The organism is Pseudomonas sp. YH-1, assembly GCF_051990045.1.
Lineage (GTDB): Bacteria > Pseudomonadota > Gammaproteobacteria > Pseudomonadales > Pseudomonadaceae > Pseudomonas > Pseudomonas nicosulfuronedens.
Window position 1 is genome coordinate 1368140 of record NZ_CP178184.1, and the last position, 55662, is coordinate 1423801.

The following is a 55662-nucleotide window of genomic DNA, read 5'->3' on the forward strand; positions in this document are numbered from 1 at the left end:
ATCACAAGGCCGCGCGCATGCTGCAACTGACGCCAGCGCAGCTGGGCTACCTGGGTCGGACCTGAGCGTTCAGGACGTGTAGTAGTACTTCTTCGCCCACGCGTAGGGTCGCTGCCGCTCGATACACCAGTCGACGAAGGAGCCTTCGGGTGCCGCTGAGTAGGCTAGCCAGTCGTTCAGCATGGCGGCGAGTTGCACCGCTTCCTCGGTGTGGCGAACGTAGGGGCGGGCATCCGGTGCTTCCTCGACCAGCTGGGTCACCGTTTCAAGTGCTGCACGCGCCTCGGCCGGTTCGCCGATGAAGAATCCTTCATCGAGATGATGCATGGCGTAGTCCGCCGCGCCCAGGGCGAAATCGATCAGTCGGTAGCGAACTGCGACATCGTCCGAGGCGGCCGCCAGCGCCCGGCGCAGGAGATCGCCATCATTCTGCAGCAGCCCCAGCCAGCGTAGCGGCGCGTGCGCCGTCGGTTCGCCGTCGATCCAGGTTTGTAGCGTCGGGAGCAGGAAGCGCGCGAGCAGCGGCTGGGCGAGGAACTGGTGGGCTTCGCGGGTCTGGCTGTGCAGCGTGAGTATCTGCAGGCTCAGCTCGCGGGCTGGCAGGGAATCGGGGGCAGGGGCATTGCGCAGGAACCCTTCGAGGGCGGCAAACGCCTCTCGACGCAGGCCTCGACTGCGGGCGCGGGCGTAATCCGCCAGCGCCTGCAGGCCGGGCAGGCTCGCCAGTTCATCGGCGAGCCGTTCCAGTCCTTCGAAGTTGTCCTGGTTCCAGTAGTACATGCGGCGACGCGCTTAGCGCGCGGCCAGCAGTTCCTTGCCACGAACCACGGCGGCGCGGACCTGGTTCGGTGCAGTGCCGCCGATGTGGTCGCGGGCGTTCACCGAGCCTTCCAGGGTCAGCACGGCGAACACGTCGTCGTCGATCTGGTCGCTGAACTGGCGCAGCTCGTCCAGGCTCATCTCGGCCAGGTCCTTGCCGCTGTCCACGCCGTACTTCACCGCGTGGCCGACGATCTCGTGGCAATCACGGAACGGCAGGCCGCGGCGCACCAGGTAATCGGCCAGGTCGGTGGCGGTGGAGAAGCCACGGCGGGCCGCTTCGCGCATGATCTCGCGCTTGGGCTTGATCGCCGGCACCATGTCGGCGAAGGCGCGCAGGCTGTCGCGCAGCGTGTCGGCAGCGTCGAACAGCGGCTCCTTGTCTTCCTGGTTGTCCTTGTTGTACGCCAGCGGCTGGCCCTTCATCAGGGTCAGCAGGCCGGCGAGGTGGCCGAACACGCGGCCGGACTTGCCACGCACCAGCTCCGGTACGTCCGGGTTCTTCTTCTGCGGCATGATCGAGGAGCCGGTGCAGAAGCGGTCGGGCAGGTCGATGAACTGGAACTGGGCGCTGGTCCAGAGCACCAGTTCTTCGGAGAAGCGCGACAGGTGCATCATCGCCACGGCGGCCGCGGCGCAGAACTCGATGGCGAAGTCACGGTCGGACACGCCGTCCAGCGAGTTGCCGGAGATCGCTTCGAATCCCAGCAGTTCGCAGGTGATGGTCCGGTCGATCGGGTAGGTGGTGCCCGCCAGCGCTGCGCTGCCCAGGGGCATGCGGTTGGCGCGCTTGCGGCAATCCACCAGGCGCTCGTAGTCGCGGCTGAGCATTTCGAACCAGGCCAGCAGGTGGTGGCCGAAGGTCACTGGCTGCGCAGTCTGCAGGTGGGTGAAGCCGGGCATGATGGTGTCGGCTTCGGCTTCCGCCAGGCCCAGCAGGCCCTGCTGCAGGCGCGTGATCTCGGCGAGGATCAGGTCGATCTCGTCGCGCAGCCACAGGCGGATGTCGGTGGCTACCTGGTCGTTGCGCGAACGGCCGGTGTGCAGTTTCTTGCCGGTGACACCGATGCGGTCGGTCAGACGCGCCTCGATGTTCATGTGCACGTCTTCCAGGTCGACGCGCCAGTCGAAGGTGCCGGCCTCGATCTCGTTCTGGATCTGCTTGAGGCCGTCGATGATGGTGTCGCGCTCGGCGTCGCTCAGCACGCCAACCTTGGCCAGCATGGTCGCGTGGGCCATGGAGCCCATGATGTCGTGGCGGTAGAGGCGCTTATCGAAGTCGACGGAAGCGGTGAAGCGGGCGACAAAGGCATCGACGGGCTCGCTGAAGCGGCCGCCCCAGGACTGGTTGGTCTTCTCTACGCTCATGGATCTCTCTCGCTGAAACGGGCAGGCGCGGCGCGCGGCCTGCATGAAGGGCAAAGTGCAACGATAATAGCAGGCTGAAGGACAAAACCGGCGGCGCTTTGGCGGGTTGCGGCAGGGCAGTGGCGGTGAATCGTCGCAGGGCCCGTGGCCGATCTTTGCGCTGCCCGACAATTCCTGGCTTTTGGTCGCACGCGGCGCTTGCCGCCGTGCAGGCGCTTACGGAAACTGCGTCGATGCCCAGACTGACGAAGACCGGCGACAAGCCGGCGCCCAACGAAGACTTCTTCATCCCCGAACTCTGCCAGCCCGAAGCGCTGTTCAGCCTGGTGCTGCTCGCCGAGTTGCTGGTGCTCGTGCTGGTGCTTGCCGAGCCGATGACGCCCAGCTTCAACTGGGTGCGCCTGGCGCTGTCCTCGTTGTTCGTGCAATGGATCGTGCTGCTCTCGGCCGGCCTGTTGTGCCAGTTGCGGCCGTTCATGGCGCGCTGGCCTGCGTGGTTCTCCGGTCTGCTCAGCTGCGCGCTGGTAGTCCTGCTGACGCTGGGTTGCACCTGGGTGGCCGATTATTTCTCCCTCGGCGGCCCCATGAACCGCACTGGTGAGGTCAACCTCTACCTGCGACATGCGTTGATTGCGCTCATCATGTCCACGCTGTTGCTACGCTACTTTTATCTCCAGAGCCAATGGCGACGGCAGGAACAGGCGGAGCTGCGGGCGCGGATCGAATCGCTGCAGGCGCGTATCCGTCCGCATTTCCTGTTCAACAGCCTCAACAGCATCGCCAGCCTGATCGAGATCGATCCGGGCAAGGCCGAGCTGGCGGTGCTGAATCTTTCGGACCTTTTTCGTGCCAGCCTGGCCAAACCTGGAACATTAATTTCCTGGGGAGAGGAACTTGAGCTGGCCAGACGCTATCTTTCCATTGAGCAGTTCCGTCTTGGCGACCGGTTGCAGATGGATTGGCAGGTGAGCGGTGTGCCCGATGGCGTGCCGATTCCCCAGCTGACGCTGCAGCCATTGCTCGAGAACTCATTGATTTATGGCATCCAGCCGCGCATCGAAGGCGGGCTGGTGAAAGTTGAGGCGGACTACCGTGACGGTGTGTTCCAGCTCTGTGTGAGCAACCCGTACGACGAATCGACCGAGACCCTGCCCACAAAGGGGACCAAGCAGGCCCTGCAGAATATTGCAGCGCGACTTGCGGCACTTTTCGGGCCAAAAGCTAGTCTCAGCGTCGAGCGCCGTGACGGACGGCACTTCACCTGTCTACGCTATCCATGTGCGCGTCTCATGCAGGAAGCCTGAGCTTATGAATGTCCTGATCGTCGATGACGAACCCCTGGCGCGAGAGCGCCTGGCCCGGCTGGTGGGGCAACTGGACGGCTATCGCGTCCTCGAGCCATCCGCCAGCAACGGCGAAGAAGCGCTGACGCTGATCGACAGCCTGAAGCCGGATATCGTCCTGCTGGATATCCGCATGCCCGGCCTGGACGGGCTTCAGGTGGCGGCCAAGCTGTGCGAGCGCGAAGCCCCGCCGGCGGTGATTTTCTGTACCGCCCATGATGAATTCGCCCTGGAGGCGTTCCAGGTCAGTGCGGTCGGCTATCTGGTCAAACCGGTCCGCAGCGAGGACCTGGCCGACGCCTTGAAGAAAGCCTCGCGGCCCAACCGCGTGCAACTGGCGGCGTTGACCAAGCCCCCGGCGGCTGGCGGCCCCGGCCCGCGCAGCCACATCAGCGCGCGGACCCGCAAGGGGATCGAGCTGATTCCGCTGGAAGACGTGATCTTCTTCATCGCCGACCACAAGTACGTGACCCTGCGCCACGCTGGCGGCGAAGTGCTGCTCGACGAGCCGCTGAAGGCGCTGGAAGACGAGTTCGGTGACCGTTTCGTGCGTATCCACCGCAACGCGCTGGTCTCCCGCGAGCGTATCGAGCGCCTGCAGCGCACTCCGCTGGGGCACTTCCAGCTGTACCTGAAAGGACTCAATGGCGACGCGCTGACCGTCAGCCGCCGCCATGTCGCCGGGGTCCGGCGACTGATGCACAACCTGTAGCGACACAGTGCCGCAGCGCTTGAAGCCCGGGGGGCGGCCCCCGGGCTTTTCGTTTGCGTGAGCTGTTATCATGCGGGCACTTTCTTGCACGCTTCCTTTGCCTGGAAATGCCCATGTCTCGCGAAATCCGTATCGCCACGCGCCAGAGCGCCCTGGCACTCTGGCAGGCCGAATACGTCAAGGCCCGCCTGGAACAGGCCCATTCCGGCCTGACCGTGACCCTCCTGCCGATGACCAGCCGCGGCGACAAGCTGCTGGACGCGCCGCTGGCGAAAATCGGTGGCAAGGGCCTGTTCGTCAAGGAGCTGGAAACCGCCCTGCTGGAGAACGAAGCGGACATCGCCGTGCACTCCATGAAGGACGTGCCGATGGACTTCCCCGAAGGCCTGGGCCTGTACTGCATCTGCGAACGTGAAGACCCGCGTGACGCCTTCGTCTCGAACACCTTTGCGAGCCTGGATGACCTGCCCGCGGGCAGCGTGGTCGGCACCTCCAGCCTGCGCCGCCAGGCCCAGCTGCTGGCCAGTCGTCCCGACCTGCAGATCCGCTTCCTGCGCGGTAACGTCAACACCCGCCTGGCCAAGCTCGACGCCGGCGAGTACGACGCCATCATCCTCGCCGCCGCCGGCCTGATCCGCCTCGGCTTCGAAGACCGCATCCGCTCCTCCATCAGCGTCGAAGCCAGCCTGCCGGCCGGTGGACAGGGCGCGGTGGGCATCGAGTGCCGCACTGCCGACGCGGAAATACACGCCCTGCTGCAGCCGCTGCACCACCGCGAGACCGCCCTGCGGGTCACCGCCGAGCGCGCGCTGAACAAGCGCCTCAATGGCGGCTGCCAGGTGCCCATCGCCTGCTATGCCATCCTTGAAGGCGACCAACTGTGGCTGCGCGGCCTGGTTGGCCAGCCCGACGGCACCGAACTGCTGCGCGCCGAAGCCCGCTCTCCCTTCGCCGAAGCCGAGGCCCTCGGCGTGAAGGTCGCGGAAGACCTGCTGGGCCAGGGTGCCCAGGAAATTCTCAACGCGGTCTACGGCGAGGCCGGTCACCCGTGAGCCGTTGGCGGCTGCTGCTGACCCGTCCCGAAGAGGATTGCGCGGCGCTCGCCGCCACCCTCGCCGAGCATGGCATCCACGGCGACTGCCTGCCCTTGCTGGCGATCACGCCGCGCGAAGAGACACCCGTCGAGCGCAGCCTGATCCTTGACCTGGACCGCTACTGCGCGGTTATCGTGGTCAGCAAGCCGGCGGCGCGCCTGGGCCTGGAGCGGCTCGACCGCTACTGGCCGCAACCGCCGCTGACCCAGCGATGGTTCACTGTCGGCGCCGCCACGGCGGCTATCCTCGAAGACTACGGTCTGGATGTGGTCTGCCCGCAGGATGGCGACGACAGCGAAGCCTTGCTGGCCCTGCCGGCGTTCGAGCAGGTCCTGCAGGTGCATGATCCGAAGGTGCTGATCATGCGCGGCGAGAGTGGCCGAGAATTTCTTGCTGAGCGCCTGCGCGGCCAAGGCGTGGCGGTCGACTATCTGGAACTCTACCGGCGCGAAATGCCGGCCTACGCTGAGGGCGAGTTGCTGCGGCGAATTCAGTCGGAGCGTTTGAACGCCATTGCGGTCAGTAGTGGGCAGGGGCTGGAGCACCTGCAACAGCTTGCGGCGGAGGATTGGCCGCAGGTGAGTGCGATGCCGCTGTTCGTGCCCAGCCCGCGTGTGGCTGAGCAGGCGCGGGAGATGGGTGCGCAGCGGGTGATCGATTGTCGGGGCGCCAGCGCTGTGGCACTGATGGAGGCGCTGAGAAGCGCCGAATAGAACAATTTCTGAGCGAAGGATGGATCTGTGAGCGAAGCCGTCACTCCCCAAGAGACTTCACCAACATCGTCCAGCCCGGCCGCCGCGCCGGCCCCGCGCAAGGGCGGTACGGGCATCGCGCTGCTGGCCTTGCTGGTCGGCGCCGCCGGCCTCGCCGCCGGTGGCTGGGGCGTCTGGCAGGTCCAGCAGCTCAAGGGCGCCGAGCAGCAGCGCGCCGCGCAACTGGAAGATGCCCGCGCCCAGGCGCAGGGCGTGCAGAATGCCAACGCCGACTTGAACAAGCGCCTGGACACCCTGCCCAACGCCGATGAACTTGAAGCCCGCCGCCGTCTGGTGGTGGAGCTGCAGGGCGACCAGCAGCAGCTGGCCAAGCAGGTCAAGCAGGTGCTGGGGCAGAGTCGTCAGCAATGGCGTCTGGCCGAATCCGAACATCTGCTGCGCCTGGCCGCGTTGCGTCTCTCCGCGCTGCAGGACGTCGACAGCGCTACCGAACTGGTCCAGGGCGCGGACGATATCCTTCGTGTGAACAATGATCCGGGCGCCTTCGCCGCGCGTGCGCAGCTGGCCAAGAGCCTCGAGGCGCTGCGCGCGCTGCCCCGTCCTGACCGTACCGGGTTGTTCCTGCAACTGGGCGCCTTGCGCGACCAGGCTGCGCAGCTGCAACCGCTGAACCCGGCGTTCAAACCCTCCGAGGGCGGCACTGGGCCGAGCACCGCCTGGGGCGACGGCAGCAGCACCTGGGACCAGTGGTGGGAACGCATCTCGCGCTATGTACGCATCGATTTCAATGCTGGGCAGGACATCCGTCCGCTGCTCTCCGGCCAGCAACTGGACCGTGTCCGCCTGGCCCTGAGCCTCGCCCTGGAGCAGGCCCAGTGGGCTGCGCTGAACGGCAAGCAGGACGTCTACGAACAGGCGCTGAAGCAGGCCAGGCAGATCGTCGCTGACTTCTTCAACGCCGACCTGGCTGACAGCCGTGCGCTGGTCGCGCGCCTGGATGAGCTGGGTGGCCAGGCTGTCACCGTGCAGACGCCGGACCTCGGCCCGGCCCTGAGTTCGCTGCAGGCTTACCTGTCGCGCCGCGAAAGCGCGGTGCAGCAGCAGGAGGCGGTGGCGCCCGACGCGGGGACCCAGCCATGAGTCGCCTCTACGTCCTGATCCTTGCCGTGGTCCTGGCGGCCACCCTGGTCGGGCTGGCCGTCGCCGAGCAGTCCGGCTATGTCCTGATCGCCTACAAGAGCTTCCGCTACGAATCCAGCCTGTGGACCTTCCTTGCCCTGCTGGTGGTGCTCTGGGTGGTCTACCTCGCCGTGCGTCTGGTGCTGCGCCTGCTCGGCGTCTCCGGCCGCGTGGTGAATCCCTGGTCGCGCTTCAACCGTCGCCGCCGCTCGCAACTGGCCGAGGAACACGGCCAGCGCGATCTCGCCGAAGGACACTGGGCGCAGGCGCTGCGTCATCTGCGACGTGCCGCCGAGCTGAGCGACCGCCCGCTGCCGCACTACCTGGGCGCTGCCCGCGCGGCCAACGAGCTGGGCAAGACCGAGGAATGCGACGAACTGCTGGACCGCGCCCAGGAGCGCGAGCCCGGTTCCGAACTGGCGGTGGGCCTGACCCGTGCGCAATTGCTGATCAACCGTGGTGACTTCACCCGTGCCCGCGTGGTGCTGGACAAGCTGCACCAGGATCACCCACGTCATCCAACTGTGTTGCGGCTGCTCCAGCAACTCTACGTCAGCCTTCACGAATGGCAGGCACTGTGCGTGCTGCTGCCTGAGCTGCGCAAGGAGCGCGTGCTGCAGAACGCCGAGCTGGCGGATCTGGAGCGGCGCACCTGGATGGCCGCATTGGGGGAGGCCGGCGAGCAAGGCATCGGCCAGGGCGAAAGCAGCCTGCAGCCGTTGACCCAGCGCTGGCAGAACGTGCCCTCCAACCTTCGCGCGCAGCCGCCGCTGGTGGTTGCCTACGCCGAGCAGTTGCTGCGCCTGGGCGCGCCGGAAGAGGCTGAGGAAGTGCTGCGCAAGGCGCTCAAGGAAGGCTACGACAGCCGTCTGGTGCACCTCTATGGCCGCGCCCGTGGCCGCGATGGCGCGCACCAGCTCAAGACCGCCGAAGGTTGGCTGAAGCAGCATGGCGACGATCCTGAACTGTTGCTGACCCTCGGCCGCCTGAGCCTGCAGAACAAGTTGTGGGGCAAGGCGCGCGAGTATCTGGAGGCCAGTCTGGCCCGCCAACGCAATGCGGAAACCTGCGCCGAACTGGCGCGCCTGCTGGCGCAGCTGGGTGAAGTCGAGCGCAGCAACCAGCTGTTCCAGGAAGGCCTTGGCCTGCTGGCTCCGCCGGTTGCGCTGCCGGTTGCGACGCGCGCCTGATCCTGTCGATGCAAGTGAACACGGCGCCCTTGGGCGCCGTGTTCGTTTTCAGGGTTTACCGTAGCGGATGCGGTAGATCGCGCCGTTCTGGTCGTCACTGACCAGCAGCGAGCCGTCCGGGGCCACCAGCACGTCTGCCGGCCTTCCGTTGACCCCGCCATCCTTGTCGAGCCAGCCTTCGGCGAACACACTCTGGCGCTTCAGCGAGCCGTCCTCGTTGAGCTCGATGCGCGCCACGCGGTAGCCGATCTTCTGCGTACGGTTCCACGAGCCGTGCTCGGCGATGAACAGGTTGTTGCGGTACTCGGCAGGGAACTGCTCACCGGTGTAGAAGCGCAGTCCCAGCGCGGCGACGTGCGGGCCCAGCTTGGCGACGGGCGCGGTGAATGCGGAGCAGGGTTTCCTGCCTTCCTCGGGATCGGCGATGTCGCCCTGGTGGCAGTCGGGATAGCCGAAGTCCTCGCCCACCGTGCTGACCTTGTTCAGTTCATCGTCGGGCTTGTCGTCGCCGAGCATGTCGCGCCCGTTGTCGGTGAACCACAGTTGCTTCGTCTGCGGATGCCAGGTGAAGCCGACGGTGTTGCGGATGCCGTAGGCGACCACCTCCCGCGCGCTGCCGTCGGCGTTCATGCGCTGCAGGTTGGCGTATTGCTCACGGTCCGGGCGGCAGATGTTGCACGGTGCGCCGACCGGTACATAGAGCTTGTCGTCCGGGCCGAAGGCGATGAATTTCCAGCCATGTGCGGTCTCCTTCGGAAACTGCGCCGGCAGTTCCTCGGCCTTGGGAGGTGCGTCAAGGTGCGCCTCGATGTCGCGCAGCACGACGATACGGTTGATCGACGACACGTACAGGTCGCCCTTGTGAAAGGTCACGCCAACGGGCATCTGCAGGCCATCGGCGAGCGCCTTTACCTGGCCATCCGGCTTCACCGCGTAGACCTTGTCGGAGGAGCGACTGCCGACGAAAAGCGTGCCGTTTTCGCCCCAGGCCATGGCGCGCGCGCCCGGCACCTGGTCGGTGAGCAGGCTGATATGGAAGCCCTCAGGGAGTCGGATCTGGCTGAGGTCGGTGGCGGCAATGGCCGGCGCTGCTGTCAGGGAAAGCAGCGAGCAAAGCAGGAAATGACGACGCATGGCATGGATTCCCGGATGAGTGCCACGGCCAGTCTAGACACTCGCCTTGAACTGATCGCCGTGTTTCCACTACCGTAGCGGCCTTTCCTGCAACAGCGCTTTTCAGCGGAGCCGCCATGAACCTGGCCAGCCCTCGGTCCCTGTTCTTCCTCGCCTTCCTCGCCTGTGTCGCCATGCTTGGCACCGGCTTCTACCTGCAGTACATGGTCGGGCTGGAGCCCTGCCCGCTGTGCATCCTGCAGCGCATCTTCTTCGCGGGCTGCGGGCTGTTCTCGCTGATCGCCGCGCTGCACGGCCGCGCGCCGCGCGTGTATTCGCTGCTGATTCTGCTCTGTGCCCTGGGCGGTGCCGGCACTGCGGGCCGCCAGGTATGGCTGCAGACGTTGCCGCCGGACCAGCTGCCGTCCTGTTTGCCGCCGCTGGAATACATGATGGAAAGCATGCCCTATGCCGACATCATCTGGACCATGTTCCACGGCTCGGCCGATTGCGCCGAAGTGTCCTGGACCCTGCTTGGCCTGAGCATTCCGGAGTGGAGTCTGCTGGCCTTCATCGGCTTCGCCCTGTTCGCCATCGTGCAATTCTTCCGCCGCCGCGGCTGAGCGTCGCATCTCAATTCGCCATGGCCTGTGCCTCATCGGTGCAGGCCAGAGGCATCGCGGTCTGTCGATTAAACGCTCGTATGAATTTTCCCGTTGCCGGTGTCTTGAAGGCGATAACGGGCGGGCATACTCTGGTTTTCCACTCCGTCGGAAAGCCGCCGCCGAACAAGCTTCACACATCGCGGACGTCGAGGTTCGACAGAATATTGTCCCGGGGCGGACTTTGCCGGGACGGCGAAAAGGGAAGTGAGGACAACATGCTCGAGAGCTGCCGTAATGCCCAGGAACGTTGGGGAGGCGTACACCAGCTGATCGACCGCTGGTTGCGGGATCGACATGAATTGGTCCGGGCATTCGATTCCCTGGACGGTGTCCAGGCGCCGAAGACCAATGCCGAGAATCTGCAGAGCTTCTGCCAGCTACTGCTCGACTACGTGTCGGCAGGCCACTTCGAAGTCTACGAACAGCTGATGAACGAGGCACAGGCCTTCGGTGATACGCGAGGCCTGGAACTGGCCAAGCAGATCTACCCCCGCCTCGAAACCATCACCGCCAATGCGCTGAACTTCAACGACCGCTGCGACAACGGTGATTGCCGCGAAGGCACCTGCCTGACGAGCGAACTGAAAAGCCTGCGCCAGCAGCTGCACGAACGCTTCGAACTGGAAGACTGCCTGATCGAAGTCCTGCACAACGCCCACGAGCAGAAAGCCGTTACGGCCTGAGCGAAGGGGTGTCCGAAAACGGCGCGAGCGCTTGAAGCACTCGCGCCGTTTTCGTTTGCGTCGGGTTCGTGCGATTCATGCCAATTGCAGACGCTGCTAGCGATGTTTCGAGCCTCGCACTTTGCGCACACCACGCTGAAAAACTCGCGCCGTTCGGCAGCTCCCTCCTGTGTTTTCGCAGTCTTTTTCGGGGGATGAATCACGGCTGAAAATTGGCTGCAACGGCGACTGCGAGCACCTGTTCGCGAGTGCATTTCCACTGTGTCGTGATCGCAATTTTCGCGACGTGTTGGCGTGCCGCGAAAGCCTGCCAGTCCATCTTCGTCGGGACTGCTGCGCGTTACGCGGAAGGCTCTGCGACGGGCATCTTCGACCTGTCCTGAAAATTTATTTTTCATCGTCAAACGCACGCGCCACGGGCGTTTGCGCGGCCAGGCCGATGGCGACAACGGAACCAAGTGCGTGAGGCAGCGTCATTGAGTGAGAGAAAAAACGCGCCTTCGCGCACTGCTGGAAACCTCTGAAGCCAATGCCTGCTGCGGCCTGCAGCACAATAGGGACATTGGCGAGAGGCCATCAGCGGGGCTAGTATGGGCGCAACCACGTCCGCCAGGAGGCACGTCATGTCGGCCAACAAGAAACCCGTCACTACCCCTCTGCACCTGCTGCACCAGTTGTCCAACAGTCTGATCGAACACCTCGAAGGTGCCTGCAAGCAGGCGCTCGTCGATTCCGAAAAGCTGCTCGCCAAGCTCGAGAAACAACGCGGCAAGGCTCAGGAGAAGCTGCACAACGCACGCACAAAGCTGCAGGACGCGACCAAGGCCGGCAAGGCGAAGGCGCAGGCCAAGGCCAAATCGAGCATCGCTGAGCTCGACGGTGTGCTGGATGTTCTGAAGACCCGCCAGACCGAAACCCGTGCCTACATCGCCAACCTCAAGCGCGATGTGCAGGAGAGCCTGAAGCTCGCCCAGGGCGTGACCAAGGTGAAGGAAGCCGCTGGCAAATCCCTCGCTACCCGCAAGCCGGCCGCTGCCGCTGCAAAACCGGTTGCCAAGGCTGCTGCCAAACCGGCTGCCAAGCCCGCCGCGAAGACCGCCGCCAAGCCTGCTGCGAAGCCGGCCGCCAAGGTCGCCGCTGCCAAACCTGCTGCTGCGAAAGTTGCTGCCAAGCCGGTTGCCAAACCTGCCGCAAAACCAGCTGCCAAGGCTGCTGCCAAACCTGCCGCCAAGACCGCTGCAAAGCCCGCAGCCAAGCCGGCTGCCAGGACCGCTGCTGCTAAACCTGCCGCTGCCAAGCCTGCTGCTAAACCGGCTGCGAAGCCCCCAGCGAAAGCCGCCGCCAAGCCGGCAGCCAAACCCGCAGCCAAGCCAGTCTCCGCCGCTAAGCCGGCAGCCAAACCTGCCGCAAAACCGGCTGCCAAGCCTGCTGCGAAAGCTGCTGCCAAACCCGCGGCGAAGCCGGCCGCCAAGCCTGCTGCAGCGAAGCCCGCTGCTGTCGCGAAACCTGCCGCTGCCAAGCCTGCCGCTAAGCCCGCTGCCGCTGCAAAACCGGCTGCCAAGCCCGCCGCGAAACCGGCTGCCAAACAGGCCGTGAAAGCCGCTGCCAAGCCTGCCGCGAAACCGGCCGTCAAGCCTGCTGCCAAACCCGCTGCGGCCAAGCCTGCCGTCGCTGCCAAACCGGCCGCTCCGGCCGCCCCGAGCACACCGGCTGCCCAGCCGAGTGCGCCGGCCGCGACCCCGGCTGCCAGCGCCACTCCGGCACCGGCTGCTCCGGCCAGCAGCACCTCCTCCAGCGCTTCCTAAGGCTCAGGAGAGGCTCGCCGCGGTGCGCAGGGTTTCCCGCGCATCGCGGCGCAAGCCGCCTGCCTCAGCAGATACGGCCTCCAGCCAGCGCGCCAGATCCTTCGCCTCACCCCGTGGCCAATCCTTCGCCACCGTCTCCAGCCTCCCCAGCAACACCTTTTCCGCTTCCAGTTCGAGCTGCTTGATCCGTTCGCGCAGTGACGCCAGCTCCGCATCCTGCTTCGCCGATTCTCGCCAGCGCTGACGCAGCGAACGCAACGGCACGACCACCTCTTCGCGCCATCCCCGCGCCGTGCTTTCCAGCTCGCTCATTCGCGACGCCGCGAAGGCCACACCAGTGCTGCCCAGCCAGGCCGCAGCGAGCAACAGGCAGACATCCGCACCGCCTTCCTGCAGGGCCAGGCAAGCCGGCTCAACCCCAGGCCGGGCGTAGAGTTTCAGTGCATACGACCAGACATCATCAGACATAGAGCACCCACAGCGATTGCCAGGCGAAGCTGATAAACTCCGCCGCCATGATTCGACTACAAAATCTTACGCTACAGCGTGGCCCCCAGCGCTTGCTGGAAGGTGCCGAACTCACCCTGCACGCCGGACAGAAAGTCGGCCTGATCGGCGCCAACGGCGCCGGCAAGTCGAGCCTGTTCGCCTTGCTGCGCGGCCAACTCGGCCAGGATGCCGGTGACTGCTACCTGCCCGCAGACTGGCGCATCGCGCACATGCGCCAGGAGGTCGATACTCTCGACCGCCTCGCCGTCGACTACGTGCTCGACGGCGACGTGCACCTGCGCAGGATCCAGGCGGACCTCGCTGCGGCGGAAGACGCCCATGACGGCACCGCCCTGGCGCGCCTGCACAGCGAGCTGGACAGCGCCGACGGATACTCCGCCGATGCTCGCGCGCGCAAGCTGCTGGCCGGACTGGGCTTCACACCCGAGCAGATGGACCGCCGCGTCGGCGACTTCTCCGGTGGCTGGCGGATGCGCCTGAACCTGGCGCAGGCGCTGATGTGCCCGTCCGAACTGCTGCTGCTCGACGAACCGACCAACCACTTGGACCTTGATGCCATCCTCTGGCTGGAAGAGTGGCTCAAGGGTTACCCGGGCACGCTGCTGCTGATTTCCCACGACCGCGATTTCCTCGACGCGGTAGTGGACAACATCGCGCACCTCGAACAGCGCAAGCTGACGCTGTACCGCGGCGGCTACTCGGCCTTCGAGCGTACCCGCGCCGAACGCCTGGCCCAGCAGCAACAGGCGTACGAGAAGCAGCAGGCGCAACGCGCCCACATGGAAAAGTACATCGCCCGCTTCCGCGCCCAGGCTACCAAGGCCCGGCAGGCGCAGAGCCGGATCAAGGCGCTGGAACGCCTGGAAGAACTGGCGCCGGCCCACGTCGACTCGCCGTTCGACTTCGTCTTCCGCGAGTCCGACAAGATTTCCAGCCCACTCTTGAACCTCTCCGAAGCCCGTCTGGGCTACGTCGACAAGAGTGGCGACAAGACCGTGCTGGAGAAGGTCAAGCTGCAGCTGGTGCCCGGTGCGCGCATCGGCCTGCTCGGCCCCAACGGCGCAGGCAAGTCGACACTGATCAAGACCCTCTCCGGCGACCTGTCGCTACTGTCCGGCGAGCTTGCCCGTGGCGAGAACCTCGCCATCGGCTACTTCGCCCAGCATCAGCTCGACTCGCTGGACCCCAAGGCCAGCCCGTTGCTGCACCTGGCGCGTATCGCTCCGGCCGAGCGCGAGCAGACCCTGCGCGACTTCCTCGGCGGCTTCGACTTCCGTGGCGAGCGCTGTGACGAACCGGTGCTGAATTTCTCCGGTGGTGAGAAGGCACGCCTGGCCCTGGCGCTGATCGCCTGGCAGAAGCCCAACCTGCTGCTGCTCGACGAACCGACCAACCACCTCGACCTGGAAATGCGCCTGGCGCTGACCCTGGCGCTGCAGGAGTTCTCCGGCGCCGTGGTGGTGGTGTCGCACGACCGTCACCTGCTCAAGAGCACCACCGATGAGTTCCTGCTGGTCGCCGACGGGCGCATCCAGGAGTTCGAAGGCGACCTCGACGACTACGCCCGCTGGCTGGTGGATTTCCGCGCGCGCCAGACGCCGTCTTCGCCCGCCGTTCCCGCTGGCGACAAGACCGACAAGCGCGCCCAGCGCCAGGCCGCCGCCGCCTTGCGCCAGCAGCTCGCCCCGCACAAGCGCGAGGCGGACAAGCTGGAGAAGGAACTGGGCAAAGTTCACGAACAGCTCGCCGAGCTGGAGCAGCGCCTGGGCGACAGCGCGCTATACGAGGCCTCGCGAAAGGACGAGCTGCGTGACCTGCTGGCCCGCCAGGCGACCCTGAAAGGGCGTGAAAGCGAGCTGGAAGAGTCCTGGTTGATGGCACTGGAAACCCTCGAAGAGCTGCAGCGCCAGCTCGAGGCCAGCGAGTGATGGACGACGTGAATCTGCTGGTGGCGTGGAGTGAACCGCTGCTGCGTGGCGGGCAGATCATTCTCGTCCTGCTGCTCGCGTGGCTGGTGCAGCGCGTGGTGACGCGCGCTGTCAGCCGCCTTGGCGAGCGCTACCCGATGCCGCCGGAGCTGTTGCTGCCGCTGCGAGGTGGCCTGCGCTGGTTGATCATGGGCTCGGCAGTGATGCTGGTGCTGGAGCGCCTGGGTGTCTCCGCCGATGTGCTGTGGGCTGCGCTGACCGGCTTCGCCGCCGTGGCCGCCGTGGCCTTCTTCGCGATCTGGAGCGTGCTGTCCAACCTGTTCTGCGCGCTGATGATCTTCACCATGGGCCCGTTCCGCCTGGGCGACCGCGTGGAAGTCATCGAATCTGCGGACAAGCCCGGTGTGAAAGGCCGGGTCGTGGCGATCAACCTGCTGTACACCACCCTGGAGGAATCGGGCGAGGACGGCGCGCCGGGCGCATTGCTGCAGGTACCGAACAACCTGTTCTTCCAGAAGGCCATTCGCCGTTGGCGCGGGCCGAACTTCCCCACCACCACTCCCTGACCCCTAGCCCTGACGGACTCCCCCACTATGGAATGGCTTACTAGCCCTGAGATCTGGGTTGCCTTTCTGACCCTGACTGCCCTGGAAATCGTACTGGGCATCGACAACATCATCTTCATCTCGATCCTGGTCGGTCGCCTGCCACCCGCCCAGCAACCCAAGGCGCGCTTCTTTGGCCTGGCCCTGGCCATGGGCACGCGGATCCTTCTGCTGCTGTCGATCACCTGGGTGATGCGCCTGACCGCCGACCTGTTCACCGTGTTCGACCACGGCATCTCCGGACGCGACCTGATCCTGTTCTTCGGCGGCCTGTTCCTGCTGTTCAAGAGCACCATGGAAATCTTCCACAGCCTGGAAGGCGCCGAGGAAGGCGAGCAGAGCGGCGGCAAGTCCCGTGGCTTCATGGGCATCATCATCCAGATCGCGATCATCGACATCGTCTTCTCCCTGGACTCGGTAATCACCGCCGTGGGGCTGGTGCAGCATGTGCCGGTGATGGTCGCGGCCATCGTCATCTCGGTCGGCGTGATGATGCTCTCGGCCGGCACCATCAGTGCCTTCATCGAGAAGCACCCGTCGCTGAAGATGCTGGCGCTGTCCTTCCTCATCGTGGTCGGCACCGTGCTGATCGCCGAGGCTTTCGAGATCCACGTGCCCAAGGGCTACGTGTACTTCGCCATGGCCTTCTCGCTGGCGGTGGAGGCAATCAACATCCGCCTGCGCGGCGCCCTGGCACGCAAGCGCGGCGAGGAGCCGGTGAAGCTGCGCAAGGACATTCCGAGCTGATCGCTCTGTCGTGATATAGAAAGCCCGGCCCAGTGCCGGGCTTTTTGTTTTTCGTGGGAGTGAGCTTGCTCGCGAACAGAGTTTCCCGGCGACTCCGGAGTTATGGCGGTTCGCGAGCAAGCTCGCTCCTACAGGGCTCCCCCGACCTTCGTCGGCAATGCTGGGCGGCGCAGCCTGACTGAGGCACACTGAGCCTCCGTAACAATTTATTGCGCCTGCCTGGGCGCCATGAGGTCCGCCATGCTCGCCAGTACCTGGTTCGCCTTCTTCATCGCCTGCTGGGTGATCAGCCTGTCGCCCGGCGCCGGGGCCATCGCCTCGATGTCCTGTGGGCTGCAATACGGCTTCTGGCGCGGCTACTGGAATGCCCTGGGCCTGCAGATCGGCCTGGCGCTGCAGATCGCCATCGTCGCCGCCGGCGTCGGCGCACTGCTGTCGACGTCCGCCGTAGCGTTCAGCGCGATCAAATGGTTCGGCGTGGTCTACCTGGTCTATCTCGCGTACCGCCAGTGGACTGCTGCTCCGCAGGTCATAGCAGCCAGCGGCGAGCGTCCCATCGGCCGGCCGCTGACCCTGGTGCTGCGCGGCTTCCTGGTCAATGCCAGCAACCCCAAGGCGGTCATCTTCATGCTCGCGGTGCTGCCGCAGTTCGTCGACCCGCACCAGCCCATGGCGATCCAGTACGTGATCATGGGCGCCACCATGATTACCGTGGACCTGATCGTCATGGCCGGCTACACCGGTCTGGCCGCACGTGTGCTGCGCGCGCTGCGCTCGCAGCGCCAGCAACGGATCATGAATCGAACCTTCGCCACCTTGTTCGTGGGCGCCGCCGCGCTGCTCGCCACGGTCCGCCGCGCCCCGGTCTGAGGGAGTTTGCGGGCTTTTTGTCGGAGGGTCGGGGTGGCCTTGCGGTCACTCCGGGCGCAATTGCGCGGGACGTTCTCCTTGCATAGACGGAAACCTGAGGTGACAATTTAACCTCTTTCATTCTCATTTAACTTTCCGTATGCGCCCCTCCAAACTATTCGTCTGGCTGTTGCCGCTGGTCGGCCTTTTCAGCCTTGGAGCTCACGCCGACACGGCTGTCGACCCTGCTCAAGCCTTGCACCTGCTCAGTTATCTCGCCGCTGACTATCCCGCCACCGTCGCCGACGGCAAGGTGATCAACGACAGCGAGTACAAGGAGCAGCTGGAATTCGTCGGCAATCTCCATTCGCTGATCCTGACCCTGCCGGCACGCCCCGAACGAGCTGACCTGGAGAAGGACGCTGCCGGCCTCAAGCAGGCCATTGAGCAGCGTCAGCCGGGCAAGCAAGTGGCCCAGCAGGCCCGTCACCTGGAGGCGCGCGTCGCCGATATCTACCAGGTGGTGCAGACCCCCGCGATCACCCCGGATCCGGCCCGTGGCGCCGAGGTCTACGCCCAGCAGTGCTCGATCTGCCATGGCGATGCCGGCAAGGGCGACGGCCCGGCGGGCATCGGCCTGGAGCCGCCGCCGGCCAACCTGACCGACCGCGCGCGTCTGGACCAGCTGAGCCTGTATGACCTGCGCAACGTCATCGGCCTGGGCGTTGCCGGCACCGACATGCCGGCCTTCGCCGATCAGCTCGACGAGCGCCAGCGCTGGGACCTGGCTTCCTATGTGGCCAGCCTCAGCGCCGGTCAGGCCAAGCCCGATCCGGCCCACGCCTACCCGCTGGCAACCCTGTCGACCCAGACTCCGGCGGATGTCGCCGAACATGACGGCGAAGCCGCAGCCGAGAGCTTCCGTGCGCTGCGGGCTCATCCGCCGCTGGAGCACCGTGGCCCGGCGCAACAGATCGACTACACCTCCGCGACGCTGGACAAGAGCTTCGCCGTGTACCGTTCCGGTGACCACGACCAGGCCTACGACCTGTCCGTGGCGGCCTACCTGGAAGGCTTCGAGCTGGTGGAAAGCTCGCTGGACAACGTCGACGCCGACCTGCGCAAGGCCACCGAGAAGCAACTGATGGCCTACCGTCAGGCACTGCGTGATGGTCTGCCGGAAGCCGAAGTGGCGCAGCAGCTGGAACTGGCCAAGGCCAAGCTGGCGGACGCCGCCAAAGCCCTGAGCGGTGACTCGCTGAGCTTCTCCATCAGCTTCGTCTCGGCCCTGCTGATCCTCCTGCGCGAAGGCGTGGAAGCGATCCTGGTGCTCGCCGCGATCCTCGCCTTCCTGCGCAACACCGGGCAGGAGAAGGCCGTGCGTGGCGTCCATGTCGGCTGGGGCCTGGCCTTCGTCGCCGGTTTCGCCACCTGGGCGGTTGCGGCCTACGTCATCGACATCGGCGGCGCCCAGCGTGAGCTGATGGAAGGCTTCACCTCGCTGTTCGCCTGCGTGATGGTGCTCTGGCTCGGCGTGTGGATGCACGACCGTCGCCATGCCGCCGCCTGGCAGGACTACATCCGCAGCAGCCTGGTGGGCGGCGGTGGTCGCTTCGGCTTCGCGGTGCTGGCGTTCTTCTCGGTCTACCGCGAGCTGTTCGAGGTCATCCTGTTCTACGAGACCCTCTGGCTGCAGGCTGGCCCGGCCGGTCACAACGCGGTGATCGCCGGTGCGGGCACTGCGGTGGTGATCCTGATCGGTATCGCCTTCGTGATCCTGCGTGGCTCGGCGAAACTGCCGCTGAAGCTGTTCTTCACCGTCAACGCCGCACTGCTCTGTGCCCTGTCGGTGGTCTTCGCTGGCCATGGCGTGGTCGCCCTGCAGGAAGCCGGGGTGATCGGCACCCGCCCGGTACCGTTCTTCGACTTCGACTGGCTCGGCATCAAGGCCGACGCCTACTCGTTGTCGGCCCAGGCGGTGGCGCTGGTGGCGGTGGCTGTGCTCTATGGGCGCAGCTACTTCTCCGAGCGCCGCAAGGCCGCCGAGATCGCCTCGTCCTGAGGCGATAGCCAAGCGACATACGACGGCCAGTGCGATACTGGCCGTCGTGCTTTTCGAAGGAAGGTTTTCCCCCGATGCGTATCTGGATCGACGCCGACGCCTGCCCGCGTGCGGCCAAGGAGCTGGTGGCGAAGTTCGCCTTGAAGCGCAAGCTGGAGGTGGTGATGGTTGCTGGCCAGCCCGTGGCCAAGCCGCCGTTCGCCTGTGTCAGCCTGATCGTGGTGCCCAGCGGAATGGACGCTGCCGACGATTACCTGGTGGAGCAGGCCGAGCCCGGTGACCTGGTGATCTGTAGCGACGTGCCGCTGGCCGACCGGCTCGTGAAGAAGGGCGTCGATGCGCTGGACCCGCGTGGTCGCGAGTTCGACGAGAAGAACATGGGTGAGCGCCTGGCCGTGCGCAACCTGTTCACCGACCTGCGCGAGCAGGGCCAGGTGGGTGGAGGGCAGGCGCCCTACGGCGACAAGGACCGCCAGGCCTTCGCCAACGGCCTGGACCGGTTGCTGACGCGCCTGCTGCGTGAGGCGGAGAGCCGCAAGGGCTGATCCGGCCTGAAACGAAAACGCCCGGCAATGCCGGGCGTTTTTATTCCGGTGGGCTACATCGGCGTTGCAGCGGCTCGCGGATGTCTCGACTGAAGAGCTTCAGGCCAGCTCCAGCACCCGGTCGACCGCCTTGTTGATGCCGCTGGCGGCCTCGGCGATGGACTGTGCGAGCATGTAGGCCGGAGTGGTGACCAGCTTGCGGTCCTTGTCCTCGACGATGTCTTCCACGGCGCAATCGATGTGCTTGGCGCCCATGTTGGTCAGCGCCTTGGCGGTGCCTTCGTCAGTGCCGATGGTGCATTCCACACCTTCGCCATAGATGCGCGCGGCCATGGCCGGGGCGATGCAGATCAGGCCGACCGGCTTCTTCGCCGCGGCGAAGGCCTTGGCCAGGGCCAGTACGTCCGGCTGCACCTCGCACTGATCGCCCTTGAAGGCGAAGTCACTGAGGTTCTTGGCCGCGCCGAAGCCGCCGGGCACGATCAGGGCGTCGAAGTCCTCGACCTTGGCTTCGCGCACGTCTTTCACTTCGCCGCGGGCGATGCGTGCGGACTCCACCAGCACGTTGCGCTTTTCCGCCATTTCCTCGCCGGTCAGGTGATTCAGTACATGGTGTTGCTCGATATTCGGCGCGAAGCACTGTACCTGGGCACCACGCTGGGACAGGCGCAACAGGGTGATCACGCTTTCGTGGATTTCCGCGCCGTCGTAGACGCCACAGCCGGAGAGGATAACGGCAACTTTCTTCATGAACTGCTCCTGTACGAGGGGGCCGGGGCTGTCGCGATATGCCGCCCGGGCTGTCGCCGACGGCCGTGGCCGGCGTCGGGCAAGGGACTAGGATCCTTCCTCATAAGCATAACGATTCGGTCGCGCCATGAACTACATCCTCTTCGCCGTACCCTTCTTTTTCCTCCTGATTGCGATCGAACTGCTCGCCGACCGCTGGCGCGGCCTGCGTACCTACCGCCTGAGCGATGCGCTGAACAGCCTCAGCGCCGGTGTGCTCTCCACCACCAGCGGCCTGCTGACCAAAGGCCTGGCGGTGCTCACCTATGCCATCGCCTGGCAGCACCTGGCGCTCTTCGAGATGTCCACGCAGAGCCTCTGGGTCTGGGTATTCGCCTTCGTCTTCTACGACTTCTGCTACTACTGGAACCACCGCCTGGGCCACGAGCGCAACGTGCTCTGGGCCGCGCACTCGGTGCACCACCAGAGTGAGGACTACAACCTCTCCACCGCACTGCGGCAGACCAGCACCGGCTTCATCTTCGGCTGGATCTTCTACCTGCCCATGGCGATCGCCGGGGTTCCGCCGCTGGTATTCCTCACCGTCGGCGCGCTGAACCTGCTCTACCAGTTCTGGGTACATACCCGGCACATTCCCAAGCTGGGCTGGTTCGAGTGGATCTTCATCACCCCGTCCAACCACCGCGTGCACCACGCGCAGAATCCTATCTACATGGATCGCAACTATGGCGGCGTGTTCATTATTTGGGACCGTCTGTTCGGCACCTTCCAGGAGGAGCTGGACGAGGAGCCGGTGGTGTTCGGCGTGACCGTGCCGCTGGCCAGCTGGAATCCGCTGTGGGCCAACCTGCAGGTCTACGCGCACCTGTGGAATGACGCGCGCCACGCCAGCAGTACCTGGGACAAGCTGCGCATCTGGTTCATGCGCACCGGCTGGCGCCCCGAGGATGTTGCCCAGCGTTACCCCATGGCCAAGCCGGACCTGGCAGCCTTCCGCAAATTCGACGTGCCGCTGACGCGCGGCCGGCAGTGGTACGCCGGGCTTCAGTTCGCCACCTATGTAGTGGTTGGCACCTGGTTGCTGGGCGTCGGGGAGCACTGGCAGGTACTGCCGCTGGTGATCGGCTGGAGCTGGATGGCTTTCGGTCTCTATGCCATCGGTTGCTGGCTGGAGAACCGTAGCTGGGCGTTGCGCCTGGAAGTGCTGCGATTGGTGCTGAACATTCCGGCAGTGGCGGCGTTGGCGCTGTGGGGAGGGATCGAGTTGTCGCAGTGGGCGCCCTGGGCGCTGGCGGTCTACTCGCTGCTCAGCCTGATCGGTCTGCTGGGCCTGTGCCGCGCGGAACGCTTGCCGCAGGCAGCCTGATCAGTCGGTCTTGCTGGCCTTGAAGCGGCGGCGCAGCCAGAACAGCAGGCCGATCACCACCAGGCCGCCGAGGACCATGAGTTCGTACTTCTTGATGTTGCCCAGCACGCCTTCGAGCACGCTGCCGAAGTAGAAGGCCGCGCTGCCCAGCACGGAAGCCCAGACGATGGCGCCGATGCCGTTGAGCAGCAGGTAGCGTGCCGGCGGGTAGCCGGACAGGCCGATTGCCACCGGCATCACGGTGCGCAGGCCGTAGACGAAACGGAAGCTCAGCACCCACAGGTCGGGATGCTTGCGAACGTGCTCCAGCGCCTTGTCGCCCATTTTTTGCCAGCGCGGTTTGCGCGCGAGCAGCTTGCGACCGTGGCGACGGCCGAGGAAATACCAGAGCTGGTCGCCCGCGTAACTGCCGAAGAAAGCCACCGCGATGACGTATTCCAGCTGCATGTAGCCGCGGAATGCCAGGAAGCCGGCCAGGACCAGAATGGTCTCACCCTCGAAGAACGTGCCGAGAAACAGCGCGAAGTAGCCGAAATCCTGCAGGAATTGTTGGAGCATTATCGAGGCAACGCAGCGAAATGAACGCGAAGCCTAACTCGGTTGTCGCCCGCAGGGAAGGCACCCCAGTCTGCACAACTGACCTGGAACAAGTCCGTGCCGGTGCAGAGCGGCGGCATGCCGCTGCGGCAGGATGCCGCGACCAAGGGTCACTGTTACCGGTTGTTACCAATCGGTCATAATTCAGGGCTATAACTGTCAGACTGTGCCTGCTGTATCAGGCCCTGGAGTACGCCGTGAGCTTCATTCCCGCCGATCGTGCCTTCCCCTTCACTCGTCTGCGTCGCAACCGTCGTGACGAATTTTCCCGCCGTCTGGTGCGCGAAAACGTCCTGACCACCAACGACCTGATCCTTCCGGTGTTCGTCCTCGACGGCAAGAACCAGCGTGAAGCGGTACCCTCGATGCCGGGTGTGGAGCGCATGTCCATCGACCTGCTGCTCAAGGAAGCCGAAGAGCTGGTGGAGCTGGGCATTCCGGCCCTGGCGCTGTTCCCGGTGACGCCGCTGGAGAAGAAATCCCTCGATGGCGCCGAAGCCTTCAACCCCGATGGCATTGCCCAGCGCGCCACCCGCGCCCTGCGCGAGCGCTTCCCGGAACTGGGCATCATCACCGACGTGGCGCTGGACCCGTTCACCAGCCACGGCCAGGACGGCATCCTCGACGAAGACGGCTACGTCCTGAACGATATTTCCGTTGATGTGCTGGTCAAACAGGCGCTTTCCCACGCCGAAGCCGGCGCCCAGGTCGTGGCTCCCTCGGACATGATGGACGGCCGTATCGGCGCGATCCGCGAGGCCCTGGAGTCCACCGGTCACATCAACACCCGCATCATGGCCTACTCGGCCAAGTACGCCAGCGCCTACTACGGCCCGTTCCGCGATGCCGTCGGCTCCGCCGCCAACCTGGGCAAGGGCAACAAGGCCACCTACCAGATGGACCCGGCCAACAGCGACGAAGCGCTGCACGAGATCTACGCTGACCTCGCCGAAGGCGCCGACATGATCATGGTCAAGCCGGGCATGCCCTATCTCGACATCGTTCGCCGGGCCAAGGACGAATTCCGCGCGCCGACCTTTGTCTACCAGGTCAGTGGCGAGTACGCGATGCACATGGCCGCGATCAACAACGGCTGGCTCAGCGAGGCGGTGATCCTGGAATCGCTGCTGGCCTTCAAACGCGCTGGCGCAGATGGCATCCTGACCTACTTCGCCAAGCGCGCAGCACAACAATTGAAAAGCGGGGGCTGACCCCGTCGATGAGACGAGCGATGAATACCGAAGGCATTAGCGAAACCGAAGTTATCGAAGCTGACACCACCGCTGAAATCACCGAAGTCGTGGTGGAAGAGGTCGCCGAGGCGACGCCACCCCCCGTCGAGCCGGCGGTGCCGGCGATCAACGTGGACGACAGTGCCCTCTACATTCATCGCGAGCTCTCGCAGCTGCAGTTCAACATCCGCGTGCTGGAGCAGGCGCTGGATGAGTCCTACCCGCTGCTGGAGCGCTTGAAGTTCCTGCTGATCTTCTCCAGCAACCTCGACGAGTTCTTCGAGATCCGTGTCGCTGGCCTGAAGAAGCAGATCACCTTTGCCCGCGAGCAGGCCGGCGCCGACGGCCTGTTGCCGCACCAGGCGCTGGCGCGCATCAGCGAACAGGTGCACGAGCAGGTCGCTCGCCAGTACAGCATCCTCAACGACATCCTGTTGCCGGAGCTGGCCAAGCACGATATCCGCTTCATCCGCCGCCGTTACTGGACGCCAAAGATCAAGGCCTGGGTCCGTCGCTTCTTCCGTGACGAGATCGCGCCCATCGTCACCCCGATCGGCCTCGACCCGACCCACCCGTTCCCGCTGCTGGTGAACAAGAGCCTGAACTTCATGGTCGAGCTCGAGGGCCTGGACGCCTTCGGCCGTGACTCCGGCCTGGCGATCATCCCCGCGCCGCGTTCGCTGCCGCGGATCATCCGCCTGCCGGAAGAAGTCGCCGGTCCCGGCGACAACTACGTGTTCCTGTCGTCGATGATCCACGCCCACGCCGACGACCTGTTCCACGGCATGAAGGTGAAGGGCTGCTACCAGTTCCGCCTGACCCGTAATGCCGACCTCTCGGTGGATGCCGAGGACGTCGAGGACCTGGCCCGCGCGCTGCGCGGCGAGCTGTTCTCGCGTCGCTACGGAGACGCGGTGCGCCTGGAGGTGGTGGACACCTGCCCGGTGCCCCTGTCCAACTACCTGCTCAAGCAGTTCGGCCTGTCCGAAACCGAGCTGTATCGCGTCAGCGGCCCGGTCAACCTGACCCGCCTGTTCAGCGTCACCGGTCTCGCCAGCCATCCTGAGCTGCAGTCGCCGCCGTTCACCCCGGCGATCCCCAAACTGCTGCAGAAGAAGGAAAACCTGTTCAACGTCCTGGGCAAGCTCGATGTGCTGCTGATGCACCCGTTCGAGTCCTTCACCCCGGTGGTCGACCTGCTGCGCCAGGCGGCCAAGGACCCCAGCGTGCTGGCGATCAAGCAGACGCTGTATCGCTCCGGCGCCAACTCCGAGATCGTCGACGCGCTGGTGGAAGCCGCGCGAAATGGCAAGGAAGTCACCGTGGTGATCGAGTTGCGGGCGCGCTTCGACGAAGAGTCCAACCTCCAGTTGGCCAGCCGCCTGCAGCAGGCCGGCGCCGTGGTGATCTACGGCGTGGTTGGCTTCAAGACCCACGCCAAGATGATGTTGATCCTGCGTCGCGAGGACGGTGAGCTGCGCCGTTACGCGCACCTGGGCACCGGCAACTACCACGCCGGCAACGCCCGTCTGTACACCGACTACAGCCTGCTGACCGCCGACGTGGCGCTCTGCGAGGACCTGCACAAGCTGTTCAACCAGCTGATCGGCATGGGCAAGACCCTGCGCATGAAGAAGCTCCTTCACGCGCCCTTCACCCTGAAGAAGAACCTGCTGGAGATGATCAACCGCGAGGCCGCCCAGGCGGCCGAAGGCAAGCCGGCGCACATCATGGCCAAGGTCAACTCGCTGACCGACGCCAAGGTCATCCGCGCGCTGTACAAGGCCAGCCAGGCGGGCGTGAAGATCGACCTGGTGGTGCGCGGCATGTGCTGCCTGCGTCCGGGCGTGCCGGGTGTATCGCACAATATCCAGGTGCGCTCGATCATCGGCCGCTTCCTGGAGCACAGCCGGATCTACTACTTCCTCAACGGCGGCGAGGAGAAGCTCTATCTCTCCAGCGCCGACTGGATGGAACGCAACCTCGACATGCGCGTGGAGACCTGCTTCCCGGTGGAAGGCAAGAAGCTCGTGCTGCGCGTGAAGAAGGAGCTGGAGTCCTACCTGACCGACAATACCCAGGCCTGGGTGCTGCAGTCCGACGGCAGCTACGTGCGCCAGAGCCCCAGCGGCAACCAGAACGCCCGCAACGCCCAGGCGACCCTGCTGGAGCGCCTGTGCACGCCGGTGATCAGCGGTCGCTGATCCGGTGTGTATCGAAAGCCCTGCCGCTTGCGGCGGGGCTTTTTCATGCGCGGTGCCTGGGTTTTTTCGTAGGAGCGGCTGCCGCGTGATGACCGCGAATCATCGGAAATAAAAAAGCCCCGGCGTTTGCGCGCCGGGGCCTTTGTCTTTCGTGGTAGCGATCAGCTCACGCTGAGCGAATAGCCCACGCGCTTGAGCCATTCGGCTTCCTGCTCGAAGTCCGCCTGGGTCAGCGGGTTGGCCGCCAGCCAGCCGTCCGGGAAGCGCACGTCCAGCGACTTGCCGGAGGCCTTCAGCGCCACGGCCGGCATTTCCTGGGTGCCACGGATGTGGTGGAAGAGGATGGCGAAGCGCAGCACGATGCACAGGCGGATCAGCTTGTCGCCTTCATCGCCCAGCTCGTTGAACTTGTCCACCGGGATGTTGCGGCGGTGGCCGCGCACCAGCAGCGCCAGGGTCAGCTGGTCCAGGCGTGAGAAGCCCGCCAGGTCCGAGTGCTCCAGCAGGTAGGCGCCGTGCTTGTGGTAGTGGTAGTGGGCGATGTCCAGGCCCAGCTCGTGCACGCGGGCGGCCCACATCAGCAGCTCGCGGTGGCCTTCGTCGTTGAGGTCCCAGGCCTTGGCGACCTGATCCAGCGATTCCAGCGCCTTGGCCTCGACCCGCGCGGCCTGTTCCGGATCGACGTGGTAGCGCTCCATCAGGGCGCCGATGGTGCGTTCACGGACGTCCTCGTGGTGGTGACGGCCCAGCAGATCGTAGAGCACGCCTTCGCGCAGGGCGCCTTCGGAGTGGGTCATGCGCGTCAGCTCGAGGGCGTCGAACAGCGCCTCGAGGATCGCCATGCCGGCCGGGAAGATCGGTCGGCGGTCGGGTTTGATGCCGTCGATGTCGAGCTTCTCGACCTCGCCCAGCTTGAACATCTTGCGCTTGAGCCAGGCCAGGCCGTCCGGGTTGATCTCGCCGTTGCCGTGGCCGCCGGCCTGGATCGCCAGGCAGATCGCGCGGATGGTCCCGGAGGCGCCGACGGCTTCGTCCCAGCCCAGGCGACGCAGGCTGTTCTCGATGCTCATCAGCTCCAGACGGGCCGAGGTATAGGCCTGCGCGTAGCGCGCCGGGGTGATCTTGCCGTCCTTGAAGTAGCGTTGGGTGAAGCTCACGCAGCCCATCTGCAGGCTCTCGCGCAGTTGCGATTCGAACTGCTGGCCGATGATGAACTCGGTGCTGCCGCCGCCGATGTCGACCACCAGGCGCTTGCCGGGGTTGTCGGGCAGGGTGTGGGACACGCCGAGGTAGATCAGGCGTGCTTCTTCACGGCCGGAGATGACTTCCACCGGGTGGCCCAGGATCTGGTCGGCGACGCGGATGAATTCGGCACGGTTGCGAGCCTCGCGCAGAGCGTTGGTGCCTACGACGCGAACCGAGCCCGGCGGCATGCCGTTGATGAACTGGGCGAACTGCTTCAGGCAGTCGTAGCCGCGCTGCATCGCTTCCTCGGTGAGCATGCGGTCTTCGCCGATGCCCGCGGCCAGCTGGACCTTCTCGCCCAATCGCTCGAGGATGCGGATCTCGCCGTGATCGGCCTTCGCCAAAACCATGTGGAAACTGTTCGAGCCAAGGTCAATGGCCGCGATCATCGGAAAGGTCTTGGCAGGGGTATGGGGCATAGGGGCGGGTCCGGATAAATACGGGAGACATCCTGCCATTTTAGGCAGGTAGTGCCAATGAAGGGGTTGTCACCGATCAGAAGTCACCGCGGCAGCGATAGATACACTCAATCGGCTGCGCCTTTCGGTGTGGGCCGAGGCGGGATATGATGGCGGACACTTTTTCGCATCCGATTGACGGAGAGAATACATGAGCGAACATATCGTCAATGTTACCGATGCCAGCTTCGAGCAGGACGTACTGAAGTCCGACGGTCCCGTGCTGGTCGACTACTGGGCCGAATGGTGCGGCCCGTGCAAGATGATTGCCCCGGTACTCGACGAGATCGCCAAGGACTATCAGGGCAAGCTGAAAGTCTGCAAGCTGAACATCGACGAGAACCAGGACACCCCGCCGAAGTACGGCGTGCGTGGCATTCCGACCCTGATGCTGTTCAAGGGCGGCAACGTCGAAGCGACCAAGGTCGGCGCACTGTCCAAGTCGCAGCTGGCTGCCTTCCTCGACAGCAACATCTAAGTCGAGAAGTCCTGAAAACCCCCGCCAATGCGCGGGGTTTTTCGTTATTGCCCCTAGACGCTCCGAAACTCGGGTGTTAAATTCGGGCGCACAACGATTATTTCGTTGTCCCCTGCAAGCCGTCGCCGACGCACTTCCTATTCGAATTCCAAGCGATCCTGTCCGTCATCTACGGCGCGGCTCTTCAAGCATCACGCTTGTTCCCTTTTCCCCTTTCAGCGTATTTACGTCCCTTCTATGAATCTGACCGAACTCAAGCAAAAGCCGATTGCCGAATTGCTGGAAATGTCCGATGCCATGGGCCTGGAAAACATGGCCCGTTCGCGCAAGCAGGACATCATCTTCGCACTGCTGAAAAAGCACGCGAAAAGCGGCGAGGAAATCTCCGGTGACGGCGTGCTGGAGATTCTCCAGGATGGCTTCGGCTTCCTGCGCTCCGCCGATTCCTCGTACCTGGCCGGCCCGGACGACATCTATGTCTCGCCCAGCCAGATCCGTCGCTTCAACCTGCGCACGGGCGATACCATCATCGGCAAGATTCGGCCGCCGAAGGAAGGCGAGCGTTACTTCGCTCTGCTGAAAGTCGACTCGATCAACTTCGATCGTCCGGAGAACGCGAAGAACAAGATTCTCTTCGAGAACCTGACGCCGCTGTTTCCGACCAAGCGCCTGACCATGGAGGCCGGCAACGGCTCCACCGAGGACCTCACCGGCCGTGTGATCGACCTCTGCTCGCCGATCGGCAAGGGCCAGCGCGGCCTGATCGTCGCCCCGCCGAAAGCGGGCAAGACCATCATGCTGCAGAACATCGCCTCGAACATCACCCGTAATAACCCCGAGTGCCACCTGATCGTCCTGCTGATCGACGAGCGCCCGGAAGAAGTGACCGAGATGCAGCGCACCGTGCGCGGCGAAGTGGTTGCCTCCACCTTCGACGAACCGCCGACCCGCCACGTGCAGGTCGCCGAGATGGTGATCGAGAAGGCCAAGCGCCTGGTCGAGCACAAGAAGGACGTGATCATCCTGCTCGACTCCATCACCCGCCTGGCCCGTGCCTACAACACCGTGATCCCCAGCTCCGGCAAGGTGCTCACCGGTGGTGTCGACGCCCACGCCCTGGAAAAGCCCAAGCGCTTCTTCGGTGCGGCGCGCAACATCGAGGAAGGCGGTTCGCTGACCATCCTCGCCACCGCGCTGATCGAAACCGGCTCGAAGATGGACGAAGTGATCTACGAGGAATTCAAGGGTACCGGTAACTCGGAACTGATCCTCGACCGTCGCATCTCGGAAAAACGCGTGTTCCCGGCGATCAACATCAACCGCTCGGGCACCCGCCGCGAAGAGCTGCTCACCGGTGAGGAAGAGCTGCAGCGCATGTGGATCCTGCGCAAGATCCTGCACCCGATGGACGAGATCGCCGCGGTCGAATTCCTGCTGGACAAGCTGCGCCAGACCAAGACCAACGACGAGTTCTTCGACTCGATGAAGCGCAGCAAGTAAGCGCTCTGCGAGACCAACGAGGCCGGGGAAACCCGGCCTTCGTGTTTCTGCCTGGCGCTGATAGGCGGTAGACTGTCGCATCATCCTGCCGCCATCGAGACCCTCATGCAGTATCGCGACCTGCGCGAGTTCATCGCTGCCCTGGAGCAGCGCGGACAGCTCAAGCGCATCCAGGCGCCGGTATCCCCGGTGCTGGAAATGACCGAGGTGTGCGACCGCACCCTGCGCGCCAAGGGCCCGGCCCTGCTGTTCGAAAAGCCCACCGGCTTCGACATGCCCGTGCTCGGCAACCTGTTCGGAACACCCGAGCGCGTCGCCCTGGGCATGGGCGCCGAGGACGTCTCCGAGCTGCGCGAGATCGGCAAGCTGCTGGCCTTCCTCAAGGAACCCGAGCCGCCCAAGGGGCTGAAGGACGCCTGGTCCAAGCTGCCGATCTTCAAGAAGGTCATCAACATGGCGCCCAAGGTCCTGAAGGACGCGCCGTGCCAGGAAGTGATCGAGGAGGGCGACGCTGTCGACCTGTCGAAGCTGCCAGTGCAGACTTGCTGGCCCGGCGACGTCGCGCCGCTGATCACCTGGGGCCTGACGGTCACCCGCGGGCCGAACAAGGAACGGCAGAACCTGGGCATCTACCGCCAGCAGGTGATCGGCCGCAACAAGGTCATCATGCGCTGGCTCAGCCACCGTGGCGGCGCGCTGGACTTCCGCGAATGGTGCCAGAAGCATCCCGGCCAGCCTTATCCGGTGGCTGTGGCCCTGGGTGCGGACCCGGCGACCATCCTCGGCGCGGTGACCCCGGTGCCGGACAACCTTTCCGAATACGCCTTCGCCGGCCTGCTGCGCGGGCACAAGACCGAGCTGGTCAAGTGCATCGGCAGTGACCTGCAGGTGCCGGCCAGCGCCGAGATCGTCCTCGAAGGGGTGATCCATCCCGGCGAGATGGCCGATGAAGGCCCGTACGGCGACCACACCGGCTACTACAACGAGGTGGACCGCTTCCCGGTGTTCACCGTCGAGCGCATCACCCGGCGGCAGAAACCGATCTACCACAGTACCTACACCGGCCGTCCGCCGGATGAGCCGGCGATCCTCGGCGTGGCGCTGAACGAAGTCTTCGTGCCGATCCTGCAGAAGCAGTTCCCCGAGATCACCGACTTCTATCTGCCGCCCGAGGGCTGTTCCTACCGCATGGCGGTGGTGACCATGAAGAAGCAGTACCCCGGCCATGCCAAGCGCGTGATGCTGGGTGTCTGGTCGTTCCTGCGACAGTTCATGTACACCAAGTTCGTTATCGTCACCGACAACGACATCAACGCCCGCGACTGGAACGATGTGATCTGGGCCATCACCACGCGCATGGACCCCAAGCGCGATACGGTGATGATCGACAACACCCCGATCGACTACCTGGACTTCGCTTCGCCGATCTCCGGCCTGGGCTCGAAGATGGGCCTGGACGCCACCCACAAGTGGCCGGGTGAGACCAGCCGCGAATGGGGCCGGGTGATCGAGAAGGACCCGGCGGTGACTCGCCGCGTCGACGAAATCTGGGCGAGCCTGGGTATCGATTGATACCTGTGGTGCCCAGCCGGACCGGGCAGCGCCCGGTTCGGAAAAACAGAAGAACGAGAACATCGCTTGAAAGTGACCTTGCAACCCTCCGGCGCCCAGCTTGAGCTGAAACCCGGAGAACGTATCCTCGACGGTGCCCGGCGCCTGGGCTACGACTGCCCGCAAAGCTGTCGCAACGGCAACTGCCATATCTGCGCGGCGCTGCTGGTGGAAGGCCGTGTGCGCCAGGAGGGCGAGGTGCGCGACCACGGTGAGCTCTTCACCTGCCTGGCCGAGCCGCTGGAAGACTGCGTGCTGCATTGGGACGGTGTGCTGGCTCCTGGCGAGCTGCCGGTGCGCAAGCTGTCCTGCCAACTGACCTTCTGCGAGCCGGTCGGTGGTGATGTCTGGCGCGTGCGCCTGCGTGCTCCGGCCGGCAAGCCGCCGCGCTACCACGCTGGGCAGTACGTGTTGATCGAGCGTGAGGGCAGCGATCCGGCGGCCTTTTCCCTGGCCTCCGCGCCGCAGGAAGGGCGAGACCTGGAACTGCACATCCTGGCCCGCGAGAACAGCGCCATCGACCTGCTGACCCAGTTGCAACGCGACCGCTTCGCCCGCGTGCAGATGCCTTTCGGCGACGCGCACCTGGCCGACCTGCCGGACGGCCCGCTGGTGCTGATCGCCGCGGGTACCGGCATGGCGCAGATGCACAGCCTGATCGAGTTCTGTCGTGCCAGCGGCTTCGCCCACCCGGTCCACCTGTACTGGGGTGTGCGGCGCCCGGAAGATTTCTACGAGCTGCCACACTGGGAGCAGTGGGAAAGCGTGCCCAATCTGCATTTGCACAAGATCGTCAGCGACCTGTGCGGTTGGCAGGGGCGCTGCGGCCTGTTGCACGAAGCGGTGTGCGAGGACTTCGCCGAGCTGTCTGGTCTGCGGGTTTACGCCAGCGGTTCGCCGGCGATGGTCTATGGCACGTTGGATGCGCTGGTGGCGGCGGGGATGGACCCGCATCAGATGCGCGCCGACGTCTTCGCCTACGCGCCGCGGGGCTGATTCGGAGGGAGGCTGCTTTCTGTAGGAGCGAGCTTGCTCGCGAACTGGAGTGGCCAGGTATACCGAAGCTGGGCGGGTTCGCGAGCAAGCTCGCTCCTACCGGTTTACCCCGGCGCTATAGAGTGCGGCCGGAGTGTTTGGCCGATCATTCAGCCGAATCGGCCACGCGGTCCGTGCTGAGAGAAAACTCCTCCTGCAGCGCCGCACGAATCCAGTCCTCGAACCAGGCCACGTCGGCGCTCACCGCGCCGGTGGGCAGCAGCAGTTGGTAGCTCTCCAGCGGTACTTCCTCGGGCAGTGGTCGCACCAGCGTGCCGGCGGCGAGCTGGTGCTTGACCAGCACCAGGTTGGCCAGGGCGATGCCGTGGCCGGCCTCGGCCATGGACAGCGCGTGGTCGTTGCTGACATAGAGCACGTCGGAGTTCACCCGCAGGTCCAGCCCGATGGTGGACAGCCAGAGGTTCCACCATTCGCCGTCATCGACGTGGATCAGCTTGTGCTGCGCCAGCTCGTGCACGCTGGTCAGCGGGCCATGCTGTTCGAGGTAGGAGGGTGAGCACACCGGGAAAACCGCCGGCCGCACCAGCGTGCTGTGACACTGCGGATAGACGCCGGGAAGCCCGTAGACTATCCCAAGATCGGCGCTTTTGCCGTCTACTTCGGTGAAAGTCGGGTTGGGTTCCACTGCCACCTTCAGGCCGGGGCGCTGCTGGCGCAGGGTTTCCAGGCGCGGCATCAGCCAGCGCTTGGCGAAGGCCGGCACCACCAGGATCTTCAGCCAGCGCGCGGTGCCGCCGGGGGCCAGTTCATGGCCGGCGTCGGCGATCTGCTGCAGGGCTGTGGATATCTTCGCGTAATAGCGCTGCCCGGCCGGCGTCAGGCTTACCCCGCGCGGTGTGCGCTCGAACAGCTGCACGCCCAGCCAGTCCTCCAGCAGCTTCACGTGACGGCCGATGGCCGGCTGCGTCACATGCAGGTCTTTCGAGGCGGCGACATAGCTGCCCAGCCGGGCGGCGGCCTCGAAGGCGCGAACGGCATTGAGCGGCGGAAGACGCTGGATGGACATGGACGCAAGTCTCGGTGGCGAGCCCGGGTATCAGCTCAGCTATTAATTTATTTAACAGCGAATGTAAGAAAATTGAGCTTTTCGCTCAACCACCTTTCTTTGAATATCGGCTCCAGCAGCATCACCACAATATCGAGCCGAACCCACGGCCAGCGCTGCATCCAGCGTTTACTCCAGCCCTGCCAGAACAACTACAAGATCCCCCGGCCGCCAGCGTGCGGCGGACGGGAAGGATGCGGAGGTTTCACCATGAATGCCCTGCACAGCCTGCAGACGGCGGCGGTCTCTATCCGCTCCGTGCGCAAGGTCTACGGCGACCCGGCCAGCGGTCCCGTCGCGCTCAAATGTGTCGACCTGGACATCCGCGACAACGAATTCTTCACCCTGCTCGGCCCCTCGGGCTGCGGCAAGACCACTCTGCTGCGGATGATCGCCGGCTTCGAGTTCCCCACCTCCGGGGAAATCCAGCTCTACGGCGAGAACATCGCCGACCGCCCGCCGTTCGAGCGCCCGGTCAACACGGTGTTCCAGCACTACGCGTTGTTCCCGCACATGACCATCGCCGAGAACCTCGCCTTCGGCCTGGAATCCCACCCGATGGGCCAGCGCATGAGCAAGGCGCAGGTCGCCGAGCGCGTCCGCGAGATGCTCGCCCTGGTGCAGATGGAGCGCTTCGCCCAGCGCAAGCCGACCCAGCTCTCCGGCGGCCAGCAGCAGCGCGTCGCCCTGGCCCGCGCGTTGGCGCCACATCCCAAGGTGCTGCTGCTCGACGAGCCACTGTCCGCGCTCGATCTCAAGCTGCGCCAGGCCATGCGCGAAGAGCTCAAGGCGATCCAGTCCAAGACCGGCATCACCTTCATCTTCGTCACCCATGACCAGGAAGAAGCCCTGACCATGTCCGACCGCATCGCCGTGCTCTCCGAGGGCGAGGTGCAGCAGGTCGGCCGTCCGGACGACATCTACGAACACCCGCGCAACCGCTTCGTCGCCGATTTCATCGGCGAGACCAACTTCCTCCCGGCTCGCGTCGAGAACTTCGACGGCGAGCGCGCGTACTACCGGATTGCCGGCGACCAACTGATCGAGGCCGGCAGCCGCGAAGGCCTGAAGGTCGGCGCCGAGGTCACCCTGTCGATCCGTCCGGAGCGCCTGCAACTGGTGGCCGAGGACACGCCGTCCGCCACCCCCTGCAGCGTCGTCCAGCAGATCTACCTGGGCACCGACCTGCAGTATCAGGTCGAGCTTCAGGACGGCAGCAAGCTGACCGTGCGTGCGCCGAACAGCGCTGGCCAGCGTGGCCGCCTGGTCGCCGGGCAACGCGCCGGGCTGCTGTTCGAAAAAGGCAGCGCCAGCGTCCTGGTGGACTGAGCGGAGGTGAACATGAACCGGTTATCCACAACCTCCGGCAATGCGCTGGAGCGGCGCCAGGCGCTGCGCAGCTTCCTCGGCGTATCCCCCGCACTGGTCTCCATCGGGCTGTTCCTGATCGTGCCGATCTTCATCGTGGTCGGTTACTCGCTGATGCAGGCCAACCCCTACGGCGGGGTGAACCCGCACTTCAGCGTCGACGCCTACGTCTCGCTGCTGTTCGAGCGCCAGCTCGACGACAGCCTGGCCTTCGCCGACTCGTACATGGTGATCGCCCTGCGCTCCATCGGCATCGCCGCGGCGACCACCGTCATCACCTTGCTGGTGGGCTTCCCGGTGGCGGTGTGGCTGGCGATGCAGCCGGCGCACCGCCGCGGCCTGCTGATCTTCCTGATCACCGTGCCGTTCTGGGCCAATCTGCTGATCCGCACCTACGCCTGGATCCTGCTGCTGCGCGGCACCGGCGTGGTCAACGGCACGCTGATGAGCCTGGGCGTGATCAACCAGCCGCTGAACCTGCTCTATACCGACGGCGCGGTGCTGCTGGGCCTGGTCTACACCTATGCGCCCTTCGTCGTGCTGCCGATCTACGCCACCCTCGAGAAGATGGACATGCGCCTGCTCGAAGCGGCCCAGGACCTCTACGCCGGGCGTATCCGCACCCTGCGCAAGGTCGTCCTGCCGATCGCCCGTCCGGGCATCCTGGCCGGCGCGATCCTCACCTTCGTGCCGTGCCTGGGCGCGATGATCGCCCCCGAGCTGCTCGGCGGCGGCACCAAGATGATGCTCGGCAACCTGATCTTCCGGCAGTTCAGCGACTCGCGGAACTGGCCCTTTGGTGCGGCGCTGTCGCTGGTGCTGATGGGCGCGGTGATGCTGGTGCTGATGTTCTACGCGATGCGCGCCGAACGCCTGCGCATCGCCCGGGGAGGTGAGTGATGCTCTCGCTGCTGACTAAACGCCGTCTGGGCGTACAGGATTTCCGTGGCTTCGGCGTCCTGAGCTTCCTGTTCTACCTGTACCTCTACGCGCCCATCGTGGTGCTGGTGGTGCTGTCGTTCAACGCCAACCAGTCCGCCACCGTGTGGACCGGCTTCAGCCTCGACTGGTACCGCGCCGCCTTCGCCAACCAGGCACTGCGCCAGGCCGCCGGCAACAGCCTGCTGATCGCCGTCTGCGCCAGCGTGATTGCCACGGCGATCGCCACCCTGGCTGCGCTGGGCACCTCGCGCGGGGCCAAGTTCAAGGGCCTGCGCCTGTCCATGGGGGCGATCATGCTGCCGCTGGTGCTGCCGGAGATCGTGGTCGGCGTCGCCACCCTGGCGCTGTTCTCCACCCTCGGCCTGTCGCTGGGCTACGGCAACCTGATCATCGCCCACACGGTGTTCTGCATCCCGTTCGCCTATCTGCCGATCCGTGCCCGCCTCAACGACATGGACCTGTCCCTGGAACAGGCCGCCGCCGACCTCTACGCCGGGCCCTGGCGGACTTTCCGCAAGGTTACCCTGCCGCTGCTGATGCCGGGGATCTTCTCCGGGCTGATGCTGGCCTTCATCGTCTCGCTGGATAACTTCGTGATCTCGATGATGGTCTCCCAGGCCGGCACCACCACCTTGCCGATCTTCATCTTCGGCCTGCTGCGCATGGGCGTGACGCCCGATGTGAACGCGGTGTCGACCCTGATCCTCGGCGTTTCCGTGCTGTTCGTAACCCTGTCGTTCCTGCTCGGCAAGAAGAAGGCCTGAGCCCACATACCGGAGTAGAAGATGAGCAAACTGATCGCTGCTGTAGGGGCCTCGCTGACGCTGGGCATGGCTGCTTCTGTTTACATGAGCGGCGCGCAAGCCGCCGAGCAACTGAACGTGGTGAGCTGGAGTGGTTACTTCACCCCGCAGATCCTGGAGAAGTTCGAGAAGGAAAGCGGCATCAAGGTGACCGTGGATTCCTACGATTCCAACGAAACCCTGCTGGCCAAGCTCAAACAGGGCGGCGCCGGCTACGACGTGGCGATTCCCTCCCACGCCTTCGTACCGATCCTGATCCAGGAAAAGCTGCTGGAGCGCTTCGACCCGGCCAGCCAACCGTACTACGCCAATGTCGAAGACAACCTGAAGAAGCCCGCCTGGGACCCAGAAGGCGCCTACGCCGTGCCCTTCATCTGGGGCACCACCAGCGTGGTGCTGGACAGCGCCAAGTACAGCGGCCCGGCTGACAGCTACTCGGTGCTGTTCACTCCGCCCAAGGAGCTGCAGGGCAAGATCAACATGTTCGACTCGGCCAGCGAGGTGATCGACACCGCCAGCCTCTACCTGGGCATTCCGCTGTGCAGCGAGGACCCCAAGCAGATGCAACAGGTGTTGACCCTGCTGAAGAACCAGAAACCCTTCGTGAAGACCTACAGCTCCAAGGCCGGCTCGATCCGCGAGAACCTGGCCTCGGGCGAAGTCGACATGTCGATGTTCTGGGGCGGCTCGTCGATGCGTGCGCGTGAGATGAAGTCCAGCCTGAAGTACCTCTACCCGAAAGAGGGCGTGATGGCCTGGGTGGACAACCTGGTGATCCCGGCCGGCGCCAAGCACCCGGAGAGCGCGAAGAAGTTCATCGCCTTCCTCAGCCAGCCGGAGAACTCGGCGATGACCCAGAACTTCCTCAAGCACCAGAGCCCGATCAAGGGTGTGGAACCCTTCCTCGATGCCAGCCTCAAGGATGCGCCGGAACTGCACATCCCCGAGGGCACCAAGGTGGTGTTCAGCAAGACCTGCGGCGAAGGCGCGATCCGCCTGGCCGACCGTATCTGGACCAACCTGATGCGCTGATCCCCGACCGGGAAAGCCACAGACCGACGCTGCTCGCGTCCACCTTCATGGGCGTGGCGGCAGCGTTCGGCCTGAAGAACGCAACAAGCCCCGCCCGACGGCGGGGTCGCTGAACCCGACTTATGCTTCCCGCCTGCCGGAAGCGACTGATGAAAGAAGGCCGCGCTCCATGAGCCAGAATAAGCACAACGAACTCGTCCAGCTCCAGGCCCACGAACTGGCCCAACGCATCCGCCTGCGCCAGGTGTCCTGCCGCGAGGTGATGCAGGCGCACCTTGAGCAGATCGAGCGCTTCAACCCGGCGGTCAATGCCATCGTCAGCCAGCAACCCGACGACCTTCTGCTGGCCGAAGCCGACCAGCGCGATGCCGAACTGGCGCGTGGCGAATACCGTGGCTGGATGCACGGCCTGCCTCACGCGGTGAAGGACCTGTCGCTGACTCAGGGCATCCGCACCACCCTCGGTTCGCCGCTGTTCCGCGACTACCTGCCCGAGCGCGACGGCATCATGGTCGAGCGCATCAAGGCGGCTGGCGCGATCATCATCGGCAAGACCAACACTCCCGAATTCGGCCTCGGCTCCCACAGCTACAACCCGATCTTCGGTGCCACCGGCTGCGCCTATGCGCCCGAACGCACCGCTGGTGGCAGCAGCGGTGGTGCGGCGGCGGCCCTGGCGCTGCAAATGGTTCCGGTGGCCGACGGCAGCGACATGATGGGCTCGCTGCGCAATCCGGCGGCCTTCAACAACATCATCGGCTTCCGTCCGTCCCAGGGCCGCGTGCCCTTCGACGACAGCGCCGACCTGTTCATCGACCAGCTCGGCTACGAAGGCCCGATGGGCCGCAGCGTGCGCGACGTGGCTTTGTTGCTGTCGGTACAGGCCGGCGGCGATGCCCGTGCGCCGCTGTCCATCGCCGAGAGCGGCGAGCAGTTTGCCGGCAAGCTGGAGCGTGACTTCAAGGGCGCACGGCTGGGCTGGCTGGGCGACCTGGGTGGTCACCTGGCGATGGAGAAGGGCGTGCTGGAGCTTTGTCGCCAGTCCTTTGCCGACTTCGAGGCCATCGGCTGCCAGGTCGAAGACACGGCCCTGGGCTTCTCCGCTGAGCGTCTCTGGGACACCTGGCGCACCCTGCGTCACTGGATGGTTGCCGGCTCTCTGGGCGCCGCCTATACCGACCAGGCCAAGCGCGAATTGCTCAAGCCCGAGGCTATCTGGGAAGTGGAGAACGGCCTGAAGCTCTCCGCCATGGACGTGTTCCGCGCTTCCGCCGCGCGCAGCGACTGGTACCGCGCGATCAGCAAGCTGTTCGAACGCTATGACTACCTGTTGTTGCCCAGTGCCCAGGTGTTCCCGTTCGACAAGGCCTGGGACTGGCCGAAAGATATCGCCGGCAAGGCCATGGACACCTACCACCGCTGGATGGAGGTGGTGATCCCGGCCACCCTGTCCGGTTGCCCGGCGGCCAACGTACCGGTGGGCTTCAATGAGCAGGGCCTGCCCATGGGCCTGCAGATCATCGGCAGGCACCAGGCCGACATGGCTGTGCTGCAACTGGCCCACGCCTATGAGCAGGCTTCGCGCTGGTACCAGCGCTGCCCGCCGCCCATGCTCAAGGGCGACTGATTTATCCACAAGCGAGGGGGACGCATGAATATCAGCTTCTTCCAGGAACTGCTGCAGAGCATCAGCGAGCGCGGCCGGCAATTGCTCGAGTCGCGCGAGCCGGCGCCGGCCAATGCCCGGGCGCTGGCGCAGGCCTGCCGCAAACTGATTTCCGGCCACGGCGAGGCGTCCGGCGTGGCGCTGGCGCGGCAGGTGCTGTGCACCTACCGCGACTGCCCGGAGGAGCAGCAGAAGGCCTTCTTCGACACACTGCTCAAGGATTTCGCACCGCCTCAAGAGGCGCTGGCCGAAGCCTGCCAGCGCTATCTGGACGATCCCTCGTCGGCCAACACCACGAAGCTGTTCGAGGCCTGCGAGCCGCCACGGCAGGAGCTGTTCCGCCGCCTCAACCAGGCGCCGGGCGGCACCGCCGAGCTGATCGCCATGCGCCGCCGATTGCTCGGTGAGCTCAAGGGCCGGCCCGAGCTGGCGGCGGTGGACCATGACCTGCAGCACCTGCTGGCGTCCTGGTTCAACCGTGGTTTCCTGGTGCTGCGACGCATCGACTGGTCGACACCGGCATCGATCCTGGAAAAGATCATCAAGTACGAGGCCGTCCATGCCATCAAGGACTGGGACGACCTGCGCAGCCGCCTGCAACCGGCCGACCGTCGCTGCTTCGCCTTCTTCCACCCGGCCCTGGCCGACGAGCCGCTGATCTTCGTCGAAGTGGCGCTGACCCGTGCGATGCCCGGTGCGATTGCTGACATCCTGGATGCCAAGCCCGCTGATCCGTCGGCGGATGAGCCCGACACCGCCGTGTTCTACTCCATCAGCAACTGCCAGGACGGCCTGCGCGGCATCTCCTTCGGCAACTTCCTGATCAAGCAGGTGGTGGAGGAGTTGGCGCGGGAGATTCCGAGCCTGCGCCAGTACGTCACCCTGTCGCCGGTACCCGGCTTCCGCCGCTGGCTCAACGGCCTGGGCGACGACCCGCAACTGGGCGCGGCGGCTGCCGACCTGCTCAAGGCGCTCAAGCCCGACGCGCCGCCACCGCCGCGCACTGAAGAACCCATGCTGGCGCTGGCCGCCGAGTATTTCCTGCACGCCAAGAACGGCGCCGGCCTGCCGCTTGACCCGGTGGCGCGCTTCCACCTCGGCAACGGTGCCCGCCTGGAGCGCCTGAACTGGCGCGGCGACCTGTCCGCCAGCGGCCTGCGCCAGGCCGCCGGGCTGATGGTCAACTACCGCTACGAACTGCGCCAGATCGAAAAGAACCACGAAGCCTACGCCAACCAGGGCGCGGTCGCGGCCTCACCCGAGGTGCGCAAGTTGGCCACCCTGACGGCGAAAACAAAACGCTAGGACCTCACCATGAACCAGAGCCTTTTCGCCGAAGTCGGCAAACACCTGCCCAGCGACCTGTCCAAGCCTTTCATCCGCACGCCCCTGGGGGGTGGCTACAGCTACGCCGACATGCTGCGCAGCACCTCGCAATTTGCCCATGCCCTGGTGGAACTCGGCGTGCAGCCGGGCGACCGGGTTGCCGTGCAGGTCGACAAAAGCCCCGAGACGGTCATGCTCTACCTCGCCGTGCTGCGCGCCGGCGCGGTCTATCTGCCGCTCAACAGTGGCTACACCGGTGACGAGCTGCGCTACTTCCTCGACGACGCCGAGCCTTCGCTGTTTGTCTGCGCCCCGGCCTTCGAGGCCCAGGCCCGTGAGCTGGCGAAAGTCAGCGGCGTGGCCCACGTGGAGACCCTGGGCGACGCCGGTGACGGTTCGCTGATGGATCGGGTGCACGGCAAGCCGGGGCGCTTCGCCGATGTCGAGCGTGCCGCTTCCGATCTCGCCGCGATCCTCTACACCTCCGGCACCACCGGGCGCTCCAAGGGCGCGATGATCAGCCACGGCAACCTGGTGTCCAACGCCCGCGCGCTGGTGGGCGCCTGGCAGATCACCAGCGAGGACTGGTTGCTTCACGCGCTGCCGATCTTCCACATCCATGGTCTGTTCGTGGCTTGCAACAGCCTGCTGATGGCGGGCGGCTCGATGCTCTTCCTGAGCAAGTTCGACGTTGCGCAGATGCTCCGCCTGCTGCCCCAGGTGAACCTGCTGATGGGCGTGCCGACCTTCTACACCCGCCTGCTCGATCAACCCGGCCTGAGCCGTGAGGCGGTAGCGCACATGCGCCTGTTCATCTCCGGCTCCGCGCCGCTCACCGCCGAGACCCACAAGGCGTTCTCCGAGCGCACCGGCATGGCCATCCTCGAGCGCTACGGAATGACCGAGACCGGCATGAACACCTCCAACCCGCTGGACGGCGAACGTATCGCCGGCACCGTCGGCTTCCCGCTGCCGGGCGTCGAGCTGCGCATCACCGACCCGGCCCAGGCCGAGCCGACGCTGCTGCCGCAGGGCGAGCCGGGGATGATCGAAGTGCGCGGGCCGAACGTGTTCCAGGGTTACTGGCGGATGCCGGAAAAGACCGCCGAGGAACTGCGCGCGGACGGCTACTTCATGACCGGCGACATCGGCTTCGTCGACGACCGTGGCTATGTGCAGATCGTCGGCCGCAACAAGGACATGATCATCAGTGGCGGCTTCAACGTGTACCCCAAGGAGCTGGAGGAGATCCTCGACACCCTGCCGGGCGTGGTCGAGTCGGCGGTGATCGGCGTGCCGCATCCGGACTTCGGCGAGGGCGTCACTGCCGTGCTGGTGGCCGGCAAGGATCAGGCTCCGACCGAGGCGCAGGTGCTTGCCGCACTGGACGGCAAGCTGGCGCGTTTCAAGCAGCCCAAGCGCGTGATGGTGGTCGACGCGCTGCCGCGCAACGTGATGGGCAAGGTGCAGAAGAACGTGCTGCGCGAGCAGTTCAAGGCGCTGTATTCCTGAGCCCGGCCTGGCGCTGTTCGCGAGCAAGCTCGCTCCTACAGGTATGGGCCGGCTCCCGAGCGCTTTTCGTAGGAGCGAGCTTGCTCGCGAATCGCTCAGCGCCAGATTCCCCTGTAGGAACGACGAAATGAAAAAGCCCCGCTGATGCGGGGCTTTTTCATTCGTAGGAGCGGAGCTTCTCCGCGAAACGCGGATGAAATCCGCGCTCACGAACTCGTCAACGAACCGTCACCACCACCTTGCCCACCGCCTTGCGCTGGCCCAGGTGATTGATCGCGTCGGCGGCCTGCTCCAGCGGATAGGTCTGCGACACCAGCGGCTTGATCTTGCCCTCGGCGAACCAGGCGAACAGCTGCTGGAAGTTCGCCGCGTTGTCCTGCGGCTGGCGCTGGGCGAAGGAGCCCCAGAACACGCCGACCAGCGAGGCGCCCTTGAGCAGGGTGAGGTTGGCCGGCAGCGACGGGATGGTGCCGCTGGCGAAGCCGACCACCAGCATGCGGCCGTTCCAGGCGATGGAGCGGAAGGCTTCCTCGAAAAGATCACCACCTACCGGATCGTAGATCACATCCACGCCCTGGCCGCCGGTGATTTCCTTGAGCTTGTCCTTCAGGCTGCCTTCGCTGTAGTTGATCAGCACGTCGGCGCCGGCGGCCTTGGCCACCTCCAGCTTGGCTTCGCTGCTGGCGGCGGCGATGACCTTCGCCCCCATGGCCTTGCCGATTTCGACGGCGGCCAGGCCCACGCCGCCGGAGGCGCCGAGCACCAGCAGGGTCTCGCCCGGCTGCAGGTTGGCGCGCTGCTTGAGCGCGTGCATCGAGGTGCCGTAGGTCATGCCGAAGGCGGCGGCGCTGGCGAAGTCCATGCCATCGGGGATCGGCATCACGCTGTAGCCGGGCACCGCCACTTCCTCGGCGAAGCTGCCCCAGCCGGTCAGCGCCATCACGCGGTCACCGGGTTTCACGTGACTGACTTTTTCACCCACGGCGCCGACCACGCCGGCGGCCTCGCCACCCGGAGAGAACGGGAAGGGCGGCTTGAACTGGTACTTGCCCTCGATGATCAGGGTGTCGGGGAAGTTCACCCCGGCGGCATGTACCTGCAGCAGGACTTCGTTCTTCTTCGGCTCGGGGCTGGCGACCTCTTCCAGCACCAGGGTTTCGGCGGGGCCGAAGGCTTTGCACAGCACGGCTTTCATGGGGAGTACTCCTCTCTGGGTATCGGCGCAGTGTAGGAGCGTGAGGCGGGAGGGCAAATCACCATGGCCTGGGCTTATGCCCCGATATAGCTTGGGCGGCGGCGCGAGTGTGGCTATCCTTTGCCCATCGAATTCGGAGACATCGCCTTGAGAGCTTTCCTTGCCCTGTTGCTGGCCTTTTCCTTCAGTACCTTCGTCATGGCTTCCGAATCCGAAGAAGCCAAGCCGGAAGACGCCAACAAGCCTGTATTCGTCGACCTTACTCCCGCGCTGGTGGGCAACTACGGCAGCGGCCCGCGCCTGAAGTACTTCAAGGCAGACATCGCCCTGAAGGTTACTGGCAAGGAGGCCTCCGAGAAGGTCGAGCACCACGAACCGCTGATTCGCAACCAACTGGTGATGCTCTTCGCCCAGCAGACCGACGACTCCCTCGGCAGCGTCGACGGCAAGGAGAAGCTGCGCCAGGAAGCCCTCAAGCAGGTGCAGACGGCCCTCCAGCAGGAAGAGGGCAAACCGCTGGTGGACGACCTGCTGTTCAACAACCTGATCGTCCAGCCCTGAGCCCATCCGGCGTCGGCTGCATGAGCGCGACTCATCTGCGCACGGCAGTCGCTCCTCTTTCCCGGCTGCGGCCACTCGCCGCAATGCCGGGCTGAAAGTCCCGTCTCGCAAGGCGCGTAGGAAATTTCCTGCGCACGCCTGACCTGAATCAAACCCCATTCGCTGCCGGTCGCCGAATATCCCCTCATGATTCGCTCGAATTCGAGCGCCTGGACAAGAGGATATTCGGATGACAGGAAACGCAAAAAGCTGGCGCACCCGCGGACTCTTCGTGGTCGTCGCGGCCGTGCTCGCCGCGCTGGCCTGGCAGACGTTCAAGCCGACCGGCATGGGCGAAGGCTTCGCCAGTGGCAACGGGCGCATCGAGGCCACCGAGGTCGACGTCGCCACCAAACTGGCGGGCCGCGTGGCGGAAATCCTGGTGGACGAGGGCGACTTCGTCACTGCCGGCCAGGTCGTCGCGCGGATGGATACCCAGGTGCTCAAGGCTCAGCTGGCACAGGCCGAGGCCGAAGTGCGGCGGGCGCAGAATGCCAAGCTGACTGCCGAGTCGCTGGTTGCCCAGCGCCATAGCGAGAAGGCCACCGCCGAGGCCATGGTCGCCCAGCGTCAGGCCGAGTTGACCGCCGCCCAGAAACGCTTCACCCGTACCGAACAACTGGTGAAGCGCAACGCCTTGCCACAGCAACAGCTCGACGACGACCGCGCCGCGCTGCAGAGCGCCCAGGCAGCACTGGCTGCGTCGCGCTCGCAGGTCATCTCGGCGCAGGCCAGCATCGCTGCCGCCAGCTCCCAGGTGATCGAGGCGCAGTCGGCCATCGAGGCGGCCACCGCCAGCACCGTGCGCCTGCAGGCAGACATCGACGACAGCGACCTCAAGGCCCCGCGCAACGGTCGCGTGCAGTACCGCGTGGCGCAGCCGGGCGAAGTGCTTTCCGCCGGCGGCAAGCTGCTCAACATGGTCGACCTGGCCGACGTCTACATGACCTTCTTCCTGCCCTCGGGCCAGGCCGGCAAGGTCGAACTGGGCCAGGAAGTGCACCTGGTGATCGATGCCGTGCCCGAGTATGTGATCCCGGCCAAGGTGTCCTACGTCGCCAGTGTCGCGCAGTTCACGCCCAAGACTGTGGAGACTGCCAACGAGCGCGAGAAGCTGATGTTCCGCGTCAAGGCGCGCCTCGATCCGGGCCTGCTGGAGAAATACATCACCTACGTGAAGACCGGCGTGCCGGGCATGGCCTATATGCGCCTCGACCCGCAGGTGGAATGGCCGGCTGACCTGCAGATCAAGGTCCCGCAATGAACGCCGCCGACTGCGTGGCCCGTCTGGCTGGCGTCTCGCTGCGCTACGGCGAGCCCCGCGCAGTGGACGACGTCAGCCTGGAGATCCCGGCCAACCGCATGGTCGGCCTGATCGGTCCGGACGGCGTTGGCAAGTCCAGCCTGCTGGCGCTGCTGGCCGGCGCGCGGAAGATGCAGGAGGGTGAAATCCAGGTGCTGGGCGGCGACATGCGCGACGTGCGCCACCGCCGCGCTGTGTGCCCGCGTATCGCCTACATGCCCCAGGGGCTGGGCAAGAACCTCTACCCGACGCTCTCGGTGTTCGAGAACGTCGATTTCTTCGGCCGCCTGTTTGGCCACGACAAGGCCGAGCGCGAGCGGCGCATCGCCGACCTGCTGCACAGCACAGGGTTGGCGCCCTTCGCCGAGCGCCCGGCGGGCAAGCTTTCCGGTGGCATGAAGCAGAAGCTCGGACTGTGCTGCGCGCTGATCCATGATCCTGACCTGCTGATCCTCGACGAGCCCACCACCGGCGTCGATCCGCTCTCGCGCAACCAGTTCTGGGAGCTGATCGGACGCATCCGCGCCGGCCGCGAGGGCATGAGCGTGCTGGTGGCCACGGCCTACATGGAAGAGGCCGAGCGTTTCGACTGGCTGGTGGCGATGGACGAGGGCAAGGTGCTCGCCACTGGCACGCCGGCCGAGTTGCGCGAACAGACGGCGACGCCGAACCTCGAAGAGGCTTTCATCGCGCTGCTGCCCGAGGCCAAGCGCGCCGGGCACCACAAGCTGGTCATTCCACCCCGTCCGCAGCATGACGGCGCGCCGCAGATCGCCATCGAGGCCGAGGGGCTGACCTGCCGTTTCGGTGATTTCGTCGCGGTCGACCACGTCAGCTTCCGCATCGAGCGCGGGGAAATCTTCGGTTTCCTCGGTTCCAACGGCTGTGGCAAGTCCACCACCATGAAGATGCTCACCGGCCTGCTGCCGGCCAGCGAAGGCACTTGCGCACTGTTCGGCCAGCCGGTGAATGCCAACGACATGGAGACGCGCCGGCGCGTGGGTTACATGTCCCAGGCTTTCTCGCTGTACGCCGAGCTGACGGTGCTGCAGAACCTGGAGCTGCACGCGAAACTCTTCCACCTGCCGGCCGAGCAGATTGCCCCGCGCGTGGAGGAAATGCTCAAGCGTTTCGACCTCGGCAAGGTCCGCGACGAACTGCCCGACAGCCTGCCGCTGGGCATCCGCCAGCGTCTGTCGCTGGCCGTGGCGGTGATTCACAAACCGGAAATCCTGATCCTCGACGAGCCCACCTCGGGCGTTGACCCGGTGGCCCGCGACGGTTTCTGGGAGCTGATGGTGGAGCTGTCGCGCAACGACGGCGTGACCATCTTCATCTCCACCCATTTCATGAACGAGGCCGAGCGCTGCGACCGTATCTCGCTGATGCACGCCGGCAAGGTGCTCGACAGCGACACCCCGCAGGGCCTGATCGACAAGCGTGGCTTGCCGACCCTGGAGGCCACCTTCATCGCCTACCTGGAAGAGGCCGCCGGAAGCGCGCCAGTGCCCGACAGCGCGCCCGCAACGCAGGCGCCAGCCGAAGCGACCCGGTACAAGGGCAGTGACCGCTTCAGCTGGCTGCGCCTGTTCAGCTACGCGCGCCGCGAGGCCATGGAGCTGCGCCGCGACCCGATCCGCCTGACCCTGGCTCTGGTGGGCACCGCGCTGCTGATGTTCATCATCGGCTACGGCATCAACATGGACGTCGAAGACCTCACCTACGCGGTACTCGACCGCGACCAGACCACCACCAGCCAGTCCTATGCGCTGAACATCGCCGGCTCGCGCTACTTCATCGAAAAGCCGGTGATCCAGGACCCCGACGACCTGGAGCGGCGCCTGCGCAGTGGCGACATCAGCCTGGCGGTGGAGATCCCGCCGAACTTCGGCCGCGACCTCAAGCGCGGCGCTGATCCCGCCATCGGCGTGTGGATCGACGGCGCCATGCCGACCCGCGCCAATACCGTGCTCGGCTACGTGCAGGGCCTGCACTCCAGCTACCTGGCCGATCTCGCCCGGCAGAGCGGCAGCGCCGCTGCCAGTGCGGCGGCCAGCACCGAGGTGCGCTACCGCTACAACCCGGACGTGGAGAGCCTGAAAGCCATGGTGCCGGCGGTGATTCCGCTGCTGTTGATCATGATCCCGGCGATGCTCACCGCCCTGGGCGTGGTGCGCGAGAAGGAGCTGGGTTCGATCACCAACCTCTACGTCACGCCCGTCACACGCCTGGAGTTCCTGCTCGGCAAGCAGTTGCCCTACATCGGCATGGGCATGGTCAACTTCGTACTGATGCTGGCCATGGCCGTGCTGCTGTTCCAGGTGCCGCTCAAGGGCAGCTTCCTCGCGCTGCTGGTCGGTGCCTTCCTCTACGTGGTGACCAGCACCGGGCTCGGCCTGCTGCTCTCGACCTTCATGAAGAGCCAGATCGCTGCCGTGTTTGGCACCGCCATCGCCACCATGATCCCGGCCATCCAGTTCTCCGGGCTGATCCACCCGGTGTCGTCGCTGGAAGGGGCGGCGGCTTTCATCGGCAAGCTCTACCCGACCTCGCATTTCCTCATCATCAGCCGCGGTGCCTTCTCCAAGGCGCTGGGTTTCCCCGACCTGTGGAGCTACTACCTGCCGCTGCTGGCGATGATCGTGGTGCTGACGCTGCTCAGCGTGGCCTGCCTGAAGAAGCAGGAGGACTGAGCCATGAAAAAGCTGGCGAACATCTTCAACCTCGGCATCAAGGAATTCCGCAGCCTGGGTCGTGATTACGCGATGCTGATCCTGATCGCCTGGGCCTTCACCCTGGGGGTCTACAGCTCGGCCACCGGGGTACCGGAAACCCTGCACCACGCGCCTATCGCCATTGTCGACGAGGACCAGTCACAGCTCTCCACGCGGATCATCAACGCCTTCCAGCCACCCTATTTCCGTGTTCCGCAGATGATCGGCCATGCCGAGATGGACCGTGGCATGGACGTCGGCCTGTACACCTTTACCCTGGACATCCCGCCGGACTTCCAGCGCGACGTGCTGGCCGGACGGCAGCCGGCGATCCAGGTCAACGTCGATGCGACGCAGACCGGCCAGGCTTTCTCCGGCGCCGGCTACATCCAGAACATCGTCGGCACCGAAGTGCGCGAGTTCGTCAGCCGCTACCGCGCCGAAGCGGCGATGCCGGCGGAGCTGGCGGTGCGCATGGAGTTCAACCCGAACCTGACCCAGGCCTGGTTCGGCGCGGTGATGGAGGTGATCAACCAGATCACCATGCTGTCGATCATTCTCACCGGCGCCGCGCTGATCCGCGAGCGCGAGCACGGCACGGTGGAGCACTTGCTGGTGATGCCGCTGACCGCCTTCGAGATCATGATGGCCAAGGTCTGGTCGATGGGTACCGTGGTGCTGGTGGCGGCAGCCATCTCGTTGCAGCTGGTGGTGCGCGGCTGGCTGGATGTGCCGATCAGCGGTTCGGTGGGGTTGTTCCTGCTGGGCGCGGCGCTGCACCTGTTCGCCACCACTTCCATGGGCATCTTCCTCGGCACCGTGGCGCGCTCGATGCCGCAGCTGGGGCTGCTGGTGATCCTCACCCTGATGCCGCTGCAGATTCTCTCCGGCGGCACCACGCCACGCGAGAGCATGCCGGAGCTGGTGCAGAACATCATGCTCGCGGCGCCGACCACGCACTTCGTCAGCCTGGCCCAGGCGATCCTCTATCGCGGTGCGGACCTGTCCATCGTCTGGCCGCAGTTGCTGGCGATCGTCGGGATTGGCGCGGCGTTCTTCGCCGGCGCCTTGTGGCGCTTCCGCCGGACCATCGGGCAGATGGCGTAAGAACGCTCTTCGTAGGACCGAGGGGGACGCCTAGTCCTTGCTCGCGAACGGGTTTACTGATGACTCCGGCGTCTAGCGGGTTCGCGAGCAAGCTCGCTCCTACAAAAGCCCGTCACTCCGCCGGCCACACGCAGGTCTGGTTGCGCCCCTTGTGCTTGGCCGCGTACAGCGCCTGATCGGCCTGGGCGATCAACTGGTCCGGTTCGGCGTCCTGCCCCGGCGTGGCGATGGCCAGGCCGATACTCACCGTCAATCGTCCCAGCTCAGCGGCTGGGTGCGTGATGCCCATCTCGGCCACGCGCTGGTGGACGCGTGCAGCCACATGGCTGGCGCCTTCCAGCCCGGTGTCGGTGAGGATGATGACGAACTCTTCGCCGCCATAGCGGCACGCCACATCACCTTCGCGTTGCAGGCATTCCTGCAGGCAACTGGCGAGGCGCCTCAGCGCGTCGTCGCCGGCCAAGTGGCCGAGGCAGTCGTTGAAGCGCTTGAAGTGGTCGACATCGAGCATCAGTACCGCCAGCGGCGCATCGGCCCGGCGCAGGCGGCGCCATTCGCTCTGCAGCTGGCGGTCGAAGTAGCGGCGGTTGAACAGGCCGGTCAGGCCGTCCTGCTGCGAGAGCTTGTGCAACTGGGCTTCGAGTTGCAGGCGTTCGCTGTTGTCGCGGGCCACGGCGATCAGGTACTCGCGGTCGCCCTGGTGGATCAGCTGGGTGTTGATCTCCGCCGGTTGCAGGCTGCCATCGCGACGCTGCATCTCGCGCTGGAAGATCATCGACAGGTTCAGCCGGTGCGCCTGCTGCACCAGCTGGATCCAGGCGTGGAAGCCGGGGATCAGCCGTTCCGGGTCGTCGCGCAGCAGGTGGCGGAATTCCTCGGCGCTGTAGCCCAGGCCGTTGTAGGTGGCGCGGTTCATGTGCAGCAGCTCGCGCTGTTGCAGGTCGAAGATGAACAGTGCATCGCGGCTGGAGTCGGTGAGATCCAGCGCCAGTTGCAGGCGCTCGCGACTATCACGCAGGTGTGCTTCCACCGACTGGCGTTGCTCCGCTTCCTGGCTGAGCAACTCGTTGCTGGCGCTCAGCGCCGTGGCGCGGCGGGCGTTCTCCCGGGCGAGGAACAGCGCCGCCACCAGCAGCAGGCTGATGGCTACCCCTGAGCCGAGAACCACCATCGGCAACGGCGTGGACAGTGATTGCACCAGCGCCGAGGTGGGGCTGAGCTCCAGTTCGAAGCTGCGATTGTTCAGCAGGCGCAGCGGCACCCGCAGGGTCTGCTCGGCATCGCCGGCGGGCTGCTCGCGCACGTAGATCGGCCTGCCGTGCTCCAGCAGGCGCACGCTGAACAGGTGGTTGTCGGCCTGTTTGAGCAGGTTGTCCATCAGCGGGCCGACGCGGAAAACGCCCTGCATGAAGCCGTCGAAGCGCAGCTGATTGTCCGCATCGCGGATATACACCGGCGTGTAGAGCACGAAGCCGCGTCCACCCTGCACCAGCTCTACGCTGTCACTAAGGCGGGGCTTGCCGCTGTCGCGGGCGGACATCGCCGTGGCGTAGTTGGGGTGCTGCGCAGAAAGCTGGAAATTGAGTGCTGCCTCGTTGCCTTGCAGCGGCTCCAGCCAGCGGATGCGCAAGTCCGGGCCGGACCACTGGATTGACTGGTAGCCAGGGAAGCTGCGCACGTAGAAGCGCGCGTCCAGCTCCCATTCGGCGCGGGGCATGCGGCCATGGTGGGTCCACAGCTGGGCGAGCAGGTCCAGACCCTGGACCTGCTCGTGGAGGTTGGCTTCCAGCTGGTGCGCCAGGCTGCGACCCTGGTAGGTCAGTCGTTCCTGCACGCGCTGCCGTTCGCTGCTTGCCAGCTCCCCACCCAGCCAGGCGCTGGCGAGCAGGAGCACGCAGAGCAGACCGCCAAGCCCAAGGTAGGTAGCTAATGAGGACTGAAGGCGGTGCATGCGGCGAATTCCGGGGGCTTCAGTAACCTAATAGCACAGTGCCTCTACTTGTGCGCCAGGCCGACGACGATCGCCCATTGTTCAGCGGTGACCGGCATGACCGACAGGCGACTGCCCTTCTGCACCAGGGGCAGCTCTTCCAGCCCGGCCTGCGCCTTGAGAGTGCCCAGTGGCAACACCGAGCGGAAGGCTTCGACGAAGCTCACGTCACGGGCCGTCCAGGGGTTCTTCTCATCGCTGGCCTTGGGGTCGTGGTAGTGGCTTTTCGGGTCGAGCGCGGTCGGGTCGGGGTAGGGCTCGCCGTCGATCTGCGCGATGCCGGCGATGCCCGGCTCGGGGCAGCTGGAGTGATAGAAGAAGAACAGGTCGCCCGGTTGCATGCTGCGCATGAAGTTGCGTGCCTGGTAATTGCGCACGCCGTCCCAGCGCGCGGTCTTCAGACGCTGCAGGTCGTGGATCGAGAGTTCGTCGGGCTCGGATTTCATCAGCCAGTAAGCGCGTGCCATCCGCGAGGGTCTCCTTGTGCGTGGCGGTTCGGGATCTTTTTTTGATTAAGGGTAGGTGTTTCCCTGCGACAAGCTGCCGGCTCGCCGGAAACAAATTGTAGGAAGAAGATGTAGGAATACCGGCATGAACATTGCCTGAAAGTGCCGGACGTTTTGGGGACGGCTGCTCCTCCGACGATCGGTTGGCGTCAGAATTGCGAGAAGCTTTTCATTGTCGGAGAATGCCGCCGTTTTTAGCTTGGCCCGCCGGACGGATAAAAAAACCACCGCCGGCCATCGTTGACAGTTTGCCTGGAAGGGGGAGGCAATCGATGAAACGCAAGCCTGATCTTTTGTGGGTGTTGGTAATACTTTTCGGTCTGGGTGTCGTCACTACCGGTTACACCCAGAGCCTGTGGGAACAACGCCAGGGCAACGCCCCGGTGCAGGTCACCCAGCAGCCCTGATCCAGCCATCTGGCATCAGCGCTGCCATCGCCACGGTTATCGCAAGGAACGCGATTCCGTCGCGAGACGGCCATACCAGCCGCCGTCCGTCACAATGCCCGTCAGCGGCACATCCCAGCTCGCCAGCTCCAGCTTGTCGACCTTCTGGCACTCGTGCGCCAGGCCCAATAGTGTCGGTTTCTGCCAATTTTTGCGCATGCCCAGGTAGGCCAGGGTCCGGTCGTAGAACCCCTTGCCCATCCCCAGGCGGCCGCCTTGTGGATCAAAACCGACCAGCGGCAACAGCAGCAGGTCCAGCGCCCAGGGCGGGCGCTGGCACCGGCGGTCGGCCTGCGGTTCGGCGATGTTGAAGCGATTGCGTACCCAGCGCTCGCCGATGCCCACCTGCTGGAAGGTCATGTGCGTGCGCGGCCAGTCCGAGAGCACCGGCAGGTAAGTCGCCTTGCCGCGCTTCTGCGCAGCCTTCATCAACGGGCGCGGGTCGATTTCGCCGTCAGCCGGCAGATACAGGGCGATGTGCTTCGCCCGGCGGAACAGCGGATGCTGCGCGAGCTGGCGATACAGGGCCTGGGCGGCGAGGCGTTGCTGAAGGGGAGTGAGTGCGCGTCTGGCCTGGCGCAACTGGCGGCGCAGGGCAGGGCGGGAAAGGCCATCGGAGTGGATCATGAAAGGGTAAAGCTCCCCGGACATGCCGCTGTCGGGTTAGCCCTTGAACCCGAGAGTTCAAGGTGGTGGTTGCAGTAGGCTTTAAGGCTTTCCGTCGTGCGGACATGCACACCAGCCCAACTGGCAACCCCCGTTGTTGCAATTATCGGCTCAGGGACATCACCGACTGGCAAACACACCAGGGAGCGAGGCGATTATACCCCAAGGAAATTTCCCTGGTCAGACTTCACCCTGTTCCTTATCGGTGGTAAGGGTGTCGGTTGTCAGGGCGCGATCCACACGCTCGAGCAGTTCGCGCACGCGTTCGCGGGTGGAGCTGCTGTCGTGCTCCACACGCTCCTGCTTGTGCAACAGGTCGTGGGTGATGTTCAGGGCGGCCATCACCGCGACGCGGTCGGCACCGATCACTTTGCCGCTGGAACGGATCTCGCGCATCTTGCTGTCCAGGTAGCGCGCGGCGCTTTCCAGGTTGACGCGCTCGTCCGGAGGGCAGGCGATGCAGTACTCCTTGTCGAGGATTTGGACGTTCAGGGTGTTCGACTGGCTCATGAGTCCTGCTCCAGGGCTTTAAGACGCAAAATCATCGCTTCGACCTTCTGCCGAGCCAAATCGTTCTTCTCGATCAGATGGGCGCGTTCTTCCCGCCAGCTTTTCTCGTTCGCCCGCAGCAGCCGGTTCTCGGCCTTGAGCTGCTCCAGGCGCTGGAGCAGGAGGTCGAACTTTGCGATCAGCGCGTGCAGGTCGGCGTCTTCCATGGGCTCTCGCTTGGGAGTTGCTTAAGTAATCGAGAACTATATAGGACTGCCGTGGGGGTGGGTCAACGCACGGCTGCCCGACGCGTCGTCACATGGTCTTGCGGTGTGCGCCGGTGCTAGGATAACGGACCATATTCTATGCGTGGCGCCTGATGGCGCCTAGCCGTCACCCGGGTTCGATCATGTCCACTTCCAGCTCCGCCTACACCGCTTTCGCCGCCCTGCTCTCCGAGGCTGCCCTGCCCATTTCCCCCGCCGAACTGCACGGCCATCTGCTCGGCCGCGTCTGCGCCGGTTCCGGCTTCGACCAGGGCGAATGGCTGCAGGCCGCCGGTGAACTGCTCGGTGGCGAGCCGGGCGAGCGCCTGGGTGCGGCACTGAGTGGCCTGCTGGGCATGGTCCAGCAGGACTTCAGCCAGGGCGAGATGGCCGTGGTGCTGATGCTGCCCAACGACGATGAGCCGCTGCTGGAGCGCGCCACCGCCCTGGGGCAATGGTGCCAGGGTTTCCTCGCCGGCTTCGGCCTGGCGCTGCGTTCCCCCAGCCTGTCGGACGAAGCCGACGAAGTGCTGCAGGACATCGCCGCCATCGCCCAGGTCGGTGGCCAGCTGGAAGAATCCGAAGACGGCGAGGCCGACTACATGGAAGTGCAGGAATACCTGCGCGTCGCCCCGCTGCTGCTGTTCTCCGAGTTCGGCAAGGTGCCGGCACCGGCCGAGAAACCCTCCCTGCATTGAGGTCGCGCATGATCCGTATCGCCAAGTCGGAATACGCCCGTCGTCGCAAGGCGCTGATGGCGCAGATGGAACCCAACAGCATCGCCATTCTCCCGGCGGCGCCGATGTACATCCGCAACCGCGACGTCGAGCACGTCTATCGCCAGGACAGCGACTTCCAGTACCTCACCGGCTTCCCCGAGCCGGAAGCGGTGATGGCGCTGATCCCCGGCCGCGAGCACGGTGAGTACGTGCTGTTCTGCCGAGAGCGCGATCCGGAGCGTGAGCTCTGGGACGGCCTGCGCGCCGGCCAGGACGGTGCCATCGGCACCTTCGGCGCCGACGACGCCTTCCCCATCGGCGATATCGACGACATCCTGCCGGGGTTGATCGAAGGCCGCGACCGCGTGTACTACGCACTCGGATCGAATCAGGAATTCGACCGTCGTCTGATGGACTGGATCAATGTGATCCGTTCCAAGGCGCGTCAGGGAGCGCAGCCGCCGAACGAGTTCGTGGCCCTTGACCACCTGCTGCATGACCAGCGCCTGTACAAGAGCGCCGGCGAGGTGAAGGTGATGCGCTACGCCGCGGAAGTTTCCGCCGGCGCGCACATCCGCGCCATGCAGGCTTGCCGTCCGGGCCTCTACGAGTTCCACCTGGAAGCCGAACTGGAATACGCCTTCCGCCTGGGCGGGGCGAAGATGCCGGCCTATGGCTCTATCGTTGCCACTGGCCGCAATGCCTGCATCCTGCACTACCGGGAGAACGACGCGCCGATCAAGGACGGCGACCTGATCCTGATCGACGCCGGCTGCGAGATCGACTGCTACGCCAGCGACATCACCCGTACCTTCCCTGCCAGCGGCACCTTCAGCCCCGAGCAGAAGGCCATCTACCAGCTGGTGCTGGACGCCAACATGGCGGCCTTCGACTACATCGCTCCGGGCCGCCACTGGAACGAAGCCCACGAGGCCACCGTGCGGGTCATCACCGCCGGTCTGGTGGAGCTGGGCCTGCTCAAGGGCGACGTCGACGAGCTGATCGAGCGCGAAGCCTACAAGGCCTTCTACATGCACCGTGCCGGCCACTGGCTGGGCATGGACGTGCACGATGTCGGCGAGTACCGCGTGGGCGGCGAGTGGCGCGTGCTCGAGCCGGGCATGGCGATGACCGTCGAGCCGGGCATCTACATCTCCCCGGACAACACCGATGTGCCGAAGAAGTGGCGCGGCATTGGCGTACGCATCGAGGACGATGTCGTGGTGACCAAGACCGGTTGCGAGGTGCTGACCAACGGTGTGCCGAAGACCGTCGCCGAGATCGAAGCGCTGATGGCCGAGGCCAAGGCCCAGGCCGCCTGACATGCAACGTACGCAACTGGCCATCATCGGTGGCGGACTCGTCGGCGCGAGCCTTGCGCTGATTCTCCAGGCCGGTGCCCGCGAGCGCGGCTGGCAGATCGTGCTGATCGAGCCCTTCGCCCCCGGCGATGCCTACCAGCCCAGCTATGACGCGCGCTCCTCGGCGCTGTCCTTCGGCAGCCGGCAGATCTACGAACGCCTGGGACTCTGGCAGCAGA

The 55662-nt window shown here is 65.2% G+C and carries 52 protein-coding genes and 1 other RNA gene (2 of these 53 only partly in view); 38 read left to right on the forward strand and 15 right to left on the reverse strand.

Going from position 1 to position 55662, the window contains the following annotated elements:
• Positions 1-65 carry the end of an HDOD domain-containing protein gene (locus ACKI1H_RS06290; protein WP_440467929.1) on the forward strand. The gene continues 1132 nt to the left of window position 1, outside the view, so the window shows 65 of its 1197 coding nt (coding positions 1133-1197); its start codon lies off the left edge, out of view; its stop codon occupies positions 63-65.
• 4 nt (positions 66-69) lie between these two features.
• Here ACKI1H_RS06290 and ACKI1H_RS06295 read toward each other — a convergent pair whose 3' ends face one another.
• On the reverse strand, positions 70-780 hold the full coding sequence (locus tag ACKI1H_RS06295) for a hypothetical protein (protein ID WP_138519799.1): 711 nt from the start codon (positions 778-780) through the stop codon (positions 70-72).
• Positions 781-792: 12 nt separating this feature from the next.
• Complete coding sequence (gene argH / locus ACKI1H_RS06300) at positions 793-2187, reverse strand: argininosuccinate lyase (RefSeq protein WP_138519798.1); 1395 nt, start codon at positions 2185-2187, stop codon at positions 793-795.
• A gap of 233 nt (positions 2188-2420) precedes the next feature.
• Here argH and ACKI1H_RS06305 point away from each other — a divergent pair, with 233 nt between their 5' ends.
• The 6 genes from ACKI1H_RS06305 to ACKI1H_RS06330 all read left to right on the forward strand — a co-directional run bounded on the left by ACKI1H_RS06305 (position 2421) and on the right by ACKI1H_RS06330 (position 8418).
• Positions 2421-3491 (forward strand): sensor histidine kinase, encoded by a 1071-nt coding sequence (locus ACKI1H_RS06305; protein ID WP_138519797.1) that lies wholly within the window; start codon positions 2421-2423, stop codon positions 3489-3491.
• A 4-nt stretch (positions 3492-3495) separates the two neighbouring features.
• Positions 3496-4242 carry an alginate biosynthesis regulator AlgR gene (algR, locus tag ACKI1H_RS06310; RefSeq protein WP_017521347.1) on the forward strand — a complete coding sequence of 249 codons (747 nt, stop codon included), beginning with the start codon at positions 3496-3498 and terminating at the stop codon, positions 4240-4242.
• Between the two features lie 113 nt (positions 4243-4355).
• Positions 4356-5294, forward strand: a complete 939-nt coding sequence (gene hemC, locus ACKI1H_RS06315) for a hydroxymethylbilane synthase (protein ID WP_440467930.1) — start codon at positions 4356-4358, stop codon at positions 5292-5294.
• Complete coding sequence (locus tag ACKI1H_RS06320) at positions 5291-6049, forward strand: uroporphyrinogen-III synthase (protein ID WP_138519795.1); 759 nt, start codon at positions 5291-5293, stop codon at positions 6047-6049. The genes hemC and ACKI1H_RS06320 overlap by 4 nt, the downstream gene beginning before the upstream one ends.
• A gap of 27 nt (positions 6050-6076) precedes the next feature.
• Positions 6077-7189 carry a uroporphyrinogen-III C-methyltransferase gene (locus tag ACKI1H_RS06325; protein ID WP_440467931.1) on the forward strand — a complete coding sequence of 371 codons (1113 nt, stop codon included), beginning with the start codon at positions 6077-6079 and terminating at the stop codon, positions 7187-7189.
• Positions 7186-8418 carry a heme biosynthesis HemY N-terminal domain-containing protein gene (locus ACKI1H_RS06330; RefSeq protein ID WP_138519793.1) on the forward strand — a complete coding sequence of 411 codons (1233 nt, stop codon included), beginning with the start codon at positions 7186-7188 and terminating at the stop codon, positions 8416-8418. Before ACKI1H_RS06325 ends, ACKI1H_RS06330 begins: the two co-directional genes overlap by 4 nt.
• Before the next feature lie 48 nt (positions 8419-8466).
• Here ACKI1H_RS06330 and ACKI1H_RS06335 read toward each other — a convergent pair whose 3' ends face one another.
• A complete protein-coding gene (locus ACKI1H_RS06335; RefSeq protein ID WP_440467932.1) occupies positions 8467-9552 on the reverse strand; it encodes a PQQ-dependent sugar dehydrogenase in 1086 nt (361 codons plus the stop codon).
• A 116-nt stretch (positions 9553-9668) separates the two neighbouring features.
• Between ACKI1H_RS06335 and ACKI1H_RS06340 the strand changes: the two genes are divergently transcribed.
• From ACKI1H_RS06340 to ACKI1H_RS06350, 3 genes are all read left to right on the forward strand, one after another.
• The gene (locus ACKI1H_RS06340; protein WP_169935081.1) at positions 9669-10154 is read left to right on the forward strand and encodes a disulfide bond formation protein B; all 486 of its coding nucleotides are present in this window, start codon (positions 9669-9671) and stop codon (positions 10152-10154) included.
• A 257-nt stretch (positions 10155-10411) separates the two neighbouring features.
• On the forward strand, positions 10412-10879 hold the full coding sequence (rsd, locus tag ACKI1H_RS06345) for a sigma D regulator (protein WP_138519790.1): 468 nt from the start codon (positions 10412-10414) through the stop codon (positions 10877-10879).
• A 623-nt stretch (positions 10880-11502) separates the two neighbouring features.
• Positions 11503-12684, forward strand: a complete 1182-nt coding sequence (locus ACKI1H_RS06350) for an AlgP family protein (protein WP_440467933.1) — start codon at positions 11503-11505, stop codon at positions 12682-12684.
• Positions 12685-12687: 3 nt separating this feature from the next.
• On the opposite strand, the gene ACKI1H_RS06355 is transcribed toward ACKI1H_RS06350, so the two are convergent.
• Positions 12688-13152, reverse strand: a complete 465-nt coding sequence (locus tag ACKI1H_RS06355; protein ID WP_440467934.1) for a TIGR02444 family protein — start codon at positions 13150-13152, stop codon at positions 12688-12690.
• A 47-nt stretch (positions 13153-13199) separates the two neighbouring features.
• On the opposite strand from ACKI1H_RS06355, the gene ACKI1H_RS06360 reads away from it, so the two are divergent.
• The 6 genes from ACKI1H_RS06360 to ACKI1H_RS06385 all read left to right on the forward strand — a co-directional run bounded on the left by ACKI1H_RS06360 (position 13200) and on the right by ACKI1H_RS06385 (position 19930).
• Positions 13200-15122 (forward strand): ATP-binding cassette domain-containing protein, encoded by a 1923-nt coding sequence (locus ACKI1H_RS06360; protein WP_440467935.1) that lies wholly within the window; start codon positions 13200-13202, stop codon positions 15120-15122.
• The gene (locus ACKI1H_RS06365; RefSeq protein ID WP_138519786.1) at positions 15122-15688 is read left to right on the forward strand and encodes a mechanosensitive ion channel family protein; all 567 of its coding nucleotides are present in this window, start codon (positions 15122-15124) and stop codon (positions 15686-15688) included. The genes ACKI1H_RS06360 and ACKI1H_RS06365 overlap by 1 nt, the downstream gene beginning before the upstream one ends.
• 27 nt (positions 15689-15715) lie before the next feature.
• Positions 15716-16474, forward strand: coding sequence for a TerC family protein (locus ACKI1H_RS06370; protein ID WP_138519785.1), 759 nt, complete (start codon positions 15716-15718; stop codon positions 16472-16474).
• Between the two features lie 240 nt (positions 16475-16714).
• On the forward strand, positions 16715-17344 hold the full coding sequence (locus ACKI1H_RS06375) for a LysE family transporter (RefSeq protein WP_440467936.1): 630 nt from the start codon (positions 16715-16717) through the stop codon (positions 17342-17344).
• 139 nt (positions 17345-17483) lie between these two features.
• Positions 17484-19385 carry a cytochrome c/FTR1 family iron permease gene (locus ACKI1H_RS06380; RefSeq protein WP_138519783.1) on the forward strand — a complete coding sequence of 634 codons (1902 nt, stop codon included), beginning with the start codon at positions 17484-17486 and terminating at the stop codon, positions 19383-19385.
• A gap of 74 nt (positions 19386-19459) precedes the next feature.
• Positions 19460-19930: a YaiI/YqxD family protein gene (locus tag ACKI1H_RS06385; RefSeq protein WP_081519504.1), complete on the forward strand. Its 471-nt coding sequence runs from the start codon at positions 19460-19462 to the stop codon at positions 19928-19930.
• A gap of 99 nt (positions 19931-20029) precedes the next feature.
• Here the strand turns inward: ACKI1H_RS06385 and elbB are convergent, their stop codons facing one another.
• Positions 20030-20680, reverse strand: coding sequence for an isoprenoid biosynthesis glyoxalase ElbB (gene elbB / locus ACKI1H_RS06390; RefSeq protein ID WP_138519782.1), 651 nt, complete (start codon positions 20678-20680; stop codon positions 20030-20032).
• A 127-nt stretch (positions 20681-20807) separates the two neighbouring features.
• Here elbB and ACKI1H_RS06395 point away from each other — a divergent pair, with 127 nt between their 5' ends.
• A complete protein-coding gene (locus ACKI1H_RS06395; protein ID WP_440467937.1) occupies positions 20808-22046 on the forward strand; it encodes a sterol desaturase family protein in 1239 nt (412 codons plus the stop codon).
• Here ACKI1H_RS06395 and ACKI1H_RS06400 read toward each other — a convergent pair whose 3' ends face one another.
• Positions 22047-22607: a DedA family protein gene (locus ACKI1H_RS06400; RefSeq protein ID WP_440468830.1), complete on the reverse strand. Its 561-nt coding sequence runs from the start codon at positions 22605-22607 to the stop codon at positions 22047-22049.
• Between the two features lie 233 nt (positions 22608-22840).
• Here ACKI1H_RS06400 and hemB point away from each other — a divergent pair, with 233 nt between their 5' ends.
• Both hemB and ppk1 read left to right on the forward strand, forming a co-directional pair.
• Positions 22841-23854 carry a porphobilinogen synthase gene (gene hemB / locus ACKI1H_RS06405; protein WP_017521366.1) on the forward strand — a complete coding sequence of 338 codons (1014 nt, stop codon included), beginning with the start codon at positions 22841-22843 and terminating at the stop codon, positions 23852-23854.
• Between the two features lie 20 nt (positions 23855-23874).
• Positions 23875-26079, forward strand: a complete 2205-nt coding sequence (gene ppk1, locus ACKI1H_RS06410; protein WP_138519779.1) for a polyphosphate kinase 1 — start codon at positions 23875-23877, stop codon at positions 26077-26079.
• Between the two features lie 161 nt (positions 26080-26240).
• Here ppk1 and ppx read toward each other — a convergent pair whose 3' ends face one another.
• On the reverse strand, positions 26241-27743 hold the full coding sequence (gene ppx / locus ACKI1H_RS06415) for an exopolyphosphatase (protein WP_138519778.1): 1503 nt from the start codon (positions 27741-27743) through the stop codon (positions 26241-26243).
• Between the two features lie 190 nt (positions 27744-27933).
• Here ppx and trxA point away from each other — a divergent pair, with 190 nt between their 5' ends.
• The 4 genes from trxA to ACKI1H_RS06435 all read left to right on the forward strand — a co-directional run bounded on the left by trxA (position 27934) and on the right by ACKI1H_RS06435 (position 32367).
• Positions 27934-28260: a thioredoxin TrxA gene (gene trxA / locus ACKI1H_RS06420; RefSeq protein WP_015475045.1), complete on the forward strand. Its 327-nt coding sequence runs from the start codon at positions 27934-27936 to the stop codon at positions 28258-28260.
• Between the two features lie 237 nt (positions 28261-28497).
• Positions 28498-29760 carry a transcription termination factor Rho gene (rho, locus tag ACKI1H_RS06425; protein WP_015475046.1) on the forward strand — a complete coding sequence of 421 codons (1263 nt, stop codon included), beginning with the start codon at positions 28498-28500 and terminating at the stop codon, positions 29758-29760.
• Between the two features lie 105 nt (positions 29761-29865).
• On the forward strand, positions 29866-31332 hold the full coding sequence (ubiD, locus tag ACKI1H_RS06430) for a 4-hydroxy-3-polyprenylbenzoate decarboxylase (protein WP_440467938.1): 1467 nt from the start codon (positions 29866-29868) through the stop codon (positions 31330-31332).
• Positions 31333-31398: 66 nt separating this feature from the next.
• The gene (locus ACKI1H_RS06435; RefSeq protein WP_440467939.1) at positions 31399-32367 is read left to right on the forward strand and encodes a CDP-6-deoxy-delta-3,4-glucoseen reductase; all 969 of its coding nucleotides are present in this window, start codon (positions 31399-31401) and stop codon (positions 32365-32367) included.
• Positions 32368-32512: 145 nt separating this feature from the next.
• On the opposite strand, the gene ACKI1H_RS06440 is transcribed toward ACKI1H_RS06435, so the two are convergent.
• The gene (locus ACKI1H_RS06440; protein WP_440467940.1) at positions 32513-33433 is read right to left on the reverse strand and encodes a LysR substrate-binding domain-containing protein; all 921 of its coding nucleotides are present in this window, start codon (positions 33431-33433) and stop codon (positions 32513-32515) included.
• A 249-nt stretch (positions 33434-33682) separates the two neighbouring features.
• On the opposite strand from ACKI1H_RS06440, the gene ACKI1H_RS06445 reads away from it, so the two are divergent.
• The 7 genes from ACKI1H_RS06445 (at position 33683) to ACKI1H_RS06475 (ending at position 42121) form a co-directional block, all read left to right on the forward strand.
• Positions 33683-34801 carry an ABC transporter ATP-binding protein gene (locus ACKI1H_RS06445; RefSeq protein ID WP_440467941.1) on the forward strand — a complete coding sequence of 373 codons (1119 nt, stop codon included), beginning with the start codon at positions 33683-33685 and terminating at the stop codon, positions 34799-34801.
• 12 nt (positions 34802-34813) lie between these two features.
• Entirely contained in the window at positions 34814-35740 is a 927-nt protein-coding gene (locus tag ACKI1H_RS06450; RefSeq protein ID WP_088415887.1) for an ABC transporter permease, read from the forward strand.
• The gene (locus ACKI1H_RS06455; RefSeq protein WP_017521375.1) at positions 35740-36546 is read left to right on the forward strand and encodes an ABC transporter permease; all 807 of its coding nucleotides are present in this window, start codon (positions 35740-35742) and stop codon (positions 36544-36546) included. The genes ACKI1H_RS06450 and ACKI1H_RS06455 overlap by 1 nt, the downstream gene beginning before the upstream one ends.
• Before the next feature lie 21 nt (positions 36547-36567).
• Entirely contained in the window at positions 36568-37617 is a 1050-nt protein-coding gene (locus ACKI1H_RS06460) for an ABC transporter substrate-binding protein (RefSeq protein ID WP_440467942.1), read from the forward strand.
• 169 nt (positions 37618-37786) lie between these two features.
• A complete protein-coding gene (locus ACKI1H_RS06465; protein ID WP_440467943.1) occupies positions 37787-39244 on the forward strand; it encodes an amidase in 1458 nt (485 codons plus the stop codon).
• Between the two features lie 24 nt (positions 39245-39268).
• Positions 39269-40588 (forward strand): malonyl-CoA decarboxylase, encoded by a 1320-nt coding sequence (locus tag ACKI1H_RS06470; RefSeq protein ID WP_440467944.1) that lies wholly within the window; start codon positions 39269-39271, stop codon positions 40586-40588.
• A gap of 9 nt (positions 40589-40597) precedes the next feature.
• Positions 40598-42121 (forward strand): malonate--CoA ligase, encoded by a 1524-nt coding sequence (locus tag ACKI1H_RS06475; RefSeq protein WP_138519770.1) that lies wholly within the window; start codon positions 40598-40600, stop codon positions 42119-42121.
• A 217-nt stretch (positions 42122-42338) separates the two neighbouring features.
• Here the strand turns inward: ACKI1H_RS06475 and ACKI1H_RS06480 are convergent, their stop codons facing one another.
• Positions 42339-43316, reverse strand: coding sequence for an NADPH:quinone oxidoreductase family protein (locus ACKI1H_RS06480; protein ID WP_440467945.1), 978 nt, complete (start codon positions 43314-43316; stop codon positions 42339-42341).
• 147 nt (positions 43317-43463) lie between these two features.
• Between ACKI1H_RS06480 and ACKI1H_RS06485 the strand changes: the two genes are divergently transcribed.
• The 4 genes from ACKI1H_RS06485 to ACKI1H_RS06500 all read left to right on the forward strand — a co-directional run bounded on the left by ACKI1H_RS06485 (position 43464) and on the right by ACKI1H_RS06500 (position 49040).
• Positions 43464-43877, forward strand: a complete 414-nt coding sequence (locus ACKI1H_RS06485; protein WP_138519768.1) for a flagellar basal body-associated protein FliL — start codon at positions 43464-43466, stop codon at positions 43875-43877.
• Between the two features lie 229 nt (positions 43878-44106).
• A complete protein-coding gene (locus ACKI1H_RS06490) occupies positions 44107-45180 on the forward strand; it encodes an HlyD family secretion protein (RefSeq protein WP_440467946.1) in 1074 nt (357 codons plus the stop codon).
• Positions 45177-47912 (forward strand): ribosome-associated ATPase/putative transporter RbbA, encoded by a 2736-nt coding sequence (gene rbbA, locus ACKI1H_RS06495; protein ID WP_440467947.1) that lies wholly within the window; start codon positions 45177-45179, stop codon positions 47910-47912. Before ACKI1H_RS06490 ends, rbbA begins: the two co-directional genes overlap by 4 nt.
• A gap of 3 nt (positions 47913-47915) precedes the next feature.
• Positions 47916-49040, forward strand: a complete 1125-nt coding sequence (locus tag ACKI1H_RS06500; RefSeq protein WP_440467948.1) for an ABC transporter permease — start codon at positions 47916-47918, stop codon at positions 49038-49040.
• 112 nt (positions 49041-49152) lie between these two features.
• On the opposite strand, the gene ACKI1H_RS06505 is transcribed toward ACKI1H_RS06500, so the two are convergent.
• Positions 49153-50991 carry a sensor domain-containing diguanylate cyclase gene (locus ACKI1H_RS06505; protein WP_440467949.1) on the reverse strand — a complete coding sequence of 613 codons (1839 nt, stop codon included), beginning with the start codon at positions 50989-50991 and terminating at the stop codon, positions 49153-49155.
• Between the two features lie 44 nt (positions 50992-51035).
• Positions 51036-51497, reverse strand: a complete 462-nt coding sequence (locus ACKI1H_RS06510; protein ID WP_138519763.1) for an EVE domain-containing protein — start codon at positions 51495-51497, stop codon at positions 51036-51038.
• Between the two features lie 311 nt (positions 51498-51808).
• Between ACKI1H_RS06510 and ACKI1H_RS06515 the strand changes: the two genes are divergently transcribed.
• Positions 51809-51943 carry a hypothetical protein gene (locus ACKI1H_RS06515; RefSeq protein ID WP_128082560.1) on the forward strand — a complete coding sequence of 45 codons (135 nt, stop codon included), beginning with the start codon at positions 51809-51811 and terminating at the stop codon, positions 51941-51943.
• 36 nt (positions 51944-51979) lie between these two features.
• On the opposite strand, the gene ACKI1H_RS06520 is transcribed toward ACKI1H_RS06515, so the two are convergent.
• The 4 genes from ACKI1H_RS06520 to ACKI1H_RS06535 all read right to left on the reverse strand — a co-directional run bounded on the left by ACKI1H_RS06520 (position 51980) and on the right by ACKI1H_RS06535 (position 53364).
• Positions 51980-52609 carry a 5-formyltetrahydrofolate cyclo-ligase gene (locus tag ACKI1H_RS06520; protein WP_440467950.1) on the reverse strand — a complete coding sequence of 210 codons (630 nt, stop codon included), beginning with the start codon at positions 52607-52609 and terminating at the stop codon, positions 51980-51982.
• Between the two features lie 9 nt (positions 52610-52618).
• Positions 52619-52797, reverse strand: a non-coding RNA gene (gene ssrS, locus ACKI1H_RS06525) — 6S RNA.
• A gap of 31 nt (positions 52798-52828) precedes the next feature.
• Positions 52829-53158, reverse strand: coding sequence for a cell division protein ZapA (locus ACKI1H_RS06530; RefSeq protein ID WP_138519761.1), 330 nt, complete (start codon positions 53156-53158; stop codon positions 52829-52831).
• Complete coding sequence (locus tag ACKI1H_RS06535; RefSeq protein ID WP_017521390.1) at positions 53155-53364, reverse strand: TIGR02449 family protein; 210 nt, start codon at positions 53362-53364, stop codon at positions 53155-53157. Before ACKI1H_RS06535 ends, ACKI1H_RS06530 begins: the two co-directional genes overlap by 4 nt.
• 182 nt (positions 53365-53546) lie before the next feature.
• On the opposite strand from ACKI1H_RS06535, the gene ACKI1H_RS06540 reads away from it, so the two are divergent.
• The 3 genes in view from ACKI1H_RS06540 to ubiH are tightly spaced (at most 8 nt apart) and all read left to right on the forward strand, a layout consistent with a single transcriptional unit that may run on beyond the window.
• Complete coding sequence (locus ACKI1H_RS06540; RefSeq protein WP_138519760.1) at positions 53547-54101, forward strand: UPF0149 family protein; 555 nt, start codon at positions 53547-53549, stop codon at positions 54099-54101.
• A gap of 8 nt (positions 54102-54109) precedes the next feature.
• Positions 54110-55444 carry a Xaa-Pro aminopeptidase gene (pepP, locus tag ACKI1H_RS06545; protein ID WP_440467951.1) on the forward strand — a complete coding sequence of 445 codons (1335 nt, stop codon included), beginning with the start codon at positions 54110-54112 and terminating at the stop codon, positions 55442-55444.
• Between the two features lies 1 nt (position 55445).
• On the forward strand, positions 55446-55662 hold the 5' portion of the coding sequence (gene ubiH, locus ACKI1H_RS06550; protein WP_440467952.1) for a 2-octaprenyl-6-methoxyphenyl hydroxylase. 968 nt of this gene lie beyond the right edge of the window; only the first 217 of its 1185 coding nucleotides appear in the window; it begins with the start codon at positions 55446-55448; the stop codon falls past the right edge of the window.

Excerpts from the sequence above, each read along its gene's own strand:
- ACKI1H_RS06295 (WP_138519799.1), bottom strand. The coding sequence starts at position 780 with ATGTACTACTGGAACCAGGACAACTTCGAAGGACTGGAACGGCTCGCC.
- argH (WP_138519798.1), bottom strand. The coding sequence starts at position 2,187 with ATGAGCGTAGAGAAGACCAACCAGTCCTGGGGCGGCCGCTTCAGCGAG.
- ACKI1H_RS06305 (WP_138519797.1), top strand. The coding sequence starts at position 2,421 with ATGCCCAGACTGACGAAGACCGGCGACAAGCCGGCGCCCAACGAAGAC.
- algR (WP_017521347.1), top strand. The coding sequence starts at position 3,496 with ATGAATGTCCTGATCGTCGATGACGAACCCCTGGCGCGAGAGCGCCTG.
- hemC (WP_440467930.1), top strand. The coding sequence starts at position 4,356 with ATGTCTCGCGAAATCCGTATCGCCACGCGCCAGAGCGCCCTGGCACTC.
- ACKI1H_RS06330 (WP_138519793.1), top strand. The coding sequence starts at position 7,186 with ATGAGTCGCCTCTACGTCCTGATCCTTGCCGTGGTCCTGGCGGCCACC.
- ACKI1H_RS06335 (WP_440467932.1), bottom strand. The coding sequence starts at position 9,552 with ATGCGTCGTCATTTCCTGCTTTGCTCGCTGCTTTCCCTGACAGCAGCG.
- ACKI1H_RS06340 (WP_169935081.1), top strand. The coding sequence starts at position 9,669 with ATGAACCTGGCCAGCCCTCGGTCCCTGTTCTTCCTCGCCTTCCTCGCC.
- rsd (WP_138519790.1), top strand. The coding sequence starts at position 10,412 with ATGCTCGAGAGCTGCCGTAATGCCCAGGAACGTTGGGGAGGCGTACAC.
- ACKI1H_RS06350 (WP_440467933.1), top strand. The coding sequence starts at position 11,503 with ATGTCGGCCAACAAGAAACCCGTCACTACCCCTCTGCACCTGCTGCAC.
- ACKI1H_RS06355 (WP_440467934.1), bottom strand. The coding sequence starts at position 13,152 with ATGTCTGATGATGTCTGGTCGTATGCACTGAAACTCTACGCCCGGCCT.
- ACKI1H_RS06360 (WP_440467935.1), top strand. The coding sequence starts at position 13,200 with ATGATTCGACTACAAAATCTTACGCTACAGCGTGGCCCCCAGCGCTTG.
- ACKI1H_RS06365 (WP_138519786.1), top strand. The coding sequence starts at position 15,122 with ATGGACGACGTGAATCTGCTGGTGGCGTGGAGTGAACCGCTGCTGCGT.
- ACKI1H_RS06370 (WP_138519785.1), top strand. The coding sequence starts at position 15,716 with ATGGAATGGCTTACTAGCCCTGAGATCTGGGTTGCCTTTCTGACCCTG.
- ACKI1H_RS06375 (WP_440467936.1), top strand. The coding sequence starts at position 16,715 with ATGCTCGCCAGTACCTGGTTCGCCTTCTTCATCGCCTGCTGGGTGATC.
- ACKI1H_RS06380 (WP_138519783.1), top strand. The coding sequence starts at position 17,484 with ATGCGCCCCTCCAAACTATTCGTCTGGCTGTTGCCGCTGGTCGGCCTT.
- ACKI1H_RS06385 (WP_081519504.1), top strand. The coding sequence starts at position 19,460 with ATGCGTATCTGGATCGACGCCGACGCCTGCCCGCGTGCGGCCAAGGAG.
- elbB (WP_138519782.1), bottom strand. The coding sequence starts at position 20,680 with ATGAAGAAAGTTGCCGTTATCCTCTCCGGCTGTGGCGTCTACGACGGC.
- ACKI1H_RS06395 (WP_440467937.1), top strand. The coding sequence starts at position 20,808 with ATGAACTACATCCTCTTCGCCGTACCCTTCTTTTTCCTCCTGATTGCG.
- ppk1 (WP_138519779.1), top strand. The coding sequence starts at position 23,875 with ATGAATACCGAAGGCATTAGCGAAACCGAAGTTATCGAAGCTGACACC.
- ppx (WP_138519778.1), bottom strand. The coding sequence starts at position 27,743 with ATGCCCCATACCCCTGCCAAGACCTTTCCGATGATCGCGGCCATTGAC.
- trxA (WP_015475045.1), top strand. The coding sequence starts at position 27,934 with ATGAGCGAACATATCGTCAATGTTACCGATGCCAGCTTCGAGCAGGAC.
- rho (WP_015475046.1), top strand. The coding sequence starts at position 28,498 with ATGAATCTGACCGAACTCAAGCAAAAGCCGATTGCCGAATTGCTGGAA.
- ubiD (WP_440467938.1), top strand. The coding sequence starts at position 29,866 with ATGCAGTATCGCGACCTGCGCGAGTTCATCGCTGCCCTGGAGCAGCGC.
- ACKI1H_RS06440 (WP_440467940.1), bottom strand. The coding sequence starts at position 33,433 with ATGTCCATCCAGCGTCTTCCGCCGCTCAATGCCGTTCGCGCCTTCGAG.
- ACKI1H_RS06445 (WP_440467941.1), top strand. The coding sequence starts at position 33,683 with ATGAATGCCCTGCACAGCCTGCAGACGGCGGCGGTCTCTATCCGCTCC.
- ACKI1H_RS06450 (WP_088415887.1), top strand. The coding sequence starts at position 34,814 with ATGAACCGGTTATCCACAACCTCCGGCAATGCGCTGGAGCGGCGCCAG.
- ACKI1H_RS06455 (WP_017521375.1), top strand. The coding sequence starts at position 35,740 with ATGCTCTCGCTGCTGACTAAACGCCGTCTGGGCGTACAGGATTTCCGT.
- ACKI1H_RS06460 (WP_440467942.1), top strand. The coding sequence starts at position 36,568 with ATGAGCAAACTGATCGCTGCTGTAGGGGCCTCGCTGACGCTGGGCATG.
- ACKI1H_RS06465 (WP_440467943.1), top strand. The coding sequence starts at position 37,787 with ATGAGCCAGAATAAGCACAACGAACTCGTCCAGCTCCAGGCCCACGAA.
- ACKI1H_RS06470 (WP_440467944.1), top strand. The coding sequence starts at position 39,269 with ATGAATATCAGCTTCTTCCAGGAACTGCTGCAGAGCATCAGCGAGCGC.
- ACKI1H_RS06475 (WP_138519770.1), top strand. The coding sequence starts at position 40,598 with ATGAACCAGAGCCTTTTCGCCGAAGTCGGCAAACACCTGCCCAGCGAC.
- ACKI1H_RS06480 (WP_440467945.1), bottom strand. The coding sequence starts at position 43,316 with ATGAAAGCCGTGCTGTGCAAAGCCTTCGGCCCCGCCGAAACCCTGGTG.
- ACKI1H_RS06490 (WP_440467946.1), top strand. The coding sequence starts at position 44,107 with ATGACAGGAAACGCAAAAAGCTGGCGCACCCGCGGACTCTTCGTGGTC.
- rbbA (WP_440467947.1), top strand. The coding sequence starts at position 45,177 with ATGAACGCCGCCGACTGCGTGGCCCGTCTGGCTGGCGTCTCGCTGCGC.
- ACKI1H_RS06500 (WP_440467948.1), top strand. The coding sequence starts at position 47,916 with ATGAAAAAGCTGGCGAACATCTTCAACCTCGGCATCAAGGAATTCCGC.
- ACKI1H_RS06505 (WP_440467949.1), bottom strand. The coding sequence starts at position 50,991 with ATGCACCGCCTTCAGTCCTCATTAGCTACCTACCTTGGGCTTGGCGGT.
- ACKI1H_RS06510 (WP_138519763.1), bottom strand. The coding sequence starts at position 51,497 with ATGGCACGCGCTTACTGGCTGATGAAATCCGAGCCCGACGAACTCTCG.
- ACKI1H_RS06515 (WP_128082560.1), top strand. The coding sequence starts at position 51,809 with ATGAAACGCAAGCCTGATCTTTTGTGGGTGTTGGTAATACTTTTCGGT.
- ACKI1H_RS06520 (WP_440467950.1), bottom strand. The coding sequence starts at position 52,609 with ATGATCCACTCCGATGGCCTTTCCCGCCCTGCCCTGCGCCGCCAGTTG.
- ACKI1H_RS06530 (WP_138519761.1), bottom strand. The coding sequence starts at position 53,158 with ATGAGCCAGTCGAACACCCTGAACGTCCAAATCCTCGACAAGGAGTAC.
- ACKI1H_RS06535 (WP_017521390.1), bottom strand. The coding sequence starts at position 53,364 with ATGGAAGACGCCGACCTGCACGCGCTGATCGCAAAGTTCGACCTCCTG.
- ACKI1H_RS06540 (WP_138519760.1), top strand. The coding sequence starts at position 53,547 with ATGTCCACTTCCAGCTCCGCCTACACCGCTTTCGCCGCCCTGCTCTCC.
- pepP (WP_440467951.1), top strand. The coding sequence starts at position 54,110 with ATGATCCGTATCGCCAAGTCGGAATACGCCCGTCGTCGCAAGGCGCTG.